The organism is Streptomyces sp. E11-3, assembly GCF_046540415.1.
Taxonomy (GTDB): Bacteria; Actinomycetota; Actinomycetes; order Streptomycetales; family Streptomycetaceae; genus Streptomyces.
Genome location: NZ_JAZGRL010000001.1, coordinates 1,194,054 through 1,237,930, shown reverse-complemented (window position 1 = coordinate 1,237,930; position 43,877 = coordinate 1,194,054). Strand labels below are relative to the sequence as shown.

Annotated in this window: 50 protein-coding genes and 2 pseudogenes (2 of these 52 cut by a window edge); 41 read left to right on the top strand and 11 right to left on the bottom strand. The window is 70.3% G+C overall.

What is annotated here, in order from left to right; genetic code table 11:
• Positions 1 to 26: 26 nt before the first annotated feature.
• The 6 genes and pseudogenes from U9R90_RS05645 to U9R90_RS05620 all read left to right on the top strand — a co-directional run bounded on the left by U9R90_RS05645 (position 27) and on the right by U9R90_RS05620 (position 8,092).
• Complete coding sequence (locus U9R90_RS05645) at positions 27 to 2,117, top strand: alkaline phosphatase family protein (RefSeq protein WP_411057649.1); 2,091 nt, start codon at positions 27 to 29, stop codon at positions 2,115 to 2,117.
• 77 nt (positions 2,118 to 2,194) lie between these two features.
• Positions 2,195 to 2,515, top strand: a pseudogene (locus U9R90_RS05640) (amino acid permease); the annotation flags it as partial.
• 148 nt (positions 2,516 to 2,663) lie between these two features.
• A complete protein-coding gene (locus U9R90_RS05635; RefSeq protein WP_411055267.1) occupies positions 2,664 to 3,725 on the top strand; it encodes an ATP-binding protein in 1,062 nt (353 codons plus the stop codon).
• Entirely contained in the window at positions 3,722 to 5,524 is a 1,803-nt protein-coding gene (locus U9R90_RS05630; RefSeq protein WP_411055266.1) for a DUF2201 family putative metallopeptidase, read from the top strand. Before U9R90_RS05635 ends, U9R90_RS05630 begins: the two co-directional genes overlap by 4 nt.
• A gap of 53 nt (positions 5,525 to 5,577) precedes the next feature.
• Positions 5,578 to 6,003, top strand: coding sequence for an OsmC family protein (locus U9R90_RS05625; RefSeq protein WP_411055265.1), 426 nt, complete (start codon positions 5,578 to 5,580; stop codon positions 6,001 to 6,003).
• 129 nt (positions 6,004 to 6,132) lie between these two features.
• Positions 6,133 to 8,092: pseudogene (locus U9R90_RS05620) on the top strand (Hsp70 family protein).
• A gap of 93 nt (positions 8,093 to 8,185) precedes the next feature.
• Here the strand turns inward: U9R90_RS05620 and U9R90_RS05615 are convergent.
• The 3 genes from U9R90_RS05615 to U9R90_RS05605 all read right to left on the bottom strand — a co-directional run bounded on the left by U9R90_RS05615 (position 8,186) and on the right by U9R90_RS05605 (position 16,147).
• Entirely contained in the window at positions 8,186 to 13,084 is a 4,899-nt protein-coding gene (locus U9R90_RS05615) for a DNA repair ATPase (RefSeq protein WP_411055264.1), read from the bottom strand.
• 254 nt (positions 13,085 to 13,338) lie between these two features.
• Entirely contained in the window at positions 13,339 to 15,417 is a 2,079-nt protein-coding gene (locus U9R90_RS05610) for an SPFH domain-containing protein (RefSeq protein ID WP_411055263.1), read from the bottom strand.
• Positions 15,418 to 15,502: 85 nt separating this feature from the next.
• A complete protein-coding gene (locus tag U9R90_RS05605) occupies positions 15,503 to 16,147 on the bottom strand; it encodes a hypothetical protein (RefSeq protein WP_411057648.1) in 645 nt (214 codons plus the stop codon).
• Between the two features lie 529 nt (positions 16,148 to 16,676).
• On the opposite strand from U9R90_RS05605, the gene U9R90_RS05600 reads away from it, so the two are divergent.
• Entirely contained in the window at positions 16,677 to 17,096 is a 420-nt protein-coding gene (locus U9R90_RS05600; RefSeq protein ID WP_411055262.1) for a hypothetical protein, read from the top strand.
• Here U9R90_RS05600 and U9R90_RS05595 read toward each other — a convergent pair.
• Positions 17,086 to 17,937 carry a helix-turn-helix domain-containing protein gene (locus tag U9R90_RS05595; RefSeq protein ID WP_411055261.1) on the bottom strand — a complete coding sequence of 284 codons (852 nt, stop codon included), beginning with the start codon at positions 17,935 to 17,937 and terminating at the stop codon, positions 17,086 to 17,088. The two genes, U9R90_RS05600 and U9R90_RS05595, sit on opposite strands and share 11 nt — an antisense overlap.
• Before the next feature lie 91 nt (positions 17,938 to 18,028).
• Between U9R90_RS05595 and U9R90_RS05590 the strand changes: the two genes are divergently transcribed.
• The 3 genes from U9R90_RS05590 (at position 18,029) to U9R90_RS05580 (ending at position 20,109) form a co-directional block, all read left to right on the top strand.
• Entirely contained in the window at positions 18,029 to 18,334 is a 306-nt protein-coding gene (locus U9R90_RS05590; RefSeq protein ID WP_411055260.1) for a 4a-hydroxytetrahydrobiopterin dehydratase, read from the top strand.
• A gap of 7 nt (positions 18,335 to 18,341) precedes the next feature.
• Positions 18,342 to 19,073: a class I SAM-dependent methyltransferase gene (locus U9R90_RS05585; RefSeq protein ID WP_411055259.1), complete on the top strand. Its 732-nt coding sequence runs from the start codon at positions 18,342 to 18,344 to the stop codon at positions 19,071 to 19,073.
• A gap of 130 nt (positions 19,074 to 19,203) precedes the next feature.
• Entirely contained in the window at positions 19,204 to 20,109 is a 906-nt protein-coding gene (locus U9R90_RS05580; protein WP_411055258.1) for a class I SAM-dependent methyltransferase, read from the top strand.
• Between the two features lie 100 nt (positions 20,110 to 20,209).
• On the opposite strand, the gene U9R90_RS05575 is transcribed toward U9R90_RS05580, so the two are convergent.
• The 6 genes from U9R90_RS05575 to U9R90_RS05550 form a co-directional block, all read right to left on the bottom strand.
• Entirely contained in the window at positions 20,210 to 21,052 is an 843-nt protein-coding gene (locus U9R90_RS05575) for an aldo/keto reductase (protein WP_411055257.1), read from the bottom strand.
• 70 nt (positions 21,053 to 21,122) lie between these two features.
• Positions 21,123 to 21,926 (bottom strand): ABC transporter ATP-binding protein, encoded by an 804-nt coding sequence (locus tag U9R90_RS05570; protein ID WP_411055256.1) that lies wholly within the window; start codon positions 21,924 to 21,926, stop codon positions 21,123 to 21,125.
• Positions 21,923 to 24,703 carry an ABC transporter permease subunit gene (locus U9R90_RS05565; protein ID WP_411055255.1) on the bottom strand — a complete coding sequence of 927 codons (2,781 nt, stop codon included), beginning with the start codon at positions 24,701 to 24,703 and terminating at the stop codon, positions 21,923 to 21,925. The genes U9R90_RS05570 and U9R90_RS05565 overlap by 4 nt, the downstream gene beginning before the upstream one ends.
• A 12-nt stretch (positions 24,704 to 24,715) precedes the next feature.
• A complete protein-coding gene (locus tag U9R90_RS05560) occupies positions 24,716 to 24,970 on the bottom strand; it encodes a hypothetical protein (protein ID WP_411055254.1) in 255 nt (84 codons plus the stop codon).
• Between the two features lie 90 nt (positions 24,971 to 25,060).
• The gene (locus U9R90_RS05555) at positions 25,061 to 26,515 is read right to left on the bottom strand and encodes a tyrosine-type recombinase/integrase (protein ID WP_411055253.1); all 1,455 of its coding nucleotides are present in this window, start codon (positions 26,513 to 26,515) and stop codon (positions 25,061 to 25,063) included.
• 436 nt (positions 26,516 to 26,951) lie between these two features.
• Positions 26,952 to 27,371, bottom strand: a complete 420-nt coding sequence (locus tag U9R90_RS05550) for a hypothetical protein (RefSeq protein ID WP_411055252.1) — start codon at positions 27,369 to 27,371, stop codon at positions 26,952 to 26,954.
• A 177-nt stretch (positions 27,372 to 27,548) separates the two neighbouring features.
• Here U9R90_RS05550 and U9R90_RS05545 point away from each other — a divergent pair, with 177 nt between their 5' ends.
• The 22 genes from U9R90_RS05545 to U9R90_RS05440 all read left to right on the top strand — a co-directional run bounded on the left by U9R90_RS05545 (position 27,549) and on the right by U9R90_RS05440 (position 38,466).
• Positions 27,549 to 27,794, top strand: coding sequence for a helix-turn-helix domain-containing protein (locus U9R90_RS05545; RefSeq protein WP_411055251.1), 246 nt, complete (start codon positions 27,549 to 27,551; stop codon positions 27,792 to 27,794).
• 1 nt (position 27,795) lies between these two features.
• Positions 27,796 to 28,053, top strand: coding sequence for a helix-turn-helix domain-containing protein (locus U9R90_RS05540; RefSeq protein WP_411055250.1), 258 nt, complete (start codon positions 27,796 to 27,798; stop codon positions 28,051 to 28,053).
• Positions 28,054 to 28,162: 109 nt separating this feature from the next.
• On the top strand, positions 28,163 to 28,582 hold the full coding sequence (locus U9R90_RS05535) for a hypothetical protein (protein WP_411055249.1): 420 nt from the start codon (positions 28,163 to 28,165) through the stop codon (positions 28,580 to 28,582).
• Positions 28,579 to 29,226, top strand: a complete 648-nt coding sequence (locus tag U9R90_RS05530; protein WP_411055248.1) for a hypothetical protein — start codon at positions 28,579 to 28,581, stop codon at positions 29,224 to 29,226. Before U9R90_RS05535 ends, U9R90_RS05530 begins: the two co-directional genes overlap by 4 nt.
• Positions 29,219 to 29,695: a hypothetical protein gene (locus U9R90_RS05525; RefSeq protein ID WP_411055247.1), complete on the top strand. Its 477-nt coding sequence runs from the start codon at positions 29,219 to 29,221 to the stop codon at positions 29,693 to 29,695. The genes U9R90_RS05530 and U9R90_RS05525 overlap by 8 nt, the downstream gene beginning before the upstream one ends.
• A complete protein-coding gene (locus U9R90_RS05520; RefSeq protein WP_411055246.1) occupies positions 29,692 to 29,973 on the top strand; it encodes a hypothetical protein in 282 nt (93 codons plus the stop codon). The genes U9R90_RS05525 and U9R90_RS05520 overlap by 4 nt, the downstream gene beginning before the upstream one ends.
• A complete protein-coding gene (locus tag U9R90_RS05515; RefSeq protein WP_411055245.1) occupies positions 29,970 to 30,290 on the top strand; it encodes a hypothetical protein in 321 nt (106 codons plus the stop codon). The genes U9R90_RS05520 and U9R90_RS05515 overlap by 4 nt, the downstream gene beginning before the upstream one ends.
• A complete protein-coding gene (locus U9R90_RS05510; RefSeq protein ID WP_411055244.1) occupies positions 30,280 to 30,855 on the top strand; it encodes a hypothetical protein in 576 nt (191 codons plus the stop codon). The genes U9R90_RS05515 and U9R90_RS05510 overlap by 11 nt, the downstream gene beginning before the upstream one ends.
• On the top strand, positions 30,855 to 31,085 hold the full coding sequence (locus U9R90_RS05505) for a hypothetical protein (protein ID WP_411055243.1): 231 nt from the start codon (positions 30,855 to 30,857) through the stop codon (positions 31,083 to 31,085). Before U9R90_RS05510 ends, U9R90_RS05505 begins: the two co-directional genes overlap by 1 nt.
• Before the next feature lie 94 nt (positions 31,086 to 31,179).
• Complete coding sequence (locus U9R90_RS05500) at positions 31,180 to 31,587, top strand: DUF6292 family protein (RefSeq protein ID WP_411055242.1); 408 nt, start codon at positions 31,180 to 31,182, stop codon at positions 31,585 to 31,587.
• Entirely contained in the window at positions 31,584 to 31,973 is a 390-nt protein-coding gene (locus U9R90_RS05495; protein WP_411055241.1) for a hypothetical protein, read from the top strand. The genes U9R90_RS05500 and U9R90_RS05495 overlap by 4 nt, the downstream gene beginning before the upstream one ends.
• Positions 31,970 to 32,344, top strand: coding sequence for a hypothetical protein (locus tag U9R90_RS05490; protein WP_411055240.1), 375 nt, complete (start codon positions 31,970 to 31,972; stop codon positions 32,342 to 32,344). Before U9R90_RS05495 ends, U9R90_RS05490 begins: the two co-directional genes overlap by 4 nt.
• Positions 32,341 to 32,805, top strand: a complete 465-nt coding sequence (locus U9R90_RS05485) for a hypothetical protein (RefSeq protein ID WP_411055239.1) — start codon at positions 32,341 to 32,343, stop codon at positions 32,803 to 32,805. The genes U9R90_RS05490 and U9R90_RS05485 overlap by 4 nt, the downstream gene beginning before the upstream one ends.
• Before the next feature lies 1 nt (position 32,806).
• Entirely contained in the window at positions 32,807 to 33,037 is a 231-nt protein-coding gene (locus U9R90_RS05480) for a hypothetical protein (RefSeq protein ID WP_411055238.1), read from the top strand.
• Between the two features lie 105 nt (positions 33,038 to 33,142).
• A complete protein-coding gene (locus U9R90_RS05475) occupies positions 33,143 to 33,463 on the top strand; it encodes a hypothetical protein (RefSeq protein ID WP_411055237.1) in 321 nt (106 codons plus the stop codon).
• Positions 33,460 to 34,302: a PD-(D/E)XK nuclease-like domain-containing protein gene (locus U9R90_RS05470; RefSeq protein WP_411055236.1), complete on the top strand. Its 843-nt coding sequence runs from the start codon at positions 33,460 to 33,462 to the stop codon at positions 34,300 to 34,302. The genes U9R90_RS05475 and U9R90_RS05470 overlap by 4 nt, the downstream gene beginning before the upstream one ends.
• 10 nt (positions 34,303 to 34,312) lie before the next feature.
• Positions 34,313 to 35,284 (top strand): ATP-binding protein, encoded by a 972-nt coding sequence (locus U9R90_RS05465; RefSeq protein WP_411055235.1) that lies wholly within the window; start codon positions 34,313 to 34,315, stop codon positions 35,282 to 35,284.
• Positions 35,285 to 35,351: 67 nt separating this feature from the next.
• Positions 35,352 to 36,113, top strand: a complete 762-nt coding sequence (locus U9R90_RS05460) for a hypothetical protein (protein WP_411055234.1) — start codon at positions 35,352 to 35,354, stop codon at positions 36,111 to 36,113.
• Positions 36,110 to 36,466 carry a hypothetical protein gene (locus U9R90_RS05455; RefSeq protein WP_411055233.1) on the top strand — a complete coding sequence of 119 codons (357 nt, stop codon included), beginning with the start codon at positions 36,110 to 36,112 and terminating at the stop codon, positions 36,464 to 36,466. The genes U9R90_RS05460 and U9R90_RS05455 overlap by 4 nt, the downstream gene beginning before the upstream one ends.
• A gap of 103 nt (positions 36,467 to 36,569) precedes the next feature.
• On the top strand, positions 36,570 to 36,836 hold the full coding sequence (locus U9R90_RS05450; protein ID WP_411055232.1) for a hypothetical protein: 267 nt from the start codon (positions 36,570 to 36,572) through the stop codon (positions 36,834 to 36,836).
• Entirely contained in the window at positions 36,833 to 37,666 is an 834-nt protein-coding gene (locus U9R90_RS05445) for a hypothetical protein (protein ID WP_411055231.1), read from the top strand. Before U9R90_RS05450 ends, U9R90_RS05445 begins: the two co-directional genes overlap by 4 nt.
• Entirely contained in the window at positions 37,663 to 38,466 is an 804-nt protein-coding gene (locus U9R90_RS05440; RefSeq protein ID WP_411055230.1) for a hypothetical protein, read from the top strand. The genes U9R90_RS05445 and U9R90_RS05440 overlap by 4 nt, the downstream gene beginning before the upstream one ends.
• Before the next feature lie 100 nt (positions 38,467 to 38,566).
• Here the strand turns inward: U9R90_RS05440 and U9R90_RS05435 are convergent, their stop codons facing one another.
• A complete protein-coding gene (locus U9R90_RS05435) occupies positions 38,567 to 38,782 on the bottom strand; it encodes a type II toxin-antitoxin system prevent-host-death family antitoxin (protein WP_411055229.1) in 216 nt (71 codons plus the stop codon).
• 156 nt (positions 38,783 to 38,938) lie between these two features.
• On the opposite strand from U9R90_RS05435, the gene U9R90_RS05430 reads away from it, so the two are divergent.
• Positions 38,939 to 39,514: an HNH endonuclease gene (locus U9R90_RS05430; RefSeq protein WP_411055228.1), complete on the top strand. Its 576-nt coding sequence runs from the start codon at positions 38,939 to 38,941 to the stop codon at positions 39,512 to 39,514.
• A gap of 33 nt (positions 39,515 to 39,547) precedes the next feature.
• Entirely contained in the window at positions 39,548 to 40,504 is a 957-nt protein-coding gene (locus U9R90_RS05425; protein ID WP_411055227.1) for a hypothetical protein, read from the top strand.
• A 161-nt stretch (positions 40,505 to 40,665) separates the two neighbouring features.
• Positions 40,666 to 40,884, top strand: a complete 219-nt coding sequence (locus U9R90_RS05420) for a hypothetical protein (RefSeq protein WP_411055226.1) — start codon at positions 40,666 to 40,668, stop codon at positions 40,882 to 40,884.
• 211 nt (positions 40,885 to 41,095) lie between these two features.
• Positions 41,096 to 42,727 (top strand): hypothetical protein, encoded by a 1,632-nt coding sequence (locus tag U9R90_RS05415; protein ID WP_411055225.1) that lies wholly within the window; start codon positions 41,096 to 41,098, stop codon positions 42,725 to 42,727.
• Between the two features lie 4 nt (positions 42,728 to 42,731).
• Complete coding sequence (locus U9R90_RS05410; protein WP_411055224.1) at positions 42,732 to 43,079, top strand: hypothetical protein; 348 nt, start codon at positions 42,732 to 42,734, stop codon at positions 43,077 to 43,079.
• Positions 43,076 to 43,201: a hypothetical protein gene (locus U9R90_RS05405; RefSeq protein ID WP_411055223.1), complete on the top strand. Its 126-nt coding sequence runs from the start codon at positions 43,076 to 43,078 to the stop codon at positions 43,199 to 43,201. Before U9R90_RS05410 ends, U9R90_RS05405 begins: the two co-directional genes overlap by 4 nt.
• Entirely contained in the window at positions 43,198 to 43,587 is a 390-nt protein-coding gene (locus tag U9R90_RS05400; RefSeq protein ID WP_411055222.1) for an SLOG family protein, read from the top strand. The genes U9R90_RS05405 and U9R90_RS05400 overlap by 4 nt, the downstream gene beginning before the upstream one ends.
• A protein-coding gene (locus U9R90_RS05395) for a hypothetical protein (RefSeq protein ID WP_411055221.1) crosses the window boundary here: on the top strand, positions 43,575 to 43,877 show its 5' portion. The gene runs 3 nt beyond the window's last position; the window shows 303 of its 306 coding nt (coding positions 1-303); it begins with the start codon at positions 43,575 to 43,577; its stop codon lies off the right edge, out of view. The genes U9R90_RS05400 and U9R90_RS05395 overlap by 13 nt, the downstream gene beginning before the upstream one ends.
• A protein-coding gene (locus U9R90_RS05390) for a hypothetical protein (RefSeq protein WP_411055220.1) crosses the window boundary here: on the top strand, position 43,877 shows a 1-nt sliver of it. Its footprint extends 173 nt past the window's final position; only 1 of the gene's 174 nt is visible here; only part of the start codon is in view: it crosses the right edge, with 1 base visible at position 43,877; the stop codon falls past the right edge of the window. The genes U9R90_RS05395 and U9R90_RS05390 overlap by 4 nt, the downstream gene beginning before the upstream one ends.

Genomic DNA, 43,877 nt, shown 5'->3' with positions numbered 1-43,877 from the left:
AGCGGTGGCACGGGGCGGGCGGGGCCCTGTGGCGGGCGGTTGTCGTCTGGGGCGTCAGTACCCTGACGATGCTGGTACTGGCCGGGATCCTGCCGGACTTCCGGCTCCAGTCCCAGGCCGGAGACAGCATCACCCGAACGAGCATCACGGCCGCGATCGGCGCCGGGGCCTTCGGGCTGCTCAGTGCCCTGGTGTGGCCCCTGCTGGTCCGTGCGCTGCTGCTGGTCCCGGCCCTGGTACTCGGGCTCCTGGTCTTCTTCCTGAACGGCTCGCTGCTCGGCCTCGCGCTCCGGCTGATCCCCGACGGCCGCGGCCAGGCCGACGTACAGACCGCCATCGTCGTGGCCGCGGTGATGTCCGCCGTGGCATCGGCGACCTCCACCGCACTCGCCGTACGCGACGACAACGCCTACCGCCGCAGGCTCTACCGGCTCGCCGACCGGCGCCGCCGCCGGGCCGCCGCCATCGCCGGACCGAGCGCCCCCGGCACCGTCTTCCTCCAACTGGACGGCGTCGGCCACGACGTCCTGCTGCACGCGGTCGAGAAGGGCCTGATGCCGACCATCGCCCACTGGCTGGAACACACCCACCGGCTCACCCCCTGGCGCACCGACTGGTCCAGCCAGACCGGCGCCAGCCAACTCGGCATCCTGCACGGCTCCAACCACGACATCCCCGCCTTCCGCTGGTACGAGAAGGACACCCGGCAGGTGATGGTCTGCAACCGGCCCGCCAGCGCGGCCGAACTCCAGCGCCGAGCCGCCTTGCGCACCGGCGACGCCGGACTGCTCGCCGTGGACGGCGCCAGCCGCGGCAACCTCTTCGGCGGCGGCGCCGACCAGTTGGCCCTGGTCCTGTCGGTGGCGGCACGCCGCGGCCGCGGACACCGCTCACGCGCCGGGTACTTCGCCTACTTCTCCGACCCCGCCAACGCCGTACGCACCGCGATGTCGTTTATCGCCGAAGTCGGCCGGGAGATCGGCCAGTCCACCTGCGCGCGGCTGAAGAAGGCCCGGCCGCGCGTCAAACGCGGCGGGTTCTACCCCTTCATCCGCGCCTTCGCGACCGTCGTCGAGCGCGACGTCGTGGTCTCCGCGGTGATCGGCGACATGTTCGCCGGGCGCCGCGCCGTCTACGCGGACCTGGTGGCGTACGACGAGGTGGCCCACCACTCAGGGCCGTGCAGCCGGGACGCCGAGCAGGTGCTGCAACGCCTGGACCGCTCCCTCGCGCTGATCGCCAAGGTCGCCGAGCACGCCCCGCGCGGCTACCGGATCGTGCTGCTCTCCGACCACGGGCAGAGCCCCGGCGAGACCTTCCGGGCGCGGTACGGGCTCACCCTCGGCTACCTGGTCAGGGCCGGGTGCGGGCTGCCGGTGCCGCGCCGGGCCCGGCGCACCCACAGCGGCGCCGAAGCGCGCGCCGCCGTACGGACCGCGCTGCACCGGCCCGTCGAGGAGGACACCGAACGGCCCCGCCCGGCGCGGCACTCCGAGCCGGTCGTGCTGGCCTCGGGCAACCTCGGCCTGATCTCGTTCCCCGACGTGCCCGGGCGGATGACCCGCGAGCAGATCGACCGCAGGTATCCGGCGCTGCTGCCCACGCTCGCCAACCACCCCGGCGTCGGCTTCCTGCTGGTGCGCAGTGAGGAACACGGCGCCCTGGTGCTCGGCGCACACGGCGCGGAGGTCCGCCTGGACGAGCCTGACACGGGGGAGCGGGGTGCGGGCGTGCTGGCCGACTTCGGCCCCGGCGCCGCCGACGCCGTACGCCGCACCGACTCCTTCCCGCATGTCGCGGACATCATGGTCAACTCCTGGTGCGACCCCACCAGCGGTGAGGTGCTCGCCTTCGAGGAGCAGATCGGCTCGCACGGCGGGCTCGGCGGCGCGCAGGGGCGGCCCTTCCTGCTGGCGCCACGGGCCCTGTCCGTGCCCGTGCCGGACGACGGCGAGCTGGTCGGCGCCGAGCAGGTGCACCAGGTGCTGCGGCGGTGGCTGCGCGAGGCCGACGAGTCTCCCGTGTCACGGGTGCCGAGGGAAGCTCCCCACCCGGCCGTGACAGCGGAAGGAATTCTTCCGGTTAACGGCCGAGCCATACGGGACAAAACCCGCTGATTTGGTGCGGCGTTCCTTCTCCCTGACCATGGTCAGTCGTTCGGCGACCCCGGACGACGCGGCACACCAGGAGAGGCGCACCACCCAGCACGATCAGCCTCGTCGCCTTCGGCGTCCTCACCATGGGTGCCATCGCTTTGGCGCTCGTCTTCGGCAGGCTCGCCCAGCGCGACCAGCGGACCGGCGGGCCTTATGTGTACGCGCGTGAGGCGTTCGGTGACTTCACGGGCTTCCAGGCCGCCTGGGCGTACTGGATCACCACCTGGGTGTCGAACGCGGCGCTCGCCGTCACGGCCGTCGGCTACCTCGGCGTGGTCGCGGGCGCCGGCTACCAGCCCGTCTACCAGGGCGTGTTGTTCCTCTTCGCGGGCGTCCTGGTGTACGCGTGGATCGCGGCCCGCAAGCAGTCGGCCACCGCCTGACAGGGGCGCCGCCCAGGGAAAATGGGCTGCGGCACGGCGGCCGCCGCCCGCACACTGAGCGCACCGGACACCGCACACCCGTGCGGTCACGTCCCTCACCGCGTACACGTCCAGGAGCACCCCCTTGCAGGCCGCCGTCACCGTCACACCCGCCCGGATCCCCGAGCTGCTGCTCGGGCTCGCCACCGTGCGGCCGGTCTTCCTCTGGGGCGCCCCCGGCATCGGAAAGTCGTCCCTGGTACGGGCGTTCGCCGAGTCGCTCGGCCTGGAGTGCGTCAGCCTGCTCGGCACCCAGCTGGCCCCCGAGGACCTGATCGGCGTCCCGCAGATCCGCGACGGGCGCTCCGTCTTCTGCCCGCCCGAGGCCATCGCACGCGACGAGCCGTACTGCCTCTTCCTGGACGAGCTGAACGCCGCGACCCCCGACGTGCAGAAGGCGTTCTACTCGCTCATCCTGGACCGCCGCATCGGCGACTACGAGCTGCCCGACGGCTCCATCGTGATCGGCGCGGGCAACCGCGCCACCGACAACGCACTCGCCAGGCCCGTAGCCTCGGCCCTGATCAACCGCCTCACCCACGTCCATCTGCAGGCCTCGGCGACCGACTGGCTGGCCTGGGCCGCGGTCAACGACATCCACCCGTGGGTCCTGGACTACCTCACCGACCGCCCCGACCACCTGTGGTCCAAGCCGCCCAAGACCGAAGAGGCCTTCTCCACGCCCCGTTCCTGGCACATGCTCTCGGACGCCCTGCGCTCCTTCGGCCCCACCCTCGACGAGGACACCCTCAAGGTCATCGCGCACGGCACCCTGACGCCCGCGCACGCCGTCTCCTTCTGCGGCTACGTCAAGATCGTACGCAGCCGCTTCGGCCTGGACGCGATCCTCAAGGGTGATGCCCGCTGGCCGCACCGCGTCGAGGACCGCGACCTGCTGTACTACCTCGCCGACTCGTTCCGCGGGCGCCTGGTCAAGGACCTCCCGGCCTCCAAGGAGCACGCCTCGCCCTCGGTGCGACAGACCGCGTACCGCGCGAAGTCGCTGCTCGTCCAGCTCGCCGAGATCTCCGTCGAGGTCGCCCAGACCGTCATCGCCGACGACACCGACGGCAACCCCGTACTGCCCGCCTGGTTCCTGATCGAGGCGGCCCGCGACATGCCGCGCCTGGTGGAGGCCCGCAAGTGACCCGCGTACGCCGACCCGCCAAGGCGCAGGCCAAGCTCGACGCGGCAACCGAGGCCTATCTCAAGGGACTTGAGATGGTCCGGCGTAACCCGGCGCTCGACTCGCTGGACGCCGACTTCTGCCGCAACGGCTGCAACGTCGCGCCCAAGAGCGGCTGGGCCCTGATCGACTCCGACGGCTGTGTCCACGTACACCCCACCCGCAGGGCCGAGCCCGCCGAGTGGGCCTGGGCGCTCGCGCACTGCCTGCTGCACCTCGGATTCGGACACGTCCCGGCCGCCAAGGGCCCGCGCGTCCAGCCCGATCAGTACGACCTGGCCGCGCGCTGCGTCGTCGTGCACCGCTTCCAGCAGACCTTCCACGTCGGCCGCCCGCCCGAGCACCTGCCCGCCGTGTTCCCCGGCGGCGACGAGGAGCAGCTCGCCGCCCGCTGGCGGCAGGGCGGCATCCCGCCCGAGTACGAGCACTGCGGCGCCGGCGGCACCGCACCCGACCAGGTCCTGGAGCCGTGGCCCGAGTACTACGGGCCGGTCAAGGACTGGCAGGAGGTGTTCGCGCACGCCCTCACCCGTACGGTGTCCGCCGCGATGGACATCGCCGCCGGGCGCCTGGACGAACTCAAGGGTGAGCGGGTGCCGAGCAGGCCCTGGGAGCGCGCGCTCAGCTGGTTCGTGTCCTCCTACCCGCTGCTCGGCGGTATCGCCGCGGGTATGACGCTGGTCGCCGACGCCGAACTGGCCCGCGCCCACCAGATCTCCGTCGCCGCCGTCAACGCCGAGGCGGGCGAGATCTACATCAACCCGCTGCGCCACCACACCGACGAGGAGTGGCGGTTCATCCTCGCCCACGAGATGCTGCACGCCGCCCTGCGCCACGGCGACCGGCGCGGCGGCCGCGACCCGTACCTCTTCAACGTCGCCTGCGACTACGTGATCAACGCCTGGCTGCGCGAGATGGACGTCGGCGAGATGCCCGAAGGGCTGCTGTACGACCCCGAGCTCGCGGGGCTGTCCGCCGAGGAGGTCTACGACCGCATCGCGACCGATATGCGCCGGGCCCGCCGCCTGGCCACGCTGCGCGGCAAGGGCCGCGGCGACATCCTCGGTGAGCCCCTCGCCGCGCCCGGCGACTACGTGGACCTGGACGAGTTCTACCGGCGCGGCCTGCTCCAGGGCTTCGACCTGCACGACCAGCAGGACCGCGGTTGGCTGCCCGCGGGACTCGTGGAAGAGATCCGGGCCCTCTCCCAGCCGCCGCTGCCCTGGGACGCCCGACTCGCCCGCTGGTTCGACGAGTTCGTCCCGCGTCCCGAGCCGCTGCGGTCCTACGCCCGGCCGTCCCGCCGCCAGGCATCCACACCCGGGATCCCGCGCGCCGGGCGCTACTTCCCGCCCGAGGAGATCCAGCGCTGCACCTTCGGGGTCGTCCTGGACACCTCGGGGTCGATGGGCCGCACCCTGCTCGGCAAGGCGCTGGGCGCGATCGCCTCGTACGCCGAGGCGCGTGACGTGCCCGCCGCGCGCGTGGTGTTCTGCGACGCCGCCCCGCACGACGCGGGCTATCTGGCCGTCACCGAGATCGCCGGGCGCGTACGGGTGCGGGGGCGGGGTGGCACCGTACTGCAGCCGGGTATCGACCTGCTGCACCGCGCGGACGACTTTCCGGCCACCGCGCCGGTCCTGGTCATCACCGACGGGGACTGTGACGTGCTGCGGGTGCGGCGCGAGCACGCCTTCCTGCTGCCGCAGGGCGGACGCCTCCCGTTCACCGCTCGTGGTCCGGTGTTCCACATGAGGTGACGCCGGATGTGGTCGGATGGGAGGCACCGAGTTCCACACCGAAGGGAAACATCGTGGCCACCACGCGTACCGCGCACACCGTCTGGACCGGCAGCCTGATGGAGGGCGAGGGCAAGGTCGCTCTGGACTCGTCCGGCATCGGCCAGTACCCGGTCTCCTGGCCGGCCCGCACCGAGGAGGCGAACGGCAGGACCAGCCCCGAGGAGCTGATCGCGGCCGCGCACTCCAGCTGCTTCTCGATGGGCCTGTCGCACGCGCTCGCCCAGGCCGGTAACCCGCCCGCCAAGCTGGTGACGCAGGCCGAGGTGACCTTCCAGCCCGGCACCGGCATCACCGGTGTCCACCTCATCGTCGAGGGTGATGTACCGGGTCTGGACGAGGCCGCCTTCCTCAAGGCCGCCGAGGACGCCAAGGTCAACTGCCCGGTCAGCAAGGCGCTCACCGGCACCACCATCACGCTCTCGGCCAAGCTGGCCTGAACCCGCTTGAGCGGCGGGGGCCCGCCCGCCATCCCCCGTACACCCCACCCGGGTGTACGGGGGGTTGACAAGATTCAGCTCAAGTTTTGTGCTGGAGGTCCAGGCACTCCGCAGCGGGAGGGGACTGACATGGCACGTGCGGTCGGTATCGATCTTGGCACGACGAACTCCGTGGTCGCCGTGCTGGAGGGGGGTGAGCCCACGGTTGTCGCCAACGCGGAGGGTGCCAGGACCACCCCGTCCGTGGTGGCCTTCGCGAAGAACGGCGAGGTCCTCGTCGGCGAGGTCGCCAAGCGGCAGGCGGTCACCAACGTGGAGCGCACCGCGCGGTCGGTGAAACGCCATATGGGCGAGTCCGACTGGCGGTTCCCGCACGAGGGCTCCGTGGACGGCACCCGCTTCACGGCCCAGGAGCTCAACTCGCGCGTCCTGCAGAAGCTCAAGCGCGACGCCGAGTCCTACCTCGGCGACGACGTCACCGACGCGGTCATCACCGTCCCCGCCTACTTCGACGACGCCCAGCGGCAGGCCACCAAGGAGGCCGGTGAGATCGCGGGCCTGAAGGTGCTGCGCATCATCAACGAGCCCACGTCCGCGGCCCTCGCCTACGGCCTGGACCGCGGCGAGGAACAGACCGTACTCGTCTTCGACCTCGGCGGCGGCACCTTCGACGTCTCGCTCCTGGAGATCGGCGACGGTGTGATCGAGGTGAAGGCCACCAACGGCGACACCCACCTCGGCGGCGACGACTGGGACCAGCGGATCCTGGAGTACCTGGTCAAGCAGTTCAAGAACGGTCACGGCATCGACCTGTCCAAGGACAAGATGGCGGTCCAACGGCTGCGCGAGGCCGCCGAGAAGGCCAAGATCGAGCTGTCGTCCGCGGGCGAGACGACCATCAACCTGCCCTACATCACGGCCTCCGCCGAGGGCCCGCTGCACCTGGACGATCAACCTGCCCTACATCACGGCCTCCGCCGAGGGCCCGCTGCACCTGGACGAGAAACTCACCCGCGCCCAGTTCCAGCAGCTCACCCAGGACCTCCTGGACCGCTGCAAGACCCCCTTCAACCAGGCGGTCAAGGACGCCGGGATCAAACTCGACGTCGTCGACCACGTCATCCTGGTGGGCGGCTCGACCCGGATGCCCGCGGTCACCGAACTGGTCAAGGAACTCACCGGCAAGGATCCGCACAAGGGTGTCAACCCGGACGAGGTCGTGGCCGTCGGCGCGGCGCTCCAGGCCGGAGTGATCAGGGGCGACGTCAAGGACGTCCTGCTGCTCGACGTCACCCCGCTGTCCCTCGGCATCGAGACCAAGGGCGGCATCATGACCAAGCTGATCGAGCGCAACACCACGATCCCGACCCGGCGTTCGGAGGTCTTCACCACCGCCGAGGACAACCAGCCGTCCGTCGGCATCCAGGTCTTCCAGGGCGAACGCGAGATCGCCGCGTACAACAAGAAGCTCGGCGTCTTCGACCTCACCGGACTGCCGCCGTCGCCGCGCGGCGTCCCGCAGATCGAGGTCACCTTCGACATCGACGCCAACGGGATCATGCATGTGTCGGCGAAGGACCTGGCCACCGGGCGCGAGCAGAAGATGACGGTCACCGGCGGCTCCGCGCTGCCCAAGGACGACATCGACCGCATGATGCGCGAGGCCGAGCAGTACGCGGACGAGGACCGCAAGCGCCGCGAGGCGGCCGAGACCCGCAACCAGTCCGAGCAACTCCTCTACCAGACCGAGCGGTTCGTACGGGACAACGAGGACAAGATCCCCGCGGAGACGAAGACCGAGGTCGAGTCCGCGATGGCCGAACTCAAGGAGAAGGTGGAGGGCAAGGCGAGCACGGAGGAGCTGCGCGCGGCCACGGAGCGGCTGGCGACGGTCAGCCAGAAGATGGGCCAGGCGATGTACGCCGGGGCGCGCGGGGAGTCGTCCGGCGAGTCCTCGGCTGCGGCTTCGTCCGACGAGCCGTCAGCGGGCGGTCCGCAGGACGACGTCGTCGACGCGGAGATCGTCGACGACGACAAGGACGACAAGGACGACAAGGGCGCCAGGGACACGAAGGGTGGCGCGGCGTAAGTCCGTTCGCCCCGCCTGTCCTGGGTGGAACTCGCTCCACCCAGGGCAGGCGGGGACCTCAGACCCCGAGGGTCCTCAGTCCCGGCGGGGACCTCAGACCTCCGGCTCCACCGCCCGCGCCGCGTGCCGGCCCGTCGGGTTGGCCATCAGGTGGCGTGGATCCGCGGCGCGGGTGATGGCCGACTCGACGGCCGCCACCCGGTCCGCCAGCAGGCCGAGCGCCGCGACCGCGCGGGTGACCGGGTCGTCCTCTGCGCCGCCGAGCGCCTGGGCGCGGACGTACGACGCGGTCAACTCGGCCCAGCGGTCGGCCTGTTCCCGGGTCTGCGTGCCCCGTAGCGAGGCGAGCTTCAGAAGGTTGGACTCGGCTCCTGTGGTGAGGGTCTGGGCCTCGCCGGTGTAGTGGTCGTCGATGACGGCCGCCAGTTCGGCGTCGTTCATCACGGGCACGATCCGCTCCGCGATCTTGTTCATGTTGCGGTACGAGCCCTGGAGCTGGAACGGCGGCTCGCTGCGCGTCGCGTCGCTCTGCCCGGCCGAGGCGATGTACGCCTCGTTGACGGCGAGAACCGTGCGGCGCGCGGTGAGCAGGTGGCGCAGTACGGACAGGACCCGCTCCAACTCGGCAGGCGCGTACGGGTGTTGCAGGCGGTCCGCGTGCGCCGTCGGGTCGTCCTGGGCCAGGCGCACCAGGACATCCAGATCGGCGCGGTCGCGCCCGGCCAGCGGTGCCAGCACGGCGTTCGACGTGAGCGCGTTCTCGATGAAGCTGTACGCGAAGACGTCCTCCTTGCCGGAGAGGACATCACCGAGGTTCCAGACGTCGGCACGGTTGGCGAGCATGTCGGGGATGCGGAAGCGCTGGCCCGACTCGGTGTACGGGTTGCCCGCCATGCACACCGCGAAGCGCTTGCCGCGCAGGTCGTAGGTGCGGGTCGTGCCGTTCCAGACACCCTCGATACGGCGCTGGCCATCACAGAGGGAGATGAACTTCTGCAGCAGTTCGGGCGAGGTGTGCTGGATGTCGTCCAGGTAGAGCAGGGTGTTGTTGCCCGCCTCCAGGGCGAAGTTGATCTTTTCGATCTCCTGGCGTGCCGTGGCGTTCGGCGCCTCGGCCGGATCGAGCGAGGTCACGGTGTGACCCAGCGCCGGGCCGTTGACCTTGACCAGGACCAGGCCGAGGCGGTCGGCGACGTACTCCATGAGCGTCGTCTTGCCGTAGCCGGGCGGCGAGATGAGCAGCAACAGGCCGTTGCTGTCGGTGCGCTTGTCCGCGTCCGCCGTGCCGATCTGCTTGGCGAGGTTGTCGCCGATCAGCGGCAGATACACCTCGTCGATCAGACGGTTGCGGACGAACGCGCTCATCACCTTGGGCTTGAACTCCGACAGCCGCAGCCGGTCGCGCTCGGCGTTCACCAGGGTGGTACGCCGCTGCTGGTAGGCCCGGAAGCCGGGCACGCCGGTGCGGTCGAACTCCCGGGTACGGGCCAGGAACTCATCGATGCGCAGGGTGAGCGCGCGGCCCTCGATGCGGGGGTGCGCGCCCAGCAGGCCCTCGACCCGCTCGGCGAGCGGCGCCCCCGACTCGTACCGCTCAAGGTCCGGGCAGAGCTCGATGACGACGGCCTCGGCGAGGTCCCCGGCGTGGATCTGCTCGCCGGATGCCGCGGCGTACGAGCCGAGCCACGCCTCGATGAGCTGGCGCCGGGCGCCGATGTCCGCGACGCCGCGCACATCCTCGTCGTACGCCGAAGCGTCCACGGCGTGCCGGAACTTGTCGACCAGACCGCGCGCGGCGGAGCTGCTCGCGAAGGAGCCCGCGCTGCCCGCCAGTTCCTCGAAGAGGTACTCGGCGGCGAGTGCGAAGTCCACCTGCGGCCGCGCGCCTTCCGCGATCGCCGCCGCCAACTCCGCCTGGAGGTCCGCGATCGCGGGTGCGAGGCCGAACGTCTCGCGGGCCCGCGCCATGGACACCGCGCGCCGTGTCCACGCCTCACGCGCCGCGTCCGCGGCCCGGTGCGCCCAGAACTCCTGGGCGGCGGCCCGCTCCACAGGGGCGAACCGCAGCAGCCCCGCCTCAGTGTGCAGCCGCACCAGCGCGGCCAGGATCAGCGCGGCGTCGTGGTCGTGCACACCCCGCTCGTACCCCTCGTCGTACGCCTCCTCGGCGGCGCTCCGTACGAGCGCTGCCAGGTCGGCCGAGGCCAGCGCGGCACCCCCGTGCTGGGTGAGCAGCCGCGCCGCCAGGTACTCGGCGCGGTACACCTCGGGTGACTCGGACGGCAGCAGCCGGTCCCAGTAGGGGCGGGTCTCGGCGAAGTCCGGGTCGGCCACCGGTGCCCGGTAGTCCGTGCCGGTCAGGGCGAAGGACAGGCCATCGCCCCGCGGCACCAACGTCAGGTCGAGCGCCTGGGTGTTGACCGCGAACCGGTGCTTGCCGAGCCGGATCAGCGCCCCGCCGTCCGCGTACAGGTCGGACCGGTCGCGCAGCGCGCGCGCGGCCTCCTGGCGGGCTGCCTTCAGCCGGCCGTCGAGCTCGTCCGAGCGCACCTGGTCGCCCAGCTCGCGCAGCTCGGCGGCGGTGCGCTGGACCTTGGCGACCATCGGGTCGGACGCGAAGTACGTGTTGATCGCGTCGATGTCGCCGAGCTGGGCGGCCCGCCGCCCGATGGTCTGAAGGACCCGGGTCGCGGACTCGGCGAGCCGCTCGGCGTGCCGGGCCCGGGCGTCCTCCAGGGTCTGCTTGCGGGCCGAGAACGCCTCGTAGACCTCGCTGCGCTTCTCGCCCAGCTCACCGAGGAAGTCGTCGAACTCGGCGAACCGCGACTCCAGGTTCTCCAACTGGAGCAGCAGCCGCGCCAGTTGCTCCTCGCAGGCCGCGGGCGTGTCCGCGGCGGCCAGCGCGCCCGTGACGGCCTGCCCCAACAGCGCGAACTCCGCCGCGAACTCGGCCCGGCCCTCGCTGTCCAGGAGCTCACGGCGACGCGCGGCCAGCGTGGCGCGGGCGCGGTTGACGCCGCCGAGCACCTCGGCGATCCGCTCCAGGATCGACGTACGCACCGTGGCGTCACCGATGTCCAGGCCCGCGACCGTCTCGGTCAGGACCTGCAGCCCCTCGGTGCGCTCCTCAAGGGTCGCGGCCACCGGGTCGGCCTCGGCGACGGTCGCCACCGCCTCGGCCTCGGCGACCAGGCGCTCCACCTCGGCGTGGTAGTCGGTGAACGCGTCATCGCGCTGGAGGAACGCGACGGCGCGCTGCGCGGTGGTGGTGATGTCGGTCTCGACGTCGTCCGCGAGGGCGTCGATACGCTCGGTGTCGGCGTACCGCATCTCCTTGAGGGTGATCAAGTGGCCCTGTGCCTGGCGCAGTTCGGTGAGCCCGGTCACCCACTGCTCCGCGGTGCGCGGTGCCTCGCCGCGGATGCGGCGCACCAGCGTGGCCAGCGTCGCGGCGGCCTCGTCCAGCGCCTGGGCGGCCTGCCGGGTCAGCGTCTGGACGGTCTCGAACTCGCCGAGCACCTGCTCGGCGGTGGCCCGCACCTCGCTCAGCGGCGCGTGCAGATCGCCCACCTCGGCCTGGCCGAGCCAGTGGTACTGGTCGGCGGCGCGGGTGCATGCGGTCACCAGGGCCTCGTAGACCCCGCCGGTGGGAGTGGTCTCGGTGACGGCGCGGGCGATGGACAGGCAGTCCGAGATACCGCGTACCAGGTCCGCGTTGCCGATCCGGGCCAGCGGCCCGTCGCCGGTGGGCTCGGCCGCGGCGTGCGTGTCGGAGACGTACGGGCTCTGCCACAGCTGCAGCGGGTGCACCCGGGCCGGTTCGTCGGAGTCGGCGCGCAGCACGATCAGCGTGCCGTCGTCGAACAGCGCCCAGCCGTGGCAGGCCAGGGGAGTGGCGACCTCCTTGCGGATCACGTTGTAGGGCAGCAGCAGACTGCGGCCCTCCACGCGCGCGTGGAACGCGAACAGCACGTCCTCGCCGTTGGGGGAGCGCACCACCCGCTCGAACTCCAGATCCGCCACCGGAAAGGCGTTGGTGTCGAAGGCCTTCGAGGCGCCGGTGGCCAGGCAGTAGCCGCCGGGGAAGATAACGCCCTGGTCCTCGGGCAGCCGACGGCAGGCCTGCCCGATGCCGTCCAGGCGCACCACCGTCTTGGTGGTGGTGTTGTAGACCAGGTAGCGGGTGGTCTCCTCCTTGTACGGGCGGATGCGTAGGAGGATCAGCGCACCGACGCGCGCGTACGCCACATCCGCGTCGGCGAGCGACTGCAGCGGCTCGTCGACGGGCTCGGAGAAGATGCCCTCGCCGGACTCGGTGTTGTCCTCGACCTTGACGGTGAGGGTGCCGCCGACGGTCTCGACGAAGACCTCGCCGCCGATGGAGATGTGCGGGTGGCGGCCCAGGACGTGGTCCTCGCGGGTGGCCTCGGTCCACTCGAAGTCGTGGGACGGCGGGAAGACATGGTCCTTGTCGCCGCGCGCGTCCAGGAACTTCGCGGTGCCGTCGGCGCTGACGCTCCAGCGCAGTACGCGGATGTCGGAGGCCTTCTCACCGGTCTGGAACACCGCGAGCAGCTTGCCGTCGACCTGCCGCAACTGCAGCAGGTGCGCGTCGCGGTAGTAGCGGTACAGGGCGGTGAACTCGCGCACGAACGCCGGGTCGTCGAGCAGCCCGGGCAGCGCGTCCTCCGGCAGCCGGTTCAGCTCGTGGTCGTGCAGGGCGAAGACGTCGCTGACCGAGGTCTCGGGCTTGAGCCCGATGAACACGTTGTAGCCGAAGAGCAGCTTGCCGCCGACGGACGCGATGTCGCGGGGCACGCAGTTGTTCTCCGTGCGGATGCGCTCGGTGCCGGTGAGCGCCAGCTCCGTGGAGCCGAACGCCTCGGTGCGGCGGGTGTTGAGCGTCTCGGCGCGGCGGGCGAGTTCGGCGGCCTGCCCGGCCAGCCGGTCGCGCAGTACCTCGTACGTACCGGCATCCAGACCGGTTTCCATGTGTCTGCTCCCTTTCGGGGAATGGCGGGCCGGAGCCGCTTCGGGAGGTGGCGGGGGGGGGGCCCCCNGCGGCCTGCCCGGCCAGCCGGTCGCGCAGTACCTCGTACGTACCGGCATCCAGACCGGTTTCCATGTGTCTGCTCCCTTTCGGGGAATGGCGGGCCGGAGCCGCTTCGGGTGGTGGCGGGCCGGAGCCGCCGCACCGGGGCGGCGGCTCCGGCCCGGTGCGGCGGTGCGTCAGGCCGTGCGGTGCGTCAGGCCTTCACAGAGCCGTTCAGCGCGGCCACCGGCGTGTCGGCGAGGCCCAGCTCGCCCGCCTTGTCGAGCAGCTGCTTGAGCTGGCCCGCCTGGGCGCCGCCCGACTGCATCAGCTTCATCAGCAGCGCCGAGACGGTCAGGTTCTGCACGTCGGCGGTCGAGACCGAGCCGAGGATCCGGCTCAGGTCGTCGGTGAAGCTCGCCGAGCCGTCCAGCCACGGACCGGCCAGCGTCTGCGCGGTCTGCGAGTTCTCCATGAAGCTGTCCACGCCCTTGCCGAGCGCGATCGAGGAGACCAGCCGGTCGAAGAAGACCGACTCGCCGCCGACGATGTTGATGTCGGCGCTCTCCAGACCGGCCGAGATGACCTTGGCCTGCGCCTCGGCGACCTTCTGCTGCACCTCGATACCGGCGAGGCGGATGTCCTTCTCCGCCTCCAGGCGCAGTCGGTACTCCTCGTGCGTACGGGACGCCTCGTCCAGCGCCGCCATCGCGGCCGCCTTCTCGGTCAGGCCCTCGGCCTCGGCCTTCAGCTTCTCGCCGATCGCGGCGGCGTCGGCCTTCGCCTGCGCCTCGGCGCCTTCGGCGACGGCCAGGGCCTTGGCCCGGGCGCCCTCGGCCTCGGCGCGCAGCCGTGCCTCGGTGGCCTCGGCTTCGGCGCGGCCGGCCTTCTCGATGGCGTCGGCCTCCTTCTCGCGGACCTGTACGGCGGCCAGGCCCTCGGCGGCGGCCTCGGCCTGGATGCCCTCGGCGAGGCGCAGCTTGGCGCGGGCGTCCAGGTCGGAGGACTTCAGCCGGGCCTCCGCGAGGGTGAGCTCCTCGGCGGCACGGTGCGTCGCGGCCTGCTCGGCGGCCTCCGCGGCCTTGATGTCCTTGACCAGCTTCTCCTGCGCCTCGGCCTCGGCGGCGATGACGATGGCCTGGCGGTTGCGCTCCGCCTCCTCGACGGCGCGCAGCTTCTTGATCGACTCCTCCTGCTCGGCGACCGTACGGTCCACCGCGACCCGCTCACGGACGACCTCGGCGATCTCCCGCTTCTCCGCCTCGACCTCCTTGTCGGCGGCGATCCGGGTCAGCGAGGTCTCCCGCTCCCGGGCGATGACCTCCAGCATCCGGTCCTTCTCGATGCGCTCGGTCTCGATGGCGATGACGCGCTCGCGGTTCTTCTCGGCGACCGCGACCTCACGGCCCTGGTTCTCGCGCTGGATGCCGAGCTGCTCCTCGGTCTTCAGGAACGCGGACTGCGCCCGCAGCCGCTCCTCCTCCATGACCCGCGCCGTCTCGGCCTCCTCACGAGCCCGCGCGGTCTGGACCTCACGCTGCTGCTTGGCCTCGGCGTCGGCCTGGCGGCGCTCCAGCTCCAGGATCGCCTCGCGCGCGTCGACGTTCTGCCGGGTGGTCTCCTTCTCCTCGTGGCGCTGGTACTCGTTGGTGCGCACCCGCTCCACGGCGGTCAGCTCGGTGATCTTCCGGATGCCCTGGGCGTCCAGGATGTTGTGGCTGTCCAGCTGCGCGAGCGGCGTCTGCTCCAGGTAGTCGATCGCCGCGTCCTCAAGGCTGTAGCCGTTGAGGTCGGTGCCGATGACCCGGATGATGCGGTCCCGGAACTCGTCGCGCTTGGTGTAGAGGTCGGTGAAGTCCAGCTGCTTGCCGACGGTCTTGAGCGCCTCGGAGAACTTGGCGTTGAACAGCTCCTGCAGCGTGTTCTGGTCGCTGGCGCGCTGGGTGCCTATCGCCTGGGCGACCTTGATGACGTCCTGGGTGGTCTTGTTGACGCGGACGAAGAACGAGATCCGGATGTCGGCGCGGATGTTGTCCTTGCAGATCAGCCCGTCCCGGCCGGTACGGGTGATGTCGATGGTCTTGACCGAGATGTCCATGACCTCGGCCTTGTGCAGCACCGGCAGGACGACCTGCCCGGTGAAGGTCACGTCGACCTTCCGCATCTTGGAGACGATCAGCGCCTTGCCCTGCTCCACCTTGCGGAACAGCCGGGTGATGCAGAGCAGCAGTGCTACCACGATGATCAGGACGACGGCGATGAGCACGCCGATGCCTTGGGTGATGGCGTCCATGAAGAATCCTTGAGTCAGTTGCCGGAGTTCCGCTCAGGCGGTGGTGGCGCGGGGACGAGTGGTGCGGCGGTGTCGCGGGGACGGGTCAGGCGGCGGTGTCGCCGGGGTCGAGCAGCCCCTCGTACGACGGGTGGGGCGCGGCCCAGAAGAACTCGCCCGCTTCGTCGTAGGCGTACAGCAGTGCGGTGCTGCCGAAGGTCAGTGCGTGCGTCGGGTGGGCGGCCAGGTCTTCGGCGGTCTGCCGGACCTGCACGACGGCCGTGGAGCCGTCGTCGGCGGCGACCTCGGCCTGGCCGAATCCGTCATCCACCCGACTGGTGCGGACGGTGCAGGAGCGTCCGACGAAGTCGAGCCGGGACGGCGCGGGTTCGTCGGGGAAGAGCGAGCGCAGCGGCCGCAGGAACAGGCGGGTCAGCCGCCAGGAGACCAGTACGGCGAAGACGAGCACGCCGAACGCGGCCGCGGTGGCGACGGCGCCGGAGGCACCCCAACGGTCCAGGAGCACCGTGCCGACCAGGCTGGTGAACCAGGCGAAGAGCGTCAGCAGGGAGACCACCACGGTGACCGGGACCCCGCCCAGGCCCGCGGCCCCGAACCCGGCCTCGGTGTCAAAGGCGTCCGTGTCGGCCGCGCCGAAGACGGCGAGCAGCCAGAAGCCCAGGACCACGACGAGCGCGCCGGTGAACAGGACCGTGGGAAAAGCGATCGCGGCATTCAGGAACTCGCCCATGGTCCCGCCCCCCATCCCGTTCAATGTTCATGTTCATGCAGAACGATTTTCAGCCACCATAATGGATGCCTCGGCGCGGTCGATTCCCGGTCCCGTACCGGGGTCGCCCCCTGTCCGCCGCGATCATCCTGGCAGAAGGACGCGGCCGCGGGCACTGCCGGTTCCCGGCAGTTTTTATGCGTCCTTGATGCCGGGAGCAGCCCCTCGGACACCCTGGGTGGTGAGGTTCCGGCTCCGCTTGTGCTGTGGGACGTTGCCGCGCCCCGGCAACAGACGAGCCCGCGAGCGCGCCGCCGCACGGCTCCCCGGGCTCCATTACCTCGCGCGTAATCGACCGGCTCGGCGGCGCAAGGCATGGTTTTGCCCATCGGATACCGGACGGCGCTTCCCATTCCGGCATCTGAGTCCCGATCAGTACTGCGATCAGTACTGCGACCAGTACTGCGACCAGTACCGCGACCAGTACCGCGATCAGTACCGCGATCAGTACCGCGGTCCATCCCTCGATCTCGACGGAGGCTGAATCCGTATGTCGACTTATCCGCTCACCGCCCTCGCCCGCACCGCCGACCCGCGGATCATGCTGCGCCGCTTCCTCGCTCTGGACGCCGTGGTGACCGGCGCCAACGGACTCGCCTACGCCGCCGCGTCAGGACCGCTCGGGCGGCTGCTCGGCGTAGACGCCACGCTGCTGCTCGCCATCGGCGCCTTCCTGCTGCTCTACGCGGCCGCCGTCGGGTACGTCGCCTCCCGTACGCGGCCCCCGGCGCTCGCGGTCCGCGCGGTGATCGAGGCCAACGCGGTGTGGGCGGTGCTCAGCCTGGCGGCGCTCGTCGGCTGGCTCTCGCCGACCGTGGCGGGCGCCGTGTGGATCCCGATGCAGGCCGCCGTCGTGGCGGGCTTCGCCGCCCTGCAGTACGTGTCCCTGCGCGCGTCCGTCAGGGCATGAGCGACTGCAGGTACTTGACCGTCGCCGGGTCGGCCGGGAGGAACGTCTCGATGGCCAGCTCGGCGACCGTCACATCCATCGGCGTATTGAAGGTGGAGATCGACGACACGAACGACAGCACGCGCCCGTCGTGCTCGATCAGCATCGGCAGCGCGAAGTACGGGACAGGCGTCGCCGGGTCATCAGGGCCGCTCCCGTGCGTGCCCGAGCCGGCGTCCGCCACCGGATACGCCGCCACCGGATACGCCGCCACCTCCTCGTACAGCTCCCGCAGCGCGTCGGACCGATGGAGCGCGATCTGGCGCTCCATCTGGTGCAGCAGATGCCCGCGCCACTCACCCAGATTGCGGATCTTCGGCGCCAGGCCCTCGGGGTGCAGGGTGAGCCGCATCGCGTTCAGCGGCGGCGCCAGCAGCTCCTCCGGCACCCCGTCGAGGAGCATCGCGATCCCCCGGTTGGCGGCGACCACGCGGTACGTCGCGTCGACGACCAGCGCCGGATACGGCTCGTACCCGTGCAACAGCCGCTCCAGACCCTCCCGTAGCGCCCCCATCGACGGGTCGTCGAGCGGCGTCTCGGAGAAGCGGGGCGCGTAACCGGCTGCGAGCAGCAGCGCGTTCCGCTCCCGTACGGGCACGTCCAGATGCTCCGCGAGCCGCAGCAGGAAGTCCTCGCTCGGGCGGGACCTGCCGGTCTCCACGAAGCTGATGTGCCGGGCGGAGGAATCCGCGCGCAAGGCCAGCTCCAACTGGCTGATACGGCGCTGCTCACGCCAGCCCCGCAACAGCGGACCCACCCCCGTGGCGCGCTGGGTTCCCTTGCCGGAAACGACGGTTGTCATACCGGGACGGTACTGCGTTTCCCTGAGGGATAACCCACGGGTCTCTGTGGCAGGCTGAGGACACCTGTCCGATTAGCGAAGGAGCGCGCCCATGCCCGTCGAACCGCTGTCGCAGAAGGACATCGAGGACCGGCTCGCGGAGCTCCCCGGCTGGTCACTCGACGGCGACCGGATCGCCCGTTCGTACCACCTGGCCTCGCACTTCGCGGCGACCGCGATGGTCGTGCACATCGCCCAGGTGCAGGAGGAGCTTGGCCACCACGCGGATGTGACCCTCGGATACAACACCGTCGCGCTCACCGTGAACACCCACAGCGTCGGCGGCGCCGTCACCGCCTTGGACTTCGAACTGGCCCACCGGATCGAGCAGTTCGCCCCGGCACACGGCGTCGGCTGAGCCGCGGATGCTGGACTACACCGCCGAGGCCGCGACCTACGACGCGACCCGAGGAGGCGTACCCCGCGCGGCCGCGGCGGCGCGCGCGATCCTCGGTCTGATACCCGCGACCGCCGGCACCCTGCTCGACGTGGGCTGCGGCACCGGCATTGTCACCGAGCGGCTCAACCGACCGGGGCTGCGGGTGACCGGCGTGGACGCGGCGCACGGCATGGCCCGCAGGGCCGGTGAGCGGCTGCCGGGCGGCGTCGTTCTGGGCGACAGCCGCCGACTGCCCTTCCCCGACGGCACCTTCGACGCCGTGACCTCGGTCTGGGTGCTCCATCTGGTGCCCGACGCCGAGCGGATCGTGGCCGAGTGCGCGCGGTTGCTGCGGCCCGGAGGGGTCCTCGTGACCACCGTGGACAAGGACGCCGCACACGACGTGGGCTGCGACATCGACACCCTGCTCGGCCCGCACCTCACCACCGAGGCCTTCGACCGGGCCGACCTGATCGAGCGCTACGCGCGCGTGCACGGCCTCGCCCCGGTCGGCGAGGCCCGCTTCACCGGCCACGGTCAGGGGCGTACGCCCAGCGGCATGGCAGCGGCGATACGCAAGGGCACCTACGCCCGCCGCCTCACCGCGCGCAGCGCCGCCGTCGAGTCACTCGCCGCGGCACTGGAGGCGCTGCCCGAGCCTGATGTACGGCGTCCCGACCCGGAGTACCGACTGCTGGCGCTGCGCGGCAGCGAGTGAGTACGTCTCGCCGCACCGGTTTGCCGAAACCGCAACGATGTTCGCCGTAGCGGACGGGCCCGACGCACACTGGCGATGCCCCGGCACAGCAGCCCACCGGCGGACGACCGGGAGACGAGAGGGGACATCCATGAGCGGCCACCACCACACGCACCCGCAGGCGCAGTCGCACGACCACGCCACGCCGCACGACCACGCGCAGCCGGACTGGGACGCCCTGGCCGACGCGCTCCAGCGCCGCGCGGAGGTCTACGGACCGCTCTACACCCAGGTACTGGACGACCTGCGCAAGCAGGTGCCCGGCGCCCCCGCCCGGATCGTCGACGCGGGCAGCGGCCCGGGCGTGCTCGCCTGCCGCCTCGCCGAGACCTTCCCCGAGGCCGAGGTGATCGCCGTCGACTCCACCGAGAGCCTCCTCGAGCGGACCACGGCCCGCGCGGCGGACGCCGGACTCGCGGCACGCGTACGGACCCACCTCGCCGAACTCCCCGAAGGCCTGGCCGACGTGGGCACAGCCGACGTCCTCTGGCTCAGCCACACCCTGCACCACTTCGGCGACCAGCGGGCCGCACTCGCCGACGCCGCCCGCGCCCTGGCCCCCGGGGGCACTCTGGTCCTCGCCGAGGGCGGCCTCACCACGCGCTACCTGCCCCGTGACATCGGCATCGGCCGCCCAGGCCTGCAGGCCAGGCTCGACGTGGCCAACGAGGAGGCGTTCATCGAGATGCGCGCGGCACTCCCCGGCGTCAAGGACGAACCCGAGGACTGGCCCGGCCTGCTCACCTCCGTGGGGCTGCGCCACACCACGACCCGCAGCTACCTCCTGGACCTCCCGGCCCCACTGCCCCCCGAGGCCCGCGCCCACGTCACGGCGACCCTCACCCGCTACCGCGAGGGCTTCGGCGACCACATCGCCCCCGACGACCTGACCACCCTGGACCGCCTGCTCGACCCGGCCGACCCGGCAGGCCTGCACCGCCGCACGGACCTGTTCCTGCTCGGCGCTGAGACCGTACACACGGCAGTGAAGCCCTGAGGCAGATCAGCACCGGCCGGGGCGCACGTACACCGTGACCTCGGCCCTGACGATCCGCCGTGGCCCGCGGACGGGTGCGTGGGTGGCTCCGGGCGCCTGGTCAGCTGTAGTCGAACTCGTCCGGGTTCGGGCCAAGGCGCTTGCCCTCGTCGAGTGCGGCGATGGCGGTCAGGTCCTCGGTGTCCAGTTCGAAGCCGAAGACGTCGATGTTCTCCTGAATCCGGGACGGGGTCACGGACTTGGGGATCACGACGTTGCCGAGCTGGAGGTGCCAGCGGAGCACGATCTGGGCCGGGGTGCGGCCGTGCTTCTGGGCGATGGCGACGATGGTCGGCACCTCCAGGAGGCCCTTGCCCTGACCGAGCGGCGACCAGGCCTCGGTCGCGATGCCGTGCTCCGCGTGGAACGCGCGCGCCTCCGACTGCTGGAGCTGCGGATGCAGTTCGACCTGGTTGACGGCCGGGACGACGGACGTCTCGTCCAACAGACGCCGCAGGTGCGCCGGTTGGAAGTTGGAGGTACCGATCGCCTTGGCGCGGCCGTCGGCGGCGATCTCCTCGAACGTCCGCCAGATGGTGAGGTAGTCGTCGCGCATCGCGCGCGGCCAGTGGATCAGATACAGGTCGACGTACTCCAGGCCGAGCTTGGCCAGGGAGGCGTCGAACTCGCGCAGAACGCTGTCGCGCGTCCACGTCTCGGAGGCGCTGTTCCACAGCTTGGTGGTGACGAAGAGCTCCTCGCGGGCGATGCCGGAGGCGGCCAGGGCCTTGCCCGTACCCTCTTCGTTGCCGTAGACGGCGGCCGTGTCGATGCTGCGGTACCCGGCCTCGAGCGCGGTGGCGACGGCCCGCGTGGCCTCGTCGTCCTCGACCTGCCAGACGCCGAAGCCGAGCTGCGGCATAGCGACGCCGTTGTTGAGGTTCTTGCTGGGGACCTTGCTCACGAGCCCTCGATCCTTACGTGGTGGGGTGGTACTCCATCGTGAACGATCACGACCGCGCGAGCATTCCCGTTCACCCACCGTTTACGGCAGCCGTGCCGAGATACGCGTCCCTGACCGACGCGTCGGCCCGCACCTCGGCCGCCGTACCCTCGGCGAGCACCGCGCCCAGGTCCAGGACGACGACCCGGGCGCAGAGCTCCATCACGAACGCCACGTTGTGCTCGACGAGCAGGACCGCGCAGCCCTGTTCGTCCGCCAGATGGCGGATGACGGCAGACAGGTGCGTCCTTTCCTCAGCGGTCATTCCTGACGCGGGTTCGTCCAGGAGGAGCACCCGTGGCGGATCGGCCAGCGCACGGGCCAGCTCGACCATCCGGGCCCGGCCGACCGGCAGCGCGCCCGCGTAGCCGTCCGCGAGGGCGGCGAGGCCGCAATCGCGGAGCACCGCCGTGGCGCGCTCGGTGCGGGCCGCCGCCCGGCGCCGCCGCGAGGGCGCCGCGAGCAGATCGGCGGCCAGGCCGCCACCGCCGCCGCGCCACTCCTGTGCGACCAGCAGATTGTCGGCCACCGTGAGCTGTCCGAACAGCTGCTGGCGCTGGAAGGTGCGGCGCATTCCGTGCCGGGCCCGCCACACGGGGGAGCGGCGGGTGATGTCCGCACCGTCCAGCAGGACGCGGCCCTCGTCGGGGCGGCGGATGCCGGAGACGACGTCGAACAGGGTTGTCTTGCCTGCGCCGTTCGGCCCGATCAGGCCGCACACCTCGCCGGGGCGCACGCCGACGGACACGCCGGTGAGGGCCCGCACGCCGCCGAAGCGGACGCCGATGCCGGATGCCTGGAGCACGTACTCGCTTGTGGCGCTCATGGCGCTCATGGCTGAGTCACCTCCTCCGTCGTATCGGCCGCGATCCCCAGGTACGCCTCGGTGAGTTGGTCGACCTGTACCTCCGAGCGTGGGCCACACCACGAGACGCGGCCCTGTGCGAGATACGCCACCGTGTCGGCGACGCCCAGGACCTCGGCCGCCTTCTCCTCGACCAGAAGCAGAGCGGTGCCCGCGTCACGGAGCTCGGTGAGGATCCGGAAGACCTCGTCGACCACGCGGGGGGCGAGGCCGAGCGAGGGTTCGTCCGCGATCAGTACCTTCGGTGGTTGTTGGAGGAGGGGCGCGAGGGCGAGCATCTGCTGCTCGCCGCCGGAGAGCGAGCCCGCGGGGACCTTGCAGCGGGCGGCGAGCGAGGGGAAGCGCTCGTACACCGCTTCGCGGTCCGTGCGCTCGCGCAGCCGCAGGGCGAGGTTCTCCTCGATGGTGAGCGCGGGGAAGATGCCCCGCCCCTCGGGGGCGAGCAGCACCCCGGCCCTGGACCGTCTGACGGCACCGTCGCGGGTGGCGTCCCGCCCGCTGACGTACACCGTCCCGTCGCGCGGAGTCAGCAGCCCTGCGGCCACCTTGCAAGTGGTCGACTTCCCGGCCCCGTTGGGGCCGAGCAGCGCGACCATCTCGCCGGGCCGTACGGTGAGATCGACCCCGTGCAGCACGGGTGCCCCGTCGTATCCGGCGTGGATACCGTGCAGTTCGAGTGCGGGCGGGACTTTTTCATCCCCGATCCCGCCCCTTCCCGGCAGTGACATTTGCGGCTTCGCCGCGTGTGGGGGCGTCGCCCCCAGACCCCCTGATCGCCCTCCGGGCTCGTCCTCAATCGCCGGACGGGCTGGATCTCTGCCCTGCACCACCCACTCACCCGCAGCCCTGCGCCGCGCCAGCCGCGTAGGCACCGCCGCGCAGTACCCATCCGGATCGTTGGCCAGCGCCAACCCCGCCAGCCCGAACAACATCACCGGCAGATGCGCCGACTCCGTCACATAGTCGGACAGAACATGCGGCACCAGCGCGAACACCAACCCCGCCACCACCGCGAACTGCGGCCTCCGCACCCCCGCCGCGACCACCACCGCCAGCCAGATCAGCCCCGTCATCGCCGTGAAGTCGGTAGCTGTGACACGGGTGTTGTACGAGGCGTACATCACGCCGCCGAACCCGGAGAGCCCCGCCGACAGCGTGAACAGCATCAGCTTCGTACGGACCACCGAGACTCCGGAGGCCATCGCCGCGGCCGGCGCGGAGCGCACCGCGAGCATGGCCCGCCCCGAGGCCGAGTTCCGCAGCGCGCTGAGCGCCGCCACCGCGGCCGTGACGAGGACGACCATGGCCACGCCCATCGCCCGGTCGTCGCTCAGGTCCACGGGGCCGAACGCGGGCCGGGGGATCGCCCACCCGGTGTCACCGTTGCGCAGCCAGCCGATCTGGAACAGGACGTGGTCGGCGAGGAAGGCCAGTGCCAGCGTGGCGAGCGCCAGCGAACGCCCGCCGAGCCGCAGCGCGGGCAGTGCCACCAGCGCCCCGAGCACCGCCGCCACACAGGTGCCCACCAGCGCGGCCCCGAGAAACGGCCAGCCGTGGCTCATCAGCAGCCCCGCCACGAGTGCCGCACCCGTGACGAAGGTCGCCTGGGCCAGCGAGACCATCGCCCCGAGCCCGGTCACCACCGTGAAGGAGACGAAGACAAGCGAGATCGCCAGACCGCCCGCCAGGATGCCGCTCCAGAAGGGCGTCGTCACCGTGTAGAAGGACACGGCAAGGAGCAGCGCCCCGGCCGCCCACGGCCCCCACCGCCGCGCCCACGACCGGCCCGCCAGATAGTCGACCGGCGGGGCGTCGGCCGCCGCCGTGCCCGCCGTCCGCTGCCGCCGGGTCATCAGCAGCAGCCCGGCGAAGAGGATCAGGAACGGTACGGCGGTACGGAACCCGGTGATCCGCTCGGCGAACGAGGCGTACCCGGCCACCAGGTTCTGCAGTACGCCCAGCGCCAGGCCACCCGCGAACGCCAACGGAATCGAGGCGAACCGCCCCAGGACCGCGGCGGTCGCGGACACGAAGAGGAAGAGGGTGTAGTCGTGCGCCGAGAGGCCGAGCAGCGGCGTCGCCAGCACCCCCGCGAGCCCGGCGAGCGCCGACGACAGCATCCACGCCACCGACGACAGCCGGTCGGCGCTCATCCCGCGCAGCTCCACCAGCGACCGGTTGTCGACCGACGCCCGCAGCCGCAGCCCCAGCGGGGTGTGCCGCATCAGCAGCCACAGACCGACCGCCACCACCGCCGTGACCACCCAGGTGATGAGCTGGTCGGAGTCGATGCCGACCCCGTCCATCAGTTGCCAGGACGTGGCCGGGCTCGGCCCGACCCCCGGCAGTCCGAACTCGTTCTCGGCGGGCCGCACCGACGCGCCCGCGTCCTGAAGCAGCTCCACCACCCACATCCCGAGCGCGGGCAGCGCGACCAGCAGCCCGATCGTCGCCACGAGCTGGGCCGTCTCGCCGACCCGCGCCAGCTTGCGGAACATCAGCCGGTCCAGGCCCCAGCCCAGGGCCGGGGCCACCACACAGACCAGCAGCAGCGCGCTCGGCACGGCGGGCCAGCCGAAGCCGGAGTGCAGTTCGTAGAAGGTGAGCGCACAGAGGTAAGCGGTCGCGCCATGGGCGAAGTTGAAGAGCCCGGACGCCGAGTACGAGAGCACCAGACCCGTCGCGAGGAGGGCGTACAGCGCACCCGAGACCAGACCGCTCAGCACGAAGCCCAGCAGATCAGCCATGCCCGTACCCCCTTACTTGAAGGGGATGGGTTCGTAGCACTTGAAGGGCGACGACACCTCGTACGCGCCGCTCTTCAGCTGCACCAGCGCCCCGCAGCCGAAGGCCTCCTTGCGCCCCTTCGGGAGCGCGCGGTCGCCGACCATCGTGCCGGTGTCGGAGAAGCCCGCCGCCGCCTTCTGGAAGGAGGCCACGGTCAGGTCCTTCCCGGCCTTCTCGGCGATGGCCAGGAACAGGTCGGCGGACATATAGCCGGTCATCATGTGCATAGCTAAGGAATCAGCTAAACGATCGCGCTGACCTGCTAACCCCTTGATCCGCAACCGGGTGATGGGAAACGAACGGGAAACAGAGTCGCCTCAAGCGGCCTCACTCTGCTCGTTCGCCACACGCGCGACGGTCCGGACCACCGTATCCCTTCGCGCATCCGGGCAGGCCAGCCGCACTTCCGCGAGTACAGCCTCTGTCCCCTTGATGCCCCTGGTCAAGGCCCCGCGAACTAGCTGCGCCACCGACGGGACCATCGGCCGTGGCCCCACGTCCACCGCCGCCCCCTGAGGGAGGCGCTCCCAGCGAGCCTGCAACGACGCGACGATGGCCCGCTCCATAGCTGGCGTCACGTTGCTGTACGTCCCCTCAACGCCCTGCATCTCATGCCCCATGCGGGACTCCACCGCGAACCGGCTGTGCCCGTCCTCGTCCAGCCAGGCCTTGTGTCCGTGCCTGATGAGATACATCCGCTTCCCCTGGAACGAGGGAACTGCCGGTATCTCCGCTCGAGGCTTGAGGACTCGCCCGCCGCTCCGCTCTTCGCAGCCGTTCGCGACCGGCCGCCAGTACTCGCGGTTGAACGCCAACCTGGCGAGACAACCGCCCTCGATCCCGGTGAACACCCACTCCTCGTCGTGGGACGCGAGGAGCTTCTCCAGCATGTCCGCCAGGAACTGCGGGATCACCAGCGTCCGGTAGGAGTCGTACTTCGGGGGGAAGAACCCCAACTCGCCGTCCTCGTACTGCACCTGCCGCTGCACCCGGATCGCAGGCAACACGCCCTCACCCTTGCCGTACCGCTCCGCATCCTCTTCGTACCGGTCTCCCTCGTCCGGGTCCGGCCGCGGATCCGAGGCAGGCCAGTTCGGATGGCAGTACTCGCGCGTCAGCCCATACAGTTCCGCAGGCCGCATCCCGGTCATCGCCATCGTCCACATGAAGACGTAACCGGAGTACCCGAAGACGGTCTCCGCGTTGCGCGCGAGCTGGTCCACGACCTCGACGGGCATGTCCTTCTTGCGCTCGCGCTTCTTCTTCTTGAACTTGCCGCGGCGCCTCTTCTGCTCGACCGGTGATGTCTTGCGCAGCCCGGCGTCCACCGCATCGTTCATCACCATGTTGAAGACCATCATCACGTTGCGGACGCTGTTGTCGCTAAGGGTCTTCGCGAGGTGCCGGCGGAAGGCGCGCACCGTGAGGATGTCGATCTCCTTGACCGTCTTGCGGTCGAAGAACGGGCGGATGTGCGAGTTGATCGTCCACGTGTAGTTGCGGACGGAGAGGTGCGCCAGGTCCAGGGATGCGAGCCAGTCGTCCAGCCAGTCGGAGACGAGGGTGGCGCCGTCGCGGTTGGAGATGTTGGTGCCGTGGCGGATCTCGTAGAGCTTGTCCCGGCCGTGATCGTAGGCTTCGTCCTCGTCGGTGAATCCGCCCTCGGACTCGAAGCGTTTTCGGCCGCTCGCGTGGTACTCGCCGCTCCACCACTTCACACGGCAGGTGCCCCCGCGCCACTCCGTGTAGATGTCCTGGCTCCGTCGCGCCATCGTCGCCCCCTCGGCGTCACGTGCGCGGCAGTCCGGCAGGTACCCCTACCGCCGAGACTCCGCGACCCACATGGTGTCAGCTTGCCTTGCCCACTGGGCAGTTGCGGCAGCTGCCGCAGTCGCTCCCGAGAGCCCGCACCATCTCGCGCATCGAGGCCTGCGCCTCGGGGCGACGATTCACTTGTACTGGTACTACGCAGACGATCCCGTTGTCGACCTTGAACACGTGGCCCAAGAACTGTGGCCCGTAGTCGGCTATGAGCGCGTCTCTGTGCAGCATGGCTCCCCCTCTTCAGGTTTAGGAGCCTCCGAGGACGTCCCTCGACTCTGCCATGTTCAGGGGCGGTTGGGACCACGCGGGACCAAAGTGATCTACGGAGAAATGGTAACGAAGCCGTAAAAGCAAATGGTTGTAATCCATTTGAGTGAATGTCGGTCAGATGAGCCCGCGGCTGGCGAGGTCTCGTACTACGCGCTCGCTCATGGCTCGGATCTCTTCGGCGGTGGATCCCTTGGCCATGGCAAGCAGGGACAGCTGCACCGTGTCCAGCGCCTGCTCCTGGCGGGGCATTTCCGCGACTGTGGCGTTCGGCGCCTCAGGCACGTCGGAGACGGGGATGGGTTCGCGGCCTTCGAGGATTGAGATGCAGCTTCCGGGGGCCCACTGCAACAGGTTGTCGATCTTGACGTAGTTGGTTTCCCTGATGGCGAGGCCCTTCTCGACCCGCTGCCATGTCGCCTTGGCGACTCCGGCCGCCTTCGCGTTGATGTCGTTCAGGGCGAGCCCCAGCTCCGCGCGGCGGCGCTTCGCCCGTTTCGCCAGTCGCTCGAGGTCGTGGTCTGTGCTGGTCGGCATGAGCCCATCTTGGCAGTACTAGGCGGGACCAGCCAGGACTAGGGGACCCTTTCGGCTGGAAGTCGCCCATAGATATATGCAGATCAGAGGGTACCTGTGCGCCATTAGTAGCTAACTGAGGGCATCTAAGGGCTGCAATGGGTAGACGGCGTGGGTAGCTATGGGTATGTTCAATGCATGCACCAACCCCCAACCACTCTCGCAGTGGACGGGGCGGCCATCTGCACCAAACGCATGCAAGCGGGGCTCGAAGTCCAAGAGCTCGCCGAGATCGTCGGGATCAGTGCGAACTACCTGCGAAAACTCGAACGAGGCACCCGCAAGCACATGGGACCGGGCAAGTACGGCCGTCTCAGAACCGCTCTGGACGCGACCCATGAAGAGCTCCTCGCCCCCACCGAGGTACCCACAGAGAGGAAGTGACGTGTCTACCAAGCGGGCCTATCTCAAGCCCCAGAAGCCGGCGGACCCCGACGCACCGTTCCTGAAGATTCAGGAGGTCGCCTACCTACTGCAGGTCAGCGTCAACACCGTGCGCCGAATGATCAAGGCCGGAGCTCCCCACAGCCAGCGCGTGGCAGGCGGCGTGATCCGCATCAGCCGCGAAGACCTTCCGCACTACTACGACGCGCACCGCGTGGGCCCCGCCCCCGCCCGCCGCCGCAGGCAGCGCGCCGCCTGACGGCAACGCGGCCCCAACCGCCGGGCTTCCACACACCGGCAGCCGGGGCCACTGCGGCCTAGGCCGCGAGATCCACCCCTTCAGAACCCAGAAGAGACAGGAGTGAACCGTGAGTTCATTCTCCCAGAACCCTGACCCGGACTACGAGCCGGACGAGTTCGACCTCATGACCACCCAGGTCCCGATGGTGTCCCCGCTGCAGACGATGTTCGCCTGGGCTGCGGAGCACCTCCAGGCGACGCGCCCGGACGGGGTCGACGTCACTGACATCGGACGTCTGGCCTACGACAGCCTCCCGGCCGAAGAGCGCGAGCAGGCGTCCAACGAGCTGTTCTACACCTACTGGGAGGCCACGCTGGCCGACGAGGAGGCACTGGTCCACTCGGAGGACCTGCGGGCGCAGCGGCAGGAACTCCGCCGTCTCCTCGGCCAGTACGAGGACCTGATGGGGTCGTCGTCTCCGGTGCCGTATGTGCTGCTCGACAACATCGCCCGGCTGTCCCTGCCGCTGATGGGAAGTGCGGCATGAGCGACTACCCGGAGATCGCTGCCCGCTTCGCCCGCGACACCGCTGGCCACGCGATGACCGTCCTCTTCGAGCAGGGCCTGTACCGGCACCTTCGGTTCGAGGCCACCGACGGTCGCGGTTACCGCTTCGATTTGCACACGTCGCCGAACCGACTGATGTTCCACGGCGAGGTCGGGACTTACGTCTTCTCCGTCTGGCCAACCGCCGACCTGTTCAAGGTCTTCAGCGAGTCGTCAGTAAGCGACCGGCCGAACTTCGGCTACTGGAACGAGAAGCTCGTCGCCTGGTCGGAGCCCGCCATCCAGTTCTCCACTGAGCGCTTCGACGAGCACGTAGCCAAGGAGTTGGCGCAGGCAGAGGAGCATTTCCCCGGCGTCACCGCCGCTTGGTGCGAGCACACCGAGGGCTTCATGGCCGCATATAGCACCGACTCTAAGGAGACGGCGCGCGAGGCACTGGCCGCCTTCGAGTACCTGCCCGACGGCCAGTGGGGCGAGGCGTGGCGCTTCCTCGCCCCCTACACGAGCGAGTGGCAGCTCGACGACTACGACTGGCGCTACCTGTGGGCCTGTCACGCGATCGTGTGGGGCATCGGCCTGTCCCGCCTGGCCGAGGGTGCGGCTGGCGGTGAGGGCCGTGACTGAGCCCCTGATGCCGGACCGCGAGGCGGAGATCCGCGAGACCCACCCTGGTGCCTGGTACGACGGCCCGTGGGTTCAGGGTTACGTCGAGGCTGCTGGTGACGAGCCCGCGTACTGCCGGGTCGTGCACTTGGAGTCGGGCACGGTCCTGGCGACGCTCCCGGACTTCGCTGGCGACATCGCCCTGTTCATTGCTGACGCGCACGACGCTGTGCCGGAGCTCCTCGCCGAGCTCGACCGAGCCCGTGGCGAACGGGACGAGAACCGGCGCTACGCAGCCCAACTGGAAGCCGCGCTCTGCCAGTGCCGACCGGAGTGCGAAGACGGCGAGTACTTGCACTGTGTCGACTGCCCCGTCGTCGAGATCCAGATGAGGGGCGACTGTCCCGGATTCGAGGGCAATCCGGTTGCGCCGGACCTGTGCGCTGGCTGCGGCGAGCCGGGCGATTCGCACAAGGGGGGCGCGTCATGACCTCCCCGTCGAAGCCGCGTCGGATCGCCGACGTGGATGTGCCGCTGACCCGCCTGGAGGCGGACGCGCGGGCACTGACCGTCCGACGGTGCTGCCAGGTCCTCGCTGAGGCTGCGGCCAGTACCGAGTCTCCGTCGGACCGGATCGCCTACGCCCTCGACGAGTGCCTGCTCCGGCACCCCGAGGCGCCGATCTCCACCGACGACACCTATCCCGGCTGGGCTGAGCACATCGCCGCCCTCGCCGCCAAGAACCAGCAGCCCAGGAGGCTGGCATGAGCAACTACAACCTGACCATCTTCCTGGAGCCGAGCCTCACCGTCCGAAGCTCCGGGAAGCCGAACGCGGTCCTCTACGTCGAGCCGGACGGGTGGCACGGCCCCGGCAACACATGCTTCCAGATCCCACAGCGCGTCAGCGCAGAAGACCACGTGAAGATCGCCGATGCGTTCCTTGAGGGCGTCACCGCCTGGCGGGACACGATCGTCGCCGAGGTCGAGCGGAACCGGACCGCCGCCGATGAACTCGCCGAAGCCCGAGCCGAGATCGAGCGACTCAAGAGCGACCGTGACGGCGGTGAGTCGAATGACAACTGAGCCGACGACCTTCCCAGACCTCGTCGAGGACGCACTGGACGAACTCGACGTGGCGTACTGCGCCGTGTACGGCCCGAACCCAGCCACCTGGTCGAAGGGCGTGCGGGGCGAGTACCGCGACCAGCTCCGCACGCGCCGCACGGTGGACCGCGAGGCGCACCCGGTGCACCCACGCCGGGCATCGGCTGCCCGCCGTCGCAGGCACTACAAGCAGCTCGGCTACCGGGTGCACCAGATCGCGCCTGGCGCGGCCACGGTGCTGTTGACGCCAGTGTGGACCGACCCGGCCGGGACGGCAGCGCGGTCCTACGTCGTCACGGCTCGGTCTGCTGACTGCAAGCAGCGTCTACAGCTTCCGACCGGTGGGTCGCAGCGGCTCGCCGCGCTCATGCAGGGCGCGTTCCCCGCCGCGGACTGGGATCAACCGCAGACGTGGCATGCCGACACCAACACGCTCACCACGTGGGGCCAGACGAGCCGCGCGTTCCGGGAGTCGGCGGATGCCGGGTTCGTCGAGTCGCTCAACGCGTACACCGCCCGCACGGCGAGGCGGGAGGCGGACTGATGGGCCTCGAACTCGCTGGAGACGAGCGCACCCACCGCAACACGGTCGAGCAGCGACGTGAAGCGGCGGTGACGGTCGCGGACCGGATCGCCGCCGAGCACCCGCACGAGCTCGACGATCTGATGCCGCGCTTGGCGGGCAAGCAGCTCGCCCACGACCCGGTGGTGGCGGCCAGGGTCCGCGAACTCCTCGACGCCCTCGGGCTACTGCCGACGGGAGGCGCCAAGTGACCGCCGTCGACTGGATCGTCCTCGCCGCGTTCGCGTTCCTCGCCCTCGCCGGGCCCCGCATCAGCCAGCACCTTGCCCGCAGGAGGGCCGAGCAGTGACCGAATACCCGCACAACAGCTACATCGACGCCGTCGCCGACGCGTTCGCCGCCTACGGCATCGACGTCGTCCGCGCCGAGACCACCACCCAGGACGGCCAGCTCCTGGAGGCGTGGATCGAGTTCGACGCCGACCAGGCCGACGCCGGCACCTGGCTGCACGGCGTTTACCTCGGCTGGGACCAGAACCGCGGATGGCACTTGATCGAGGCTGGTGGCGGCCGCAACGTGAGCCACCTCGACCCCGAGGCCGTCGGCGTCTACTCCAGCCCGCGGCAAGTCGCGTGCTCGACCGCGAACGCGCTGCGTGGGCACCTGGCGACCGGCCCGATCTGTAACGACGGGACGTGGTCGTGGGACAGCCGGCCGGTGGAGGCCGCAGTCGCAGCGTGGGAGGCATCGTGAGCCTGCCGCACACCGCCTACGCCGACGCCCTCCATGCCACTCTCGCCGATGCCGGGCTCGCCCCCATCACGACAGCAGTCAGGGTCACTGACACGTTCATCAGGCTGACCAGGCAGACCGTGCACGACCTGTGGATCGAACTCGCTTGGGAATCCGGCCACTCCCTCACCTGGCATCACGTCCAGGGCTGGTATCTGCACCGCCCTGGCGCGGCTCCCTCGGAGCTGGATCTGCCGCTCTTGGTCGACCCCGTAGTCCTCATTGCGGTGGTGCAGGCCGCCCTCGATGGGACGTGGTCGAGGTGCGGCATGCCTGATCAGCCTGCCCTCTGGACCGACTATCGCGACGTTGATCAGCGGATCGCTGCTTGGGAGGACCGATCATGACCGGCACCATCGCCCCACCCACCGTCGCCGAGGTCGCCGACATTTGCGACAAGGCCGCCTGCCACATGGACCGCGTCGGATTCCATCAGGGCGCCCTGTACTCCGGCTGCCAGGCCGACGCCGGGACCCCCCTCGAGGGGTGTCGTGTCGACGTGGTCGGCGCCCTCAACTTTGCCGCCCACGGCAGCGCGAGGTTCGGGTGCGAGGACGGCCCGGAGCGCCGCGCCGCACTGCGCGCTGAGGTCGCCGTGCAAAACCATCTCGGCGCGGACCTCATCGACTGGAACGACGCTGCAGAGCGGACGAAGGAGCAGGTCGTCCAGGCGCTCCGCGACACCGCCACCGGCCTGCGGGCGGGGGTGACGCCGTGAGCCTCGTAACTCGTGGCCGCAGGCTCGCCCGCCACCGTGGCAAGACGCCGATGCAGCTGCGCGTCGAGCTCGACGAGGCGGTGTGCACGCTCATTGCCCTCACCACCGAGGTCGACAACCTCGGCGCCGAACGCGCCCAACTTGAGCTCCAGTTGGACCAGGCGGGGATCGACCTGTCCGGGGCCCTCGAAGACCTTCGGGCCTCCGAGGCCGAGAAGGCCCACCTGCGGATCGAGCTGCACGCCCTGCGCGCCTTCAAGGCCAACGTCCTGGCGACCACCGTGCCGCCCATGGAGCGGGATATCGACCCCGACGAGCAGCCCACCCACCCGACCGGCTTCGACGTCCGGCCGCTGTGGGACGCGCTCGGCCCGGTCGTGGCCGTCGCCGCGCCACGGGCGGCCGACCCCGCGCACATCCCGCACACCACCCGCATCAAGCCCGCCGAGGAGGTGGCCTGACATGTACGAGCCGCACGACGGAGACCGAGTCCGCATCACCGCAACCGGCCCGACACCAGGCGAATCCATCTACGAAGGCACCGTCCGCCGCCAGTACATGGACATCGCAGGGTTCGAACTGCAAGGCGTGCACGTCAACAGCGGGCGGACGGTTGGCCTGTGGTTCTCCGTCGACCGGATCGTCAACGCCGACCCCGCTTATCAGCAGACAACCGTCCGCCTCGCCACCTGATCATGCCGGGGCGGCGGTGACCTACCGCCCGCCGCCCCGGCAGCCAACGCCGCGTTGAGCCGCCCCCAGGCTCCGCGGCCCCTTCACACTCGAAAGGCAGAGCGCATGAGCACCACCATCCCGCGGGAGACCGCACGTCACGTCCTGTGGCGTTACGGCCACAAGGGCGGCGCCCATCCCGGTTCGTTCACCCAGCACCTCATGGCCGCCATTGAGGCCGCTGACTTGCAGAACCGGGCGATCCTCCGCGACACCTACCCGGCCCTGTCCGCAGCCCTGCACCTGGCCCGCTACGACGAGACCGGCATCGCCCAACTCCAGCGCATCGCCACGGGGGAGGGCCCCCTCGGCTGCCGGTGCGGTGACACCGCCGGCCCGTTCACCGCCGACGGCCGCTGCGAGACCTGCTCGGGAGACGCCCAGTGACCGCCGCCGTGGAGGTCGAGGCGCCCGCCGAGGTGATCCCCGGCGTGTACGACATCCCCGCCGAGCTGTACCACTCCGATCCCGTGCCCGGCGGCAGCCTCTCCTCGACCGGCGCTCGGAAGCTCGTCAAGGACTGCCCCGCCAAGTTCAAGCACTGGCTCGACAACCCTGAGCCGCCGAAGAAGGCCCTCGACCTGGGCACTGCCGCCCACCGCTTGGTTCTCGACGACGGCCCCGAGCTCGTCCTCGTCGACGCCCCTCGCTGGGACACCAACGCCATCAAGGCCGAGATCGCCGCCATCCGCGCCGAGGGCAGCATCCCGCTCAAGCGGCCGGAGATGGAGCAGGTCAAGGCCATGGCCGCACAGCTCCGCAAGGATCCGGAGGCCGCCCGGCTTCTGGAGCCCGGCTCCGGGGCCGCCGAACAGTCCGCCTTCTGGGAGGACAACGGCGTCTGGCGGCGGGCCCGCTTCGACTGGCTGCGCCACGACGGCCAGTTGGTCGACTACAAGTCGGCGCGGTCCTGCCGTCGCGAAGACCTGGAGAAGGCGTTCCACGAACACGGCTACCCGCAGCAGCAGGACTGGTACGAGGCCGCTGGCCTGGCGCTCGACCTGATCGACCCCGAGCGGCCCATGCAGTTCGTGCTGCAGGAGAAGGAACCGCCCTACCTCGTCGTCGTCACGACCTGCGACCCGATGGCCCGAGAAGTCGGCCGCCACCTCAACACGGTCGCCCTCAACGCCTACGCCATCTGCCGCGAGTCCGGCGAATGGCCCGGATACCTGCCCAACCCGATGATCTCGCTCCCCCCGTGGGTCGAGCGCCAGTACGCCTAGGAGCGTTTCCGTGAGCCAGCTTCCCCCGCCCGTCCGTACAGGCCGCCAGCAGCCGCAGGCCGACGAGTACGACCAGGGCGGCTTCGTCTTCCGCCCGGCCACCAAGGACAAGGCCAAGGCCCGCGTCGCCATCCAAGGCGTCTCCGGCTCCGGCAAGACCTGGACGGGCCTGTCCATCGCCCACGGCCTGAGTGAGGGCCGCCGCTTCGCCGTCATCGACACCGAACGCGGAGCCGCATCTCTGTACGTCGGCATCAACGGCATCCAGTTCGACGTCCTGCAGATGCACCGCTACGACCCCCGCGACCTCGTCAAGGCCCTCGCCGCCGCCCGAGAGGCCGGGTACGGCACGGTCCTCATCGACTCCCTGTCGCACTACTGGAAGGGCACCGACGGCACCCTCGACCAGGTCGAGAAGGCCAAGTCGAAGTACGGCGGCAACAGCTTCGCGGGGTGGAAGGACGGCACCCCCATGCAGAACGAAATGATCGACGCCCTGCTGACGTACCCCGGCCACATCGTCGTCACGATGCGCTCCCAGACAGAGTGGGTCCTCCAGGAGAACGACCGCGGACGCCGCGAGCCCGTCGCGATGGGCATGCGCGCCGAGCAGCGCAAGGGCGTCGAGTACGAGTTCGGCCTCGTCGCCTCCATGGACATCGACAACACCCTGACCGTCCTCAAGTCCCGCTGCCCCAGCCTCCACAAGCGGTCCATCAGCGAGCCGAACGGCGCCGTCGACATCGCCAAGCCGCTCCTCGACTGGCTCAACGACGGCGCCGAAACCGTCGACGCATCCGCCTGGATCGACGCGGCCGGGGCGGACGACGCGACGCCCGACAGCCTGCTCGCCCTCTACCGAGAGGTCGAGTCCCGCGGCGCCCTGGCCACCCCACTGCTCCACCCGCAGACCGGCCAGCCGACCAGCCTCGGCGACTACATCCGCGAACGCGGCGGCGCCCTCAAGCACGCCCAGCAGTAGCCCCGCCTCGCCGGGCTGGCCGCACCCGTAATGCGGCCAGCCCGGCACCACCCAAGGAGACCACACCGTGACCGATCCGATCATTCCCAACGAGATGGTGCTCACCGAGTCCCGTACCGCCCGGCAGCAGTACGGCAACCGCATCGACGTACTCGACAAGGTCCGCGCCGTCCCCTTCCTCCCCGACGACCTACACGTCACCACCGAAGGCGTCTCCGCCTTCTTCGACGTCAGCATCGAGACCATCCGCCAGCTCGTACACCGGAACCTCGAAGAGCTGCAGGCCAACGGCTACCGAGTCATCTCGGGCGCTGAACTGAGTGACATCAAGTCACTCAGTGGGCTCGGCACACGCGCCCGGTCCCTGGCCCTGTTCGACCGGCGCACGCTGCTGAACGTGGCGATGCTGCTCCGCGACTCCGAGGTTGCCCGGCAGGTGCGCCGCTACCTCCTCGACTCCGAACAAGCCGTCCGGATCATCGAGGCCGACGCCGTCGCCCGCCGCGCAGCCGGGGACCCGCTCACCTGGACGTGGACCGAGGCCGCGGCGATAGCCCGCCAACGGTACGGGCTGCCCTGGGGTGAGGAGCAGTGGCGCCGCAAGCTCCGTCAAGCCGGAGTCCTCAAGCAGGCGGGCGGGCCGAAGGCCAAGTACGCGAAGCGACTGTTCTGGTTCACCGGCTCGGCGTGGGAGATCCACCCGCACGCGCTCCCCGAGCTGATCCGCGAGGCCGTGCAGGTCGACGAGCAGCTGCGGGCGTTCCAGGGCATCCAGACTCGACTGGAGCTGGACGGCGTCGGCCGTGAACTCCCTGGTGGTGCCCGGTGAGCCAGCAGCTTCAGTTCCCCGAGCCCGTCCCCGGCACCATCAACCCGGCCGCCGCGGCCCGCGCGAAGACCGCGGGTATGGCCCGCGCCGCCGCGGCGACCCGCCCGGACTGGGCGACCGCCTGCCGTGACGCCATACAGGTCATGGCCCGCCGCGGTGTCGTCTTCCAGGCCGCCGACCTCATCGCCGAAGGCCTCATCGACGAACCAGAGCATCCGTCCCAGTGGGGGCCAGCTTTCGGGGCCGCCGCGAAGGCCGGACTCATCGAGGCAGCCGGGACCGCCCCGTCGAAGCGGGCCACCGTCCACCGCAGCCTGTGCCGCACCTGGCGAGGCACCAGGAGGACGGCATGAGCGACGCCGCCCTGTTCCTGCTGTGCCTCGCCGTCATGGCCGGAGTCGCCGTGATCGCAGGCGCGCTCATCACCCGCCGCGCACACAAGCCCAGGAGGCGGACGTGAACGCCGTCGACGCCTTCTTCGCCGCCACCCAAGTCGGCAAGTTCCTGTGGCTCCTCGCCCCCGGTGTGGCCGCTGTCGCCTGCTGGCGGCTCCTACGCCGCGCCTGGGACCGCGCCCGCTGGGCGTGGACCGCACGCCGCGCCGCCCGCGGCGACGTACCGGCCCCGAGCGCCATCGAAGGCCTCGAGCAGCTCGAAGACCACCTCGCCGCCGAATGGGCGCGACTCCAGCCCTACTACGCCGACGAACGGGGGAACCAATGACCACCTGCACCCACCAGCCATCCCGCGCCTGCTACCTGCGCGGATGCCGCCAGACCGAGTGCAAGCAGGCCGACTACCGGTACATGTCCCGCATCCGCCTCGACTACCACCGCGGACAGCGACGCCGCCAACCCGCCACCCAGTCCCGCGCCCACATCCAGCGCCTCCTCACCCTCGGCTGGACACAGGCACAGATCGGACGCGCCTCCACCATCGGACACCGCGCCATCAGTGCGATCCTCGCCGGCCAGCCCACCGTCTCCAACCACACCGCCCGCAGCATCCTCAACATCCCCATCGGCCCGCCGCCCACCGACACCCGCGACGTCGACGCCACCGGCACCGTCCGCCGCCTCCAAGCTCTCATCGCCATCGGCTGGCCCATCGCCCAACTCGCCGACCACCTCGGCCTCAACCGAGACGCCCTCGGACGCATCTCCCGCGGCGAACTCCAGCACGTCCGCGCCACCACCGCCGACACCATCGCCCTCGAATACCGGCACCTCGCCCGCACCCCCGGCCCCAGCACGCGGGCCCGCAACGACGCCCGCCGAAAAGGCTGGCACGGGCCCCTCGCCTGGGACGACCACACCATCGACAACCCCGCCACACAACCCGACACCGCCGATCCGTACCAGCCAGCAGCCAAATACCAGCGCGACCCGTACCGGCGCGACGAGATCGAACACCTCCACCTGTGCGGCGAATCCGTGCCCTCCATCGCCAAGCAACTCGACGCCAACGAGAAGTACATCGGCGACCAACTCGCCGCCATCCTCCGCGAACTCCACGCCGGGCAAAAGCGCGACCGCAAGGCGGTGGCCGCATGAGGGACCGCCAGCACGGCACCTACGTGAAGTACAAGCTCGACGCTTGCCGCTGCTACCCCTGCTGCTTCGCAGACAGCCAGTACCGGGCCAACCGGCGCCGCGCCATCGCCTACGGCACCTGGCAGCCCTACGTCGACGCCGAACCAGTCCGCCAACACGTCCGCACCCTCATGGACTTCGGCATTGGCTGGAAGCGCGTGGCCGCACTCGCCGACGTCCCCACCGGCGTCCTCACCAAACTCCTGTACGGCCACCCCCAGCGGGGCATGGCGCCGTCCAAGCAGGTCCGCCCGAAGAACGCCATTGCGCTCCTCGCCATTCAGCCCACTCTCGACAACCTCGGCTCTGCCGTGTCCGTCGACGCCACCGGAACCCGGCGCCGACTCCAAGCACTGGTAGCCGGCGGCTGGCCTCAAGCCCAACTCGCCGCCCGTCTCGCCATGCAGCCCGGAAACTTCGGCAGCATCATCAAGCGGCCCCAGGTCATCGTCCGCACGGTGCGTCTCGTCCACGGCCTCTACGACGAGCTGTGGCGGGTCGACCCTCGCGAACACGGTGTCGACAACCAGGCGTACAGCCGCGCCCGCAACCACGCTTCCGACCGCGGGTGGGCACCGGTCGGCGCCTGGGACGACGACCGGCTCGACGACCCTGACGCGTTCCCCGACTGGACGGGGCTGTGCGGCACACCGGAGGGCTCTGCCGCCCACTACCGGCACAAGATCCCGTGCTGCGGTCCGTGCCGCACGGCTCGTGCCACCGCCCGCCGCGCGCAGCCGACCAGCAAGGCCGCGGCGTGACCGGCCGCCGCGCCGCACCCACCCAGCCCTGACCGGGCCACCGCACACGACAAAGCCCCGCGCCGTGGCGCGGGGCCAGAGGAGAGGAGGGGACGTGAGGTCAGTCGGAAGCTGGCTGCTCGACGAGGACGCGTTGCTCGTCGAGGGCTTTGAGTGCGCGCTCATAGAAGTCCATGCCCACGAGGACGGCAACGCGCTTGCCGCGGCTGGTCAGCACGGTCGTCTCGTCGAAGTAGCGGGCCTTCTCGATCGCTTCGGCGAGCGAGTTGCGGAACTCCGCGATCTTCTCCTGGTGCTCTCTCTTGGGCGCGGTCATGTCGGGAGTGTACCTCACGATCATGATGTACATAAGCGCGATGAGCGCTATGATGTACATGAATGCGATGAGGGCGCGACACCGTCGTCAGAGGCGCAAGACGGCTTGGTTCCGCGCGCCCAGACCCGCCTAGAGGCGCATGGCCAAGGAGGCTCCTTGTTTGGAAGTGCAGACGATCTGTGGTGGCTTGACCGAACCACGTTTGGATCAGGCGTCGCGAAGGCCATAGCCAGGCGCATCGACGCTAGCGCGGGTGGAAGCCAGGCGTGGCCGCTCGACTACGAAGAGATGGCCCGCGACTTCGAGTTCAGCGTCCAAGAGCTTCGTGAAGCGGTGGCGCTCATGGTCGCCAACGGGCACGCGCGAGTGGCACACAACGCGCCGGGCCTTGAAGGCCCGTGGCTCCTACTGGTCACTCCCGAGCGGCTGAGGGATGAGGCAGCCGCCGCAGAGGCGCAGCGAAGGAAAGAGGAAGCGCGCGCCGCGAAAATCGCCCTCCGTGGAGGTCAGGTCAGCCGCGCCGCGATACCGCCCGAAGTCCGCGCAGCCGTGTTCGAGCGCGATGGCCACGCCTGCGTGCACTGCGGCGCCGCGGAAGACCTGACGCTCGATCACGTCTACCCGTGGTCCCTCGGCGGCCCGGACACCGAAGCCAACCTGCGCGTCCTCTGTCGCCCCTGCAACAGCAGCAAAGGCGACCGCGTGCAACGCGACAGCTCCACCTCCTTCTGATCAGCACGAACGAGAGAAGCGCCGATGCCCTGGGTGAAGCTGGACGACCGGTTCCCGTCGCACCGCAAGATCGCCTTGCTGACCGATCGGGCGTTCCGGCTGCACGTGTCCGCGCTGTGCTGGTGCGCCGAGAACCTCACCGACGGGCGCATCAGCGACCGAGAGTTGACGCTCGTCGCGCACATCCGGGGGCTGAAGGCGACCGCGAAGCAGCTCGAAGACGCGGGCGTGTGGGATCGCAACGACGGTGGTTGGGTCATCCACGACTTCCTCGACTACAACCCGTCGCGCGAGCAGGTGCTCGCCGAGCGGAAGAAGAACGCCGAACGGCAGGAGAAGTTCCGGCAGCGGAGGAACGGAAAGCCGGTCCCGCCGGACGGCTCTCCCGCCCCGTCGCGTAACGGCGTTACTAACGGCGCTACGCGAACCGCAGAAACGCACGACGGCGACACGAACGCAGCACGACGGCGACACGACGGCGACACGACGGCGACCGGAAACCGTCACGAATCTCAGACAGAACCGCAGGTCAACGCATTCCGTAACGGCGTTACTAACGGCGCCCCGTCCCGACCCGACCCGACCCCAACCCCTAGTAGTGGTTCAGGTAGAGAGAGAAGTGCAGGTAGTGACGCGCGAGAACAAGAGCCTGCTCTCTCTCTGATCAACGTCGACTGGCAGCCCACAGACGCAGACCGCGCGGCAGCAGCGAGCGACCTCCGTCGCCTCGGCACGGTCAACACTGCGGCTGCTACTGCCAAGTTCGTACGCCACCACCAGGCCCACGGCACGCGCGCCGCCAACTTCGGCCCCCTCTGGGTGTCGTGGGTCGCCCGCGAGCGCGCCGAGCCGCAGCAAGGCGCGTTCCTCGTCGGCCTCCCCGGCGGCAACACCACACCCACACCACCCACCTTCAGCCAGCGCATGGCCGAACTCGACGCCGCCGCCGAAGCCGACCGCCGCCGCGACCGCGAAGGAGACACGGCCTGATGCCCATCCGCCCCGAAAACCGCAACCGCTACCCAAAGAACTGGCCCACCATCAGCCGCACCATCCGCGTCGACCGCGCCGCCTGGCGATGCGAATGCGACGGCCGATGCGGCACCCCCCACGACGGCCGATGCACAGCCCACAACGGCCACCCGTCACCCATGACCGGATCAATCGTGGTGCTCACCGTCGCCCACCTCGACCACCAACCCGAAAACGTCGACCCCGCCAACCTCATGGCCGCCTGCCAGGCATGCCACCTCCGGTACGACGCCGCCCACCACCGCGAGACCCGAGCCCGCACCCGCCGCACCCAGATCGAAGCAGGCGGCCAGCTCGCCATCCCCACCCACAACACCGAACACCACGGCGCCGCCTGACCACCCCAACGAAACCCGACTCCAACCACCCCAGGAGAACCCCGATGCCCTGCGACGACTGCAACCGCTGGCCCTGCGACACCTGCAACCACCACTACTGCTGCGAACCCTGCCCCTGCGGCATCTCCCACAACTGCCCATGCGCATGCGCCGAGTACGAACGCCGCGCCATGACCGACTGACCACCCACCACCCAGACAGGAACCACCACATGACCACCCGCCACTTCACCCGCGAGCAGCTCGAACAGATCGGCGTCCCCTTCGAACTCGACGAGGACGGCTGCGCCAGTGAACTCTCCAACCAGCTCATCGGCTCCGAACGTTGGACCGACGTCCACCGCCTCGTCTTCCGCGCCCCCGGCGACTGCACCGCCTACCAGGTCGACTACGAGGTCGGCTCCACCGAGCACCAGGACGGCATCGACCCGTGGCACAGGCACGGCGACACGATCGAGGCCGTGGAGGTCGAGCAGCGGCCCGTCGTCGTCCAGCAGTGGCAGCCGGTAGGCGAGGAGCCCGCTGCCGTGCAGCCGCCCGCACCCGACCAGACCGACCTCCGCGACCGCATCGCCGAAGCGCTCATCTCATGGACGTACCGCGGCCAAGAGCCCGATCCCGAGACCGGCATTCTGGAGACGGTCCGCGCCAATGCGTACAGCCGCGCCGACGCGGTGCTGGCCGTCCTCCCCGCACCCGTCGACCGGGCCGTCGTGCTCACCGAGACCGAACGGACCATGCTCACCTACGCGCTCGACCAGGCGCAGGAGCACATCTGGTCCCGCGACGGCTTCACCGACGGGGACCAGGCAGCCGTGACGTCGCTGCGCCGCCTCGCCGACGAGCAGCCGCCCACCCCGGCCGCCGATGACCTGGCCGCGACGACCTGCTCCGCGCAGTACCACGGCCACGACGAGGCGCGGCTGTGCATCCGGGCAGCGCAGCACACCGGGAAGGCGCACACCGACGAGCACGGCTTCCACTGGTCCGACACCGTGGCCGTCTACCCGGTGGACGACGGCACGTTCCGGCGGGGCACGGACGTGCGGGCCGTGCTGCGCCGCATGGCCGACGAAGAGCAGCCCACCACCGAGCCGACCCGCAGCGGGTGCACCACCCCGTGCATCGCCTGCATGACCGACGAGTCCCACGACCCCGCCCCGGCCTCGCCCGGCGACCGTGTGCCCCGGGAGGAGGTGCTGGCCGAGGTCGTCGCCTGGCTCACGAAGAAGGCCGCCGAGTACGCGTCCACCAAGAACCCCTACGACGGGGCCGTGGCGGGCGCGATCCGGAACCTGGCCTCCAAGGGCCACCGCGGGGCCGTGCGCGCCAACAACTTGCTCGGTGCCGACCTGACCACCCTCGACCCGACGCCTCTCCGTTGGGGCCTCAACGACGTCATGTGGGGCGACGACGACACCATCACCGTCATGCTCTCCGGCCCAGCGGGTGAGCCGTACTGGCTGGAGCTCGACCCGGAGCGCGCCGCCGTACTGCGGCAGGACCTGGCCGGGCCCGAAGGCGAGGAGCAGCAGCCCGAGGCCGAGGCGCAGCCTGCTGCTGACGTCTGGCGCGGAGCCACCGAGCTCGTCCCCGATCGCGAGGTGCAGCGCCTCGCCGCCACCGGCCTGGTCGGCTACCAGCAGGACGACGGCCGACTTTTGCATTGCCTCCACCACAAGCCCGTCCCCGCCTCCCGGCACGTCGACTTCCAGGAAGTGACATCTGACGACCTGCCCGACGGTGGGATCTGCGTGCACCCGGCATGCGGTGCCGACCTACTGGCCGTACAGACCATCACCGAGCAGCCCGCCGCTGTAGCCCAGCCCGGCAAGGAGACCTGACCCCATGACCGAGACCCCCGAGCCCACCGTGCAGGCCACGCAGTACACCGTGAACTGCCTCCCCGAAGACGGCATCAACTCGCACGTCTTCGAGATCACTGTCGAGTACCGAGGACGCGACCGGTGGGCCGTGAAGCGGCACTCCTCGTGCCTCGGCGCGGACGGCACCTGGGACTACGAGATGCGCTCCTCGTCGCGCGAGGACGAGTGGCTGGCTACGCACCGCTTCGATCTGGAGACCGCGCTGAAGCTGGCGAAGGAGCAGGCGCCCCTCGTCACGGTGAACGGCTTCACCGTGGCCGACGCGCTGCGCATGGCGGAGCGTCGAGCGGCCGACGAGGAGCAGTCGTGATCGCCGACGCCTTCGCCACCCTCAACACCCTCACCTGGCACACCAGCCTGGCCGCCGGACTCATGGCCGGCCTCCTCGTCCTGGCCGGCGGACTCGTCCTCATCGCCTGGAGGCTCCGTTGACCACCCCGTACCGCGTCCTCGTCACCGGCAGCAGAGATTGGCCGACCGCGCAGACAGTGGCCAACGCCCTCAACGACGCTCACGATCGACTCCCGCCCGGCGCGCACCTCGTCGTCGTCCACGGGGCATGCAAGACCGGCGCCGACTTCGACGCCCACGCCTGGTACCTGCGCCGCCAGCGCCTCGGAGACCCCGTCATCGAGGAGCCACACCGCGCCGACTGGCTCACCCATGGGAAGGCCGCCGGTCCGATCCGTAACCAGCTCATGGTCGACCTCGGCGCCGACGTGTGCCTGGCCTTCATCAAGGACGGCAGCCGAGGCGCCAGCCACACCGCAGCGCTCGCCGAGGCCGCCGGTATCCCCGTCAGGCGGTGGACGACCTGATCGCCCGCATCGTCGGCGCCCTGTGGCCGCTGATCTACCTGACCGCCGCCATCACCCTGCCCGTCCTGCTGGCCCTCGACTCTCAGAGGAACCCGATGACCACCCCCTGCCGCTCCTGCCGCGCCCCCAAGCCGCCGCGCATGTACCTCTGCGGCAACTGCTGGGGCGCGCTACCCACACCCGCACGCCGTGCCCTCAGCCGCCACGACAGCAAGGCGTTCGCCCGTCTCCGTGAGCTGCACCGCCAGCTCGACGCCGACGTGCCGGTCGCCGAAGTCCAGGTGACGCCG

Bases quoted from the DNA above. Each gene is read 5' to 3' on its own strand.
- U9R90_RS05615 (WP_411055264.1), bottom strand. From the start codon at position 13,084: ATGGAAACCGGTCTGGATGCCGGTACGTACGAGGTACTGCGCGACCGG.
- U9R90_RS05610 (WP_411055263.1), bottom strand. From the start codon at position 15,417: ATGGACGCCATCACCCAAGGCATCGGCGTGCTCATCGCCGTCGTCCTG.
- U9R90_RS05605 (WP_411057648.1), bottom strand. From the start codon at position 16,147: ATGGGCGAGTTCCTGAATGCCGCGATCGCTTTTCCCACGGTCCTGTTC.
- U9R90_RS05600 (WP_411055262.1), top strand. From the start codon at position 16,677: ATGTCGACTTATCCGCTCACCGCCCTCGCCCGCACCGCCGACCCGCGG.
- U9R90_RS05595 (WP_411055261.1), bottom strand. From the start codon at position 17,937: ATGACAACCGTCGTTTCCGGCAAGGGAACCCAGCGCGCCACGGGGGTG.
- U9R90_RS05590 (WP_411055260.1), top strand. From the start codon at position 18,029: ATGCCCGTCGAACCGCTGTCGCAGAAGGACATCGAGGACCGGCTCGCG.
- U9R90_RS05585 (WP_411055259.1), top strand. From the start codon at position 18,342: ATGCTGGACTACACCGCCGAGGCCGCGACCTACGACGCGACCCGAGGA.
- U9R90_RS05580 (WP_411055258.1), top strand. From the start codon at position 19,204: ATGAGCGGCCACCACCACACGCACCCGCAGGCGCAGTCGCACGACCAC.
- U9R90_RS05570 (WP_411055256.1), bottom strand. From the start codon at position 21,926: ATGAGCGCCATGAGCGCCACAAGCGAGTACGTGCTCCAGGCATCCGGC.
- U9R90_RS05565 (WP_411055255.1), bottom strand. From the start codon at position 24,703: ATGGCTGATCTGCTGGGCTTCGTGCTGAGCGGTCTGGTCTCGGGTGCG.
- U9R90_RS05560 (WP_411055254.1), bottom strand. From the start codon at position 24,970: ATGCACATGATGACCGGCTATATGTCCGCCGACCTGTTCCTGGCCATC.
- U9R90_RS05555 (WP_411055253.1), bottom strand. From the start codon at position 26,515: ATGGCGCGACGGAGCCAGGACATCTACACGGAGTGGCGCGGGGGCACC.
- U9R90_RS05550 (WP_411055252.1), bottom strand. From the start codon at position 27,371: ATGCCGACCAGCACAGACCACGACCTCGAGCGACTGGCGAAACGGGCG.
- U9R90_RS05545 (WP_411055251.1), top strand. From the start codon at position 27,549: ATGCACCAACCCCCAACCACTCTCGCAGTGGACGGGGCGGCCATCTGC.
- U9R90_RS05530 (WP_411055248.1), top strand. From the start codon at position 28,579: ATGAGCGACTACCCGGAGATCGCTGCCCGCTTCGCCCGCGACACCGCT.
- U9R90_RS05520 (WP_411055246.1), top strand. From the start codon at position 29,692: ATGACCTCCCCGTCGAAGCCGCGTCGGATCGCCGACGTGGATGTGCCG.
- U9R90_RS05515 (WP_411055245.1), top strand. From the start codon at position 29,970: ATGAGCAACTACAACCTGACCATCTTCCTGGAGCCGAGCCTCACCGTC.
- U9R90_RS05510 (WP_411055244.1), top strand. From the start codon at position 30,280: ATGACAACTGAGCCGACGACCTTCCCAGACCTCGTCGAGGACGCACTG.
- U9R90_RS05505 (WP_411055243.1), top strand. From the start codon at position 30,855: ATGGGCCTCGAACTCGCTGGAGACGAGCGCACCCACCGCAACACGGTC.
- U9R90_RS05490 (WP_411055240.1), top strand. From the start codon at position 31,970: ATGACCGGCACCATCGCCCCACCCACCGTCGCCGAGGTCGCCGACATT.
- U9R90_RS05480 (WP_411055238.1), top strand. From the start codon at position 32,807: ATGTACGAGCCGCACGACGGAGACCGAGTCCGCATCACCGCAACCGGC.
- U9R90_RS05475 (WP_411055237.1), top strand. From the start codon at position 33,143: ATGAGCACCACCATCCCGCGGGAGACCGCACGTCACGTCCTGTGGCGT.
- U9R90_RS05445 (WP_411055231.1), top strand. From the start codon at position 36,833: ATGACCACCTGCACCCACCAGCCATCCCGCGCCTGCTACCTGCGCGGA.
- U9R90_RS05440 (WP_411055230.1), top strand. From the start codon at position 37,663: ATGAGGGACCGCCAGCACGGCACCTACGTGAAGTACAAGCTCGACGCT.
- U9R90_RS05435 (WP_411055229.1), bottom strand. From the start codon at position 38,782: ATGACCGCGCCCAAGAGAGAGCACCAGGAGAAGATCGCGGAGTTCCGC.
- U9R90_RS05420 (WP_411055226.1), top strand. From the start codon at position 40,666: ATGACCGGATCAATCGTGGTGCTCACCGTCGCCCACCTCGACCACCAA.
- U9R90_RS05415 (WP_411055225.1), top strand. From the start codon at position 41,096: ATGACCACCCGCCACTTCACCCGCGAGCAGCTCGAACAGATCGGCGTC.
- U9R90_RS05410 (WP_411055224.1), top strand. From the start codon at position 42,732: ATGACCGAGACCCCCGAGCCCACCGTGCAGGCCACGCAGTACACCGTG.